This is a genomic window from Desulfobacteraceae bacterium (assembly GCA_022340425.1).
GTDB lineage: Bacteria > Desulfobacterota > Desulfobacteria > Desulfobacterales > JAABRJ01 > JAABRJ01.
The window spans coordinates 1-44,973 of the sequence record JAJDNY010000153.1 but is presented as its reverse complement, the minus strand read 5'-3'; the positions used below and the strand labels follow the sequence as shown (position 1 = coordinate 44,973).

Below are 44,973 nucleotides of genomic sequence, written 5' to 3'. Positions count from 1 at the left end.
CGCCGGCTGCAAACCGCAAAAACAATCGGAAGGCTATCCATGGACGGAAAGATGTTCGATCGGGCGTGGAAGTGCCTGCTGCTGATTGGGCTGCTGGCGCTTTTGAGCGGCTGCGCGGGATTTGCCAAGGGGGTGACCCAGGCCTTGATGGAGGACACGGGGGAGACCCAGGACCCCCGCAAGTGTTTCGTCCGGGGCCGTGCCTTCCCCGGCCTGGAAGCCTACATGCGGCAGCAGGACCTGGAGGCCGCCCGCGGGGTCGCCGACCGGAGGCTGCTCAAGGTCCTGATGGTGCACGGCATCGGCACACACCAGCCCGGCTACGCAACCCGCCTGGCCGAGAACCTCGCCCGGGCTCTGGCCCTGCCGCAGGTGGAGGAGAAATACAAGCAAATCGAGTTGTCGCACCCGAAATATACCGGCGGGCTCGGCACCCTGCGGGTCAGCCGCTATTTCAATACCGCGACGGGACGCGAACTGATCTTTTACGAGCTGACCTGGGACCCGATCATCGATGCCGCCAAGGAAACCATCGCCTTCGACAATTCGGGGGAATACGCCTTTCGCCGGACGGGCATCAACAACACCCTGAAGCTCTTTGTCAACGACACGGTGCCCGACGTGGTGCTCTATTATGGCGAGTTTCGCCTGCAGATCCAGACCTCGGTGGGCCAGTCCCTCTGCTGGATGATGAGCGACACCTGGCAAACCCTGCCGGCGTCCGGGCCGGCCTTCTGCGACCCCGCCAGCCCGGAGACCCTGGACCGCTTCGGGGACGACTACGCTTTCATCACCCACAGCCTCGGCAGCCGGGTCACCACCGACGCCCTCCAGGAGATCGCGGTCCAGGGCAAGGCCGACCCCGGACTTTCCAGGCGCCTGGCGGTCCTGATGGAGAAGACCTTTCCGGTCTTCATGCTCTCCAACCAGCTGCCGCTGCTGCAGCTGGGCCAGGCGGAACCCAAGCTTCACGGTCAGATCGCGGAGATTTGCACCGCTGGCGCCCCCCGGGCAGACGAGCGGCTGTTCCGGGAAATGCGGCTGATCGCCTTCAGCGACCCCAACGATCTCTTCAGCTACGCCATTCCGCCGGATTTTCTCGACCGCCACATCGATTCCCGTCTTTGTCCCACCCTGACCAATGTCATCCTCAACGTCGCGCCGCTGTCGCCCCTCTTCGGGCTGGGCGAGGTCGCCAATCCGATGGCGGCCCACACCGAATACGACAACGACGAGCGCGTCATCGGTCTGATGGTCCACGGCATCGGCCACGAGAACGTGGCGCCGGTGGTCGCCGAGCGCTGCCAGTGGCTGGAAACGGTGCCGGCGAAGCCATGACAGAGGCGGCGCACATGGCGCCAGGAGGAAGGCTGCGATGGCCACTGGCTGGACGCGTGTGACGCTCCGGGTGCTGCTGGCCCTGCCGCTGGTGTTGGCGGTGACCTGGGCGGCGGCGGCGATCTGGTTCGACGGCCCGGTCAACCGCTGGGCGGCCGGCGCGCTGGCAGCGGCCTTTGCCCTGATTTGCCTTGGCATTCTGCTGGGGCTGCGCCCCTACTGGCTGGCGCTGCTCTCCGTGTCGGCGGCATTTGCTGGCGTTCTCGGCTGGTGGCTGGCCATCCCGCCCAGCAACGACCGCGACTGGCTTTTGGACGTGGCCCGCACGACGACAGCCGAGGTGGCGGGAAACCGGATAACCGTGCACAACCTGCGCAATTTCGACTACCGCAGCGAGACCGATTTCACCGAGCGCTGGGAAACCCGCAGCTATGACCTCGACCAGCTGCGCGGGGTGGACCTCTTCATCTGCTTCTGGGGGCCCACGGCGATCGCCCACACCATTGCCAGCTGGGAGTTTGCCGAAGGCCCGCCCCTGGCGATCTCCATCGAGACGCGCAAGGAAAAGGGCGAGACCTACTCGGCGGTGCGCGGCTTCTTCCGCCAGTTCGAGGTCTATTACGTGGTCGCCGATGAGCGCGACGTGGTGCGGCTGCGCACCAACTATCGGGGCGAGGAGCTTTACCTGTTCCGGATCCGGATGTCCTTGGCCCAGGCCCGGGCGCTGCTGCTGGAATATCTCGCCGAGCTGAATCTGCTGGCCCGGCGCCCCCGATGGTACAACGCCCTGACCCACAACTGCACCACCGGCATTCGCTACCACCTCAAGCACCTCGGCGTGGGACAGCGGCTCGACTGGCGCATTCTGGCCAACGGGCGGCTGGACGAGCTGCTCTACGCCCGCGGCAGCGTCGACACCCGCCTGCCGCTCGCGGAATTGCGCCGGCGCGGCGCGATCACCGCCCAGGCGCGGGCCGCCGACCAGGACCCCCGCTTTTCCGACCGCATCCGGGAGGAAGTGCCCGATCCGCGCTTGCCGGCGGAGGGTGGCTGATCCCGCCGCAAGCCTCCCGGAGTATACCTGCCTTCGCCGCACCGGCGGATATGAGATCCGGCAATCATCGCCTTGGGTTCCAGCAAGCAGTTGAACGGCAAAATTGATTTCAGTATTTCTGGGCTGCTCCGGCCGGCAGCACTTCCCCGGCCGGCGGGTCGGCCTGGCGGGTGGTGCCGTCGGGCTTTTCGGCTGTGGGCGATGCCGGCGATGATTGGGCGGCGGCTTCGGCCGCGGAGCCGTCAGGTGCCGGCGGCTCCGGATAGAGATGCGGCTGCAGCTGGGGCAGCAGGCTTTTCAGGATCTGGGTGGTGAGTGAGCTGGTGAAGCCGAACTGGCCGGCCTGCTCGCCGGGTACCAGGGCCGTCAGGGTGCCGAAGTAGCGCTCGCCCAAGTAGAACACGAAGGCGGCGGTGCGGTTGACCACGCGCGATTCCAGCAGCTCGCCCCCCTTGCCGAAGCGTTCGTAACGGTGGTCGCCGGTGCCGGTTTTGCCGCCAATCGTCAGCGGCTGGCCGGCCGGGTCCTTCAGTACGCCGGCCAGGCGCACGGCGGTGCCGGATTGGACCACCAGGGCCAGGGCGCGGCGAGCCGTCCGCGCAACCTCGGCCGGCATCAGGCACTCACCCGCGTCGGGCTTCCGCGACAGCCGGGTTTCGTAGGGCGTGTCGGCGGCGAAGTGCAGGCCGCTGAGGCTCACTCTGGGCATCCGCACCCCGTCGTTGATCAGAATGCCCATCAGTTCGGCCAGGGCGGCGGGGCGATCGCCAGAGCTCCCGATTGCCGTGGCGTAGGACGGCGTGATGGTCTCGAAAGGATAGCCCAGGCGTTTCCAGTCCCGCAGCAGGCCGTCAAAGGCCTCGACTTCCAGCAGCGACCGGATCCGGATGTCCTGGGCGTTTTTGCGGCTGGTTTTGAAGAGCCAGTCGTAAACTTCCAGGCGCACTTGCATGCCGGAATCATACAGGGTGTTGAGGTCGGTTTTCGGCTCGCCGCGCAAGGATTTGACCACCCACAGCTCCAGCGGATGGATCTGCGCGATATAGCCGCGATCGGCCAAGCTGCAGGTCTCGGACGCATGGGCAGCGTAGAGCGCTTGGAGCGTCTTTGCGTCCAGGCTGACGCTGGCCGGCACCTGCGCGCTGAGCGCGGCGACGTAGGACGCGAAGGGCGCCTCCGGCTCCAGATAACGGAACACCGCGCTGAAGCGACGTGGGTTGAGGCCGGTGCGTGCGTAAAGCTCCTCGGCCATCTGCACCGGGGTGAGCCTCCGGTGGCGCTGGTAGAAGCGGTGGATGAAAACCCGGCCCTCCCGGTCGACGAAACGGGTCAGGTAGGTTTTGCGCATGGGGTTGCCGGCGTCCTCCAGAACCCGCGCCGCGGCCCCGGGGGTGCTGCTGGCGTAATGGCGGATGATGTCGCGCATCAAGCGGATGTAGACCAGGTTGACCGAATTGCGGGTGGCTTCCCAGACGGTCATCACGCGGCTGTTGTCCTTGGGGTCGAAATTGGCGAAATTGTGCACCCCGCCGCCAGTGAAAAACGGCTCCGGGGCGGCCGAATAGGTGCGTGCCATGGCGGCGTCGAGGGTGGCGGCCAGGGTTTCGCCGGGCTTGGCAAGGATTCGTGCCGCCGCCCACTGGGCCAGCACGTCGCGCCGGGGCTGGGCCTTCTGCCGCAGTGCGGCTGGATCCAGGCTGCGGAATTCGCCGTGCAGCCGGGCGATGATCTCCAGGTAGGTGACCAGGGTGCGCAGCTTGGCGCTGGAGCCGAGGTCCAGCCGTGCCTGGCTGTTGATGTCGAAGGGCTGGTTGAGGTTGTCGGCCTGGACCCGCAGCAGGTTGCCGGCCGGTGATTTCTCGTAGAGGGTGAAGCTGTAGATCACGCTCTCCAGCGGGTTCTCCGGTTGCAGCAGGCGGTGGCCGATCAGCCCCGATGCGGCCGCGGCTTCCGGCTGGGCCAGGTCTTGCAGATAGCGGCTGACGATTTGCTGCGCCGGCTGGTTGATGGTGGTCTCGACGGCCAGATCCAGCCGGTCGAGGTCGTACAGCCGGGATTCGCCCAGCAGCTCGATGAGCCGGATGCGCTGCGCGTTGGCGGCCTTGCGGTCGGCAAAACGCGCCGTCGGCGCCGCCGTGGGAGGGCTGGCGCTGCGCAGCCTGACTTGTCTGGCCCGGTCGGCCAGTTCGCGTGAAATCAGACGGGCATTGGCCAGCAGCTTGAGATGATCGTCGGTCAACCTGTCCAGGGCCTGACGGTCGGTGGCCAGATAGTACGAGGGGCGCCGCACCGCCACGATCAGCGACAGGGCGTGCTTGAAGGCGCTGGCATAGGCGTCATCGGCGGGGCCGCCCGGCGTTTTCGCCAGGATGCGGTTGACCGCGTCGAAGTCCAGGCCGTACCAGGCCCACAGGCCGTCACCGATCCCGTTGACTTCGCCGAAGTCGGCCGTTGCCGCCAGCGGTACCGTGTTGAGGTAGGCGGTCACCGTTTCGCGCCGCATCTCGAGGGTGTTGGGGCCGTTTAAATAGGCGCGCAGGCTGGCGGTGGCCATCTGGCGCAGCTTCTCGCGCATGTCGGTGGTGAGCCCGGCGGGCGAGTGGCGGTATTTTTCGATCTGGGTCGGCAGGGTGCTGCCCCCTGGCACGTTGCGTTTGCGGTCCACCAGGCTGATGGCCTTCTCCAGCAGCGCTTGGGCCAGGCGGTCCCATTCCACCGCCGGGTTGCGGGTGGGGAAAGCCTCCACCAGAAGCTCGCGGTTTTCGATGTGGGTCAACGCATTCACCAGCAAGGGCGGAATACTGTCAAAGCTGGTGTAGACCCGCTCGGGATGCCGGCTGATATAAAGCGGCCGGCGGTCGCCGTCGTAAAGCGTGAGGCCGGCCTGGTCCTTCTCGGGATACGGCAGAAAAAGCCCGAGGTCCGCCGCACGCGCCATTTGCTTGCTGATCCGGGCCTGCCCATCGATCCGCCAGCCGTTGGTTTGCAGGCGTTCCAGGTAGCCGGGCAGCTTGCTGTAGCCAAGCCGCAGATCATACGGCCCCTGGCCGGGGTAGCGGACCTCATCGGAAGGCCCTGGCAGCAACTGCCAGGTCATCTGTTGCGCGGTCCGGGCAAGGTATTTGGCCTCCAGCGCGGAGGACAGCAGTCCCCGGGCGATCAGCCCGCCCAGGCCGAACCCCACCAGCACAAGACCCAAGACCATCAGCGCGCGGCGCAGCGCGCCGGATCTGAAGCCCGCTCCTCCGCGTGCGGTGGCAGATGGCCGCCCGCTTTTTACCGGCGCCAGTACCCCAGGGATGTGTTCGGGAAGGACGCGATGAATAGACATACCAGGCTGGTGAACTATAGGATCGGGTCGATGGCGGTTCGCCGAGGGGGTTCCCTCGCCAGGGTTATATCGGCAAATCGGGCGCGGCGGATGAGTGAAAACTGGAAACCATGGTCACCGGGGCGGGTTCCCGCCGAGAAGCGGGGCTTTTTTAAGCAGGCGCCGGGTGCCGTGCGGGCTTGCCCATGCAGGGGCGACGGGCAGTTTGCAACGCTTGCGGAATTCAAAAGGAAACGGCCGATTGTTAGGTGGACAATCGGCCGTTAAGGAGGAGAAAAGGTGAAGAATTATTAGGTAGCATTCGTCTAAGCAAACAGCTTGCCAACTTTTTCAAAAGCCTTCCTTTTGGGTTGGGGTGGAAAAATTTAATAATTATTTTAGTATCTTGTTAAAAAATAAATCCAGGCCGGTCCTATCCCTCCCCCGAAGGATTTACTGGCGCGGCCAGTGAAAGTTCAAAATTTTTACCCGATTTTTCTGAAAAATATGCCAACCTTTTGATTGAATTACAAATTCGATTTATGGGGGTGGTTCAAAAATTTGAACCCGAAATCTCGCCGATCCCTGGCATTAAATTAACCAATTGAAATAAATAAATTTTTTTGAGATTCATGATTTTGAATCCTGCCGTGCGCAGGCCCTGTGCGGTCTCCGGAGTCAGGTCTGGGCCGCCACATCCAGCAGCACGGAGAGGGTGTGGATGCCGCCGCCCATGACCACCCCCTTCACCGGGGTGACGTCGCCGTAGTCCCGCCCCCAGGCCAGGGTGATGTGGTTTTCACCTGCGATCAGGTTGTTGGTGGGGTCCAGATCCACCCAGCCCGCATCCGGCACGAAGACCGAGATCCAAGCATGGGAGGCGTCGGCACCGACCAGCTTCGGCTTGCCGGGCGGCGGTTTGGTTTCCAGGTAGCCGCTGACATAGCGCGCGGCCAGACCCAGGGCCCGCAGGCAGCCGATGGCCAGATGGGCGAAATCCTGGCAGACCCCCTTGCGCTTGGCCAGCACCTGGTCCACGGTGGTGTCCACGGTGGTGGCCGATTTGTCGTAGGTGAATTCCGTAAAGATCCGCTGTATCAGGTTCATGGCCCCCACCAGGACCGGCCTTCCCGGAGGAAAGGAGGGCTGCCCGTAGGTCAGGACGCCGGGGGCGGTGGCGGCCAGGGGGCTTCCAAAAACGAACTGACAGGCCGCCAGCTCCGCCGGGTCGGCCGGGGCGGCCAGGCGCTGCGCCACGCTTTCCCAAGGCGGGGTGTCTGCCGGCGCCGGTACCATCGCCTGGCGCGTCTCCACGATGCTGGCCGCGGTCATGCTCAGTTCGTTGTGGGGCTGCTGAACCATGAAGACGTAAACGATGTTGCCGAAGTAATCCGTCCGGCGGTGCAGGTATTGGGGCTCGGGCACGATCGTCAGACGGCTCTGGACGACCCGCTGGGTGCCAGTTTCGCGGGGGTGCAGGAACAGTTCGTTCTGGGAGAGGGAAGCCGGCTCCGAGTAGCGGTAGGCGGTTTTGTGGGTGATGCGGTATTTCATGGCCGGCGGTCACCCATGATGGCGGAGAAATGGGGGGTGGGCGGCACCCGGCTGAGATAGTGGGCGCTGATCTGCTGGGCGAAATCCTTGAGACGCGTCTCCATGGTTTCCAGGAAGGCAGCCAGTGGCCCCGTCGCGGCGTCGCCTGCGCCGCAATCCAGGCCGGTGAGGTCCACCAGGCGCGCGGCGGTGAGCATCTCAAGGGCCATGCGCTCCTCCGGGCTGGCGAAGCGCCGGTCGCTCTGGCGGGGCAGGTTCGCCACATGCTCGGCTATGCGGTTGACCTGGAAGGCCAGGGACTTGGGGTTGCTCTCGTCAACCAGCAGCAGGTCCAGCACCGGGGCCAGCTGAAAGGCCGTGCGGTAGCGGGCGCGGTAGGTCATGATGCTGTCATAGATCTCCAGCAGCGCCTCCAGAGCGCTGCCGGCCTCGCCGCAGACCGGCTTCAGCCCGATGCGGATCAGGCCGGTCTGGTTCATGGCGCGCTCCATCCGCCGTCCCATGTCCATGAAGCGCCACCCCAGGCCGCGGGTCATGCTCTCCATGGCCAGCCCGCTGAAGGCGCTCAGGGTGAAGAGTGTGTCGTCCAGAAGCTCCAGCGGGTCGCTGGCCGGGGTGTCGGTAAAGCCGTCCAAACGGTTGATCACCCGCCAGGAGTCCAGGGAGAGCCGGTCGCGCACATTACGGGCCGCCACCTGCACCCGTTTGAGAATGGCGACCACACTTTCGGGCCGATCCTCCCGGTAGAGGGCGGCGTTTAGGTGGGACCATAACTCCCGGTAGGGGGGGATGCCGTCTCCGGCCGGTGCAGCGGGGATGGTGTTGTCCGCCCTGAGGAGGTTCAGCAGAAAGGGCAGTTCGGGGATATCCACCGGTCGGGCCTCGCCGGTCAGCCGGCGGAACACCGAGCGCAGAAGGCGGATCAGCCCCTCGGCGCGCTCCAAGTAGCGGCCCAGCCACAGCAGGTGGTCGGCCACCCGGCTGGGCAGGTCGCTGCCGCGCTGGAAGTCGGCCACCGTCTGGAGCCCGCCCATGAGGCTGAAGACCTCCACCGGCTGGTCGGACAGCACCCAGATGTCCTTGCTCTGCTGCCGCTCGGGGCAGTCCCCGGTGAGGGTCGCCACGTCCGCAGCGGTGATGGCCAGGCCGCCGGGCATGACCTCAAAGCCCCGGCCGTTGGCGCAAACAAAGACCCGTAGCAGGCTATAGCGGGCGCTGACCCCGTTGCCGTCCCAGGCGGCGACCGCCGCCGGGTAAAGTGGCGCGCGGGCCATGAAGGCGTGGGGTTCGGCCGCCATCGCCCTCCCCAGGAGCTCGGGGGAAGGGACGGCCGCCGAGCGGTCCAGGGCCGGACCGAGGATCACTTCTCCCGGATTGGCCAGGGTGTGATTCCTGCCCTCTGCGGTTCCGCACCACCAGACCGGGTGGTTTTCCAGGGCCAGGTCCTCACCCATCAGCGGGCGGCAGAGCGCCGGCAGAAAAACCGGCAGCGCCGGCGTATCGACAAACCCGCTGCCGATGGGGTTGACGATGTCGATATTGCCCTCCCGGGAGACCTGGATCAACCCCGCCACGCCGCTTGCGGGCTGGCGTCGCAGGGCGAAGGGGTCGCTGCTGCCGTCCTCGGTGTGCCGGAAGATAACCTCCACCGGCTCCAGGCCGGCGAGCTTCTTGAGGAACAGCCGGCCGTTGCGCACGGTCAGGTCCTGGCCCTCTACCAGCGGGTAGCCCAGGTAGCGGGAGAGCAGGGCATGCTCGAAATAGATGCGGCTCTCCGGCCCCGGCGAGAGCAGCACGATGCCGGGGTCCACCCGCCGCAGGGCGGCCCGCTGGGCCAGTCCGCGGTGAAAGTTCTGGAAAAAAGGCGCCAACCGGCGGATGGGCGTCTTGTGGTAGAGATCCGAGAAGACCCGGGAGATGACGATCCGGTTTTCCAGGGCATACCCCAGGCCGGCCGGGCTGGCGGCGTAATCCCGGTAAACCCTGAAGCGCCCGTCGGCTCCGCGGTAAAGATCGGCCGCGTAATAGGCCAGAAAGCGGCCGCCGGCGGGCTGGATGCCGTGGCAGGGGCGCAGAAAATTGGGGTTGGCGAAGACCAGCGCCGGGGGCAGACCGCCGCTCTTGATCAGGTCCTGGGGGCCGTAAACGTCCACCAGGATCTTTTCCAGCAGGCCGGCCCGCTGCACCAGGCCGGCCTCCAGGGCCGCCCACTCCCCCGCGGTGATGGGCAGCGGGATCATCTCCAGGGCCCAGGGGGTTCCCCGCCCGCTGGGGTCGTCGAAGGGGTTGAAGGTCGCCCCGTCCTCGTGGCGCATGCGCTTGACCCGCTCCTGGCGCATCTGGAGCACCTCGGGGCGCGTGTCCGCCAACGCCGCGATGAGCGGCTGCCAGTGGGGGCGGGGGGTTCCCGAAGAGGCAAACGTCTCGCAATAGGCGTCAGGCGGGAAGGTCAACGCGTCGAACAGAGATGTCGGTGCAGCCGGGTCGGTAAGGGGTGGATGGGCCATACAGCCGATGCCTCGTCTTAGCGGGTGGCCGGCGCCGCCACCGGGCGCCAGGGGTCGATTTAACCCGTCTGGCGGCGCAAATCAAGGGTATAGGGAAACCAGGGGTTGGTTTCGGCCGCCGGCAGCGCCACGGGGCTGCCGGGGGTGTGGCCGCCGGGGATGAACCGCGCGTTGCGCCGCCCCTCGGCCTCGTAGGCGTTGACGGGAAAGACATCGTAGTGACGGCCGCCCGGATGCCCCACGTGATAGGTGCAGCCGCCCACGGCGCGGCCGGACCAGGTGTCGAAAAGATCGATGGTCAGGGGGGTGTGCACGCCGATGGTGGGGTGCAGGCAAGCCGGCGGCTGCCAGGCACGGTAGCGCACGCCGGCCACGAACTCGCCCGCCACGGCGGTCGGCTGCAGGGGGATGCAGCGGCCGTTGCAGGCAACGATGTAGCGCTCCCCGGTCATGCCGCTGACCTTGACTTGCAGCCGCTCCACAGAGGAGTCCACATAGCGGGCGGTGCCCCCACCACCGGGCTCCTCACCCAGCACATGCCACGGTTCCAGGGCCTGGCGCAGTTCGATCTCCATGCCCGCGCAGTCCACCTTGCCGTAAATCGGGAAGCGAAACTCGAAATGCGGCTGGAAAAATTCCATGCGCACCGGAAAGCCGGCCTGATTCAAGATTTTCAAAACGTCGGCAAAATCGTCCTGCACCGGCTGGGGCAGCATGAAACGGTCGTGGAGCCGTGTGCCCCATCGCACCAAATTCCGCCGATAGGGGGTCTGCCAGAACCACGCCACAAAGATGCGCAGCAAAAGCTGCTGGGCCAGGCTCATGCGGGCGTGGGGCGGCATCTCGAAGGCGCGGAACTCCAGCAGCCCCAGCCGGCCGGCGGCGCTGTCGGGCGAATAGAGCTTGTCGATGCAGAATTCGGCCCGGTGGGTGTTGCCGCTGACGTCCACCAGCAGGTGGCGGAAGAGGCGGTCCACCAGCCAGGGCGGGCAGGGCCGGTCCGGGGCGGTTTGACGCTCCAGTTCGGCAAAGGCGATCTCCAGCTCGTAGAGACTGTCGTGGCGGGCTTCGTCGATGCGCGGCTGCTGGCTGGTGGGGCCGATGAAGAGGCCTGAAAAAAGGAACGAGAGCGACGGGTGGTTGTTCCAGAAGGTGACGAAGCTGCGCAGCAGGTCCGGCCGCCGCAGGAAGGGGCTCTCCGCCGGCGTGGCGCCACCCATGACGATGTGGTTGCCGCCGCCGGTGCCGGTGTGGCGGCCGTCCAACATGAACTTTTCAGTGCCCAGGCGGCTCTGGCGGGCCGTCTCGTAAAGGGTCGTGGTGCAATCCACCAGCTCCCGCCAGCTGTGCATGGGCTGGATGTTGACCTCGATCACCCCGGGGTCCGGGGTGATCTTGAGGCTTTCCAGACGCGGGTCATAGGGCGGCGTGTAGCCTTCGATCACCACCGGCAGTCCGGTCCTTGCGGCGGTGGCCTCGATGGCCGCCACCAGTTCCAGATACCCCTCCAGGGCGGTCACCGGCGGCATGAACACATACAACCGGCCCCCGCGTGGCTGCACGCAGAGGGCCGTGCGAACCACCCAGGCGGCGGACTCACCGGGAACCGGCGCCGGTTCGTCAAAGGGTCTGGGCTGGCTGCGCACACCCTCGCCGATCTTCTCCGCCGGCCGCCCCTGCAGAGCCTGCTGGCCGGCGTGCAGGTCCGGCAGCGGCCCGCGGTCGGCCATGGGGTCCAGGGGGTGGTCGTAGGGAAAGTCGGTCTTGGCAACCCAGGGCAGAGACTCCAGGGGCAGGCGCAGCCCGGCGGGCGAATCGCCAGGCAAAAGGAACATGTGGTCCCCGCGAAACGGCCACGGCCCGCTTTTCCAGGAGCCGTATTGCAGGGGCAGCACGTAACCCACCGGGGCCCCCAGCCCGCGCTGAAAGGCGCTAACCATGCGCGCACGGGCTTCGGGATCCTCCAGCCGGGGGTCGCCGGGGTCCACGTTGACCGATAGCCGCTGCTCTTTGTAGAGGTAGTACAGGATGTCCTCGTAACCTGCGCGGACGTAGCGCCGTCTGACCCCCAGGATCTCGGCCAGGGTGTCGATGAAGACCTTGGCCTCGGCGACGTCGAAGCCATAGCTTTTGGACACGTCCGCGATCCAGCGGTCGTCCTGCCACACCGGCCGGCCGTCTATGCGCCAGAAGCACCCCAGGGCCCAGCGGGGCAGGGATTCGCCCGGATACCATTTCCCCTGGCCGTAGTGCAGCAGTCCGCCGGGGGCCCACTTTTGGCGCAACCCTTTGATCAGGGTCTCGGCCAGCTGCTGCTTCTCCTTCCCCAGGGCCGCGGTGTTCCACTGGGCGTCGTCCATATCGTCGATGGAGACGAAGGTGGGCTCCCCGCCCATGGTTAGACGGACATCCGCCGCCGCCAGCTCACGGTCCACCCGCTCTCCCAGTTCCACGATGGCCGTCCAGACCTCTTCCGGGTAGGGCCGCGTGGAGCGGGGCGCTTCCCGAATGCGCCGCACGCTCATGCTGTGGCTGAAATCCACCTTACATTCCTCCAGGGCGCCGGTGATCGGGGCCGCGCTTTGGGGCTCCGGCGAACAGGCCAGGGGAATGTGCCCCTCGCCGGCGAAGAGCCCGGAGGTGGGGTCCATCCCCACCCATCCGGCCCCGGGCAGGTAGACCTCGGTCCAGGCGTGCAGGTCAGTGAAGTCGGCTTCCGGCCCGGACGGGCCGTCCAGGGATTTGACATCCGGCGCGAGCTGGATCAGGTAACCGGAGACGAAGCGGGCGGCCAGGCCCAGATGGCGCAGGATGTTGACCAGCAGCCAGGCCGAGTCGCGGCATGAGCCGCTGCCCAGCTCCAGGGTCCGTTCGCAGGGCTGCACATTGGGTTCCATGCGGATCAGATAGCGGATGTCGCGGCTCAGCTTCTGGTTCAGATCCACCAGGAAATTGTTGGTCGGTTTGGGGCTGCGATCGATCTGCGCCAGGTATGCCGTGAGCTTGGCGTCCGCCGGCTCTGCGGCCAGGTAGGGCCCCAGGTCGGCCTTGAGCTTGGGCGCATAGTCAAAGGGATAGGTTTCGGCATCGGGCTCCAGAAAAAAATCGAAGGGGTTGATGATGATCATCTCCGCCACCAGATCGACCTCCACCTCGAAGGCGGTCGTCTTTTGCGGAAACACCAGGCGTCCCAGGTAGTTGCTGAACGGGTCCTGCTGCCAGTTGAGAAAATGGGTCTGCGGCAGGACGGTCATCGAATAGCTCAGGATCGGCGTCCGGCAATGGGGCGCCGGTCGCAGCCGGACGACGTGGGGCGAGAGGGCCACAGGCCGGTCGTAGCGGTAGGAGGTTTTGTGGTTCAGGGCAACATGGATTCCCACGGGCGGTCCTTTCGGGGGATCGGGGGCGGCGGCGGGCTACTGCTCGCTGGAGGTGGCCTCGATCAGGGGCTTGAGGTTGAAGAAGGTCGTGCCGATGGCGGCGTCCACCTGGTTGAGCCGGGTCTGCAGGCCGTCCAGATACTCGTGCATGCCATGCTCGATCACCTCGTCGATATCGGTGTACTCCAGGTCGGCCTTGAGGCGCCCCAAGCGCTTTTCGGCGATGTTGCTGGCCGACTCCGGTGGGGAGCCGTCGATGCGGTGCAGGCAGATCTGCGCCTTGGCGATGCAGTGGCGGATGGAGCGCGGAAACTGGCCGTCGAAAATCAAAAAATTGGCCACGTTGCGCGGGGTGATGTGGTGGTGCTCTTTGCGGAACATTTCAAAGGCGCTGGCGGATTTGAGCACCGCTGTCCACTGGATGTTGTCCATGGGGCTGTTCACCAGGTCCGCCTGGGGCAGCAGCATGAAGTACTTGACGTCCAGGATCCGCGAGGTTTTGTCCGCGCGCTCGATCATCATGCCGATGCGGGCGAAGTTCCAGGCCTCGCCGTGGCTCATGGTGGAGTCCATCAGGCCGGTGAACAGGTGGCTGCGCATCTGAATGATCTTGTAGAAGCGGTGGGGGTCGGCCAGGGCCAAGGCCGGGGAGCCGCCGTCGGCCAACTCCAGATAGAAGGTGTTGAGGTGCTCCCACATCTCCGATGAGATGATCTCGCGGATGGAACGGCCGTTTTCGCGCGCCGCCGCCAGGCAGGTCAGGATGGCGTTGGGGTAGTTGCGGTCAAAGGTCAGGAAGCGGCTCACCGCTGCCTGGGTATAGTCCGGGTAATTTTTTTCGAAAAGCGCCTGGTCGCCGGTGATCATCACCAGCGGCTCCCAGTGTTTGCCCTTCTCCGACGGCATGTCCAGCAACAAGTTGAGGTTGACGCTGATGAAGCGGGCGACGTTCTCGGCCCGTTCGATGTAGCGACACATCCAGTAGATGGCGTTGGCCACGCGGCTGAGCATTGGCAGTTCTCCTCTGATTGAAGCCTGTCCGGGACGGCGGGGACCCGGCCGGGGTCAAGGCCCGGTCGGCGGGCGCGCGGCAGGACCGCCAGGCGCGCCGCAGCCCCTCGCCTACAGCACCCAGGTGTCCTTACTCCCGCCGCCCTGGGAGGAGTTGACCACCAGCGAGCCCTTGGTCAGCGCCACCCGGGTCAGGCCGCCGGGCTGCACGTAGATCTCCTCGCCGAAGAGCACGTAAGGCCGCAGGTCCACGTGGCGCCCCTCGATGCGGTCGCCCACGATGGTGGGCACCCGGGAGAGCGAAATGGTCGGCTGGGCCATGTAGTTGCGCGGTTCGGCGCTGATCTTGGCGGCGAAGGCGGCGCGTTCGGCCTCGCTGGCGTGCGGGCCGACCAGCATGCCATAGCCCCCGGACTCGTTGGCGGCCTTGACCACCAGCTGGTCCAGATGCGCCAGGACATAGGCCCGGTCCTGGTCGTTGCGGCAGATGTAGGTGGGCACGTTTGGCAGGATGGCCTCTTCGCCGGTGTAGTAGCGGATGATCTCGGGCACGTAGGCGTAGATCACCTTGTCGTCGGCGATGCCGGTGCCCGGCGCGTTGGCCAGGGCGATGCGGCCCTCCCTGTAGACGCCCATCAGCCCCCGCACCCCCAGCACGGAGTCCGGGCGGAAGACCGCCGGGTCGATGAAGTCATCGTCGATCCGGCGGTAGAGCACATCCACGCGCTTGAGCCCCTTGGTGGTGAGCATGTGGACGAAGCCCTCGGAGACCACCAGGTCCTGACCCTCCACCAACTCCACCCCCATCTGCTGGGAGAGAAAGGAGTGCTCGAAGTAGGCGCTGTTGTAGATGCCGGGGGTCAGCACCCCGATGGTGGGCGCCTGCAGGTGCTCCGGGGCGAGGTCGGTCAGCATTTCCAGCAACTGGGAGGGGTAATCGTCCACCGGCCGCACCCGGGAGGCCTCGAACACCTGGGGGAAGGTGCGCTTGAGCACCTGCCGGTTTTCCAGCACGTAGGAAACCCCCGAGGGGCAGCGCAGGTTGTCTTCCAGGACGTAAAAGCGCCCGTCGCGGTCGCGCACCAGGTCGGTGCCGGTCACGTGGCACCAGATCCCCCGCGGTGGGGTGAAGCCCTCGCACTCCTTGCGGTAGGTGCGGCTGGTGAGAATAAGGTCCTCGGGCACCACCTTGTCCTTGAGGATTTTTTTCTGGTTGTAAACGTCCTGGATGAAGGCGTTCAAGGCGTAGATCCGCTGCTTCAGGCCGTTTTCGATCTGCTGCCAGTCGTTGCTGGAAACGATCCGGGGGATAATGTCGAACGGGAAGATCTTCTCGGTGCCCTCATCGCGGCCGTAGACATTGAAGGTGATGCCCATTTTGAGGAGCAGGGCCTCGGCAGCCTTCTGGCGGATGGCCAGCTCCCCCGGCGGCAGCGACATGATCTTGTCCACCAGCAGCTGGGCCCCGGGCCGGGGGTGGCCGTCGGCGCTGATCAGTTCATCGTAGTAGTCCCCCGGGTCATAATTTTCAAATGTCGCCATCGAAGCTTTTCCTTCCTGCCGGCGCGGGGCGGCGGGGCGCGTGCGGTCCCTTGGAATCCGGTCGCCGGGTATCAACCGGGCGACCGACCAAGCAGAGGGGTTTAGGGTTCACTTCAGAAATTGAACCGTTGTGAAACTCTCAGGTTTTGATGAACCAGTAAAAACTCAAAATCCAGACAGTTTCGTAAAATGGCCAAGTTACGGCGCACAAATCTCAGCGGCGTGAGGCGTACTACTATAAGCCGCAGCGACTTCGAGATGCAGCGTAACGCAGAAATTGGCCATTTTACGGAACTGTCAGAGTTTGGCCGCCTGGACGTGCATCCAGTCGAAATTCCGGGTGCGGCCGAGGCTGACCCAGCCTTCCTCCTCCCAGAAACGCCACCAGGGGTCGTATTCCGGTTGGGCCAGGGTGGCCCGGTCGCGCCCCCAGTTGTACCCGTTGAATTCGCTGTCGTAATCGATGGCGATGCCCCAGGCGTGCAGCGACCAGCGGTTGCCGCCGCGCATCTTGCGCTCGTTCAGGCAACCGGCCCAGCGGTCCAGGCGAAGCTCTGTGATGCGCTCCGGGCCATAGTGGGAGAGCACCCGTTGCAGTACCCGCAGCGCGCTGTCATGCACTTTTTCGTGGCACGAGAACTTTTTAACGGTTTTTCTGAGGTCCCAGGCCAGCCGGTGGGGATAGGGGAGGGTCAGCATGGTCTGGTTTTTGCCGATCTCCCCGTAGTACCGGATGAGCTCCGCTTCGGTCTGGCGCGGCCAGCCGTTGGGGTTGACGTCCAGGGGCGTCTCGTCCCGAAAGGGGGGCGGCAGCCTGCCATGTTCGTGGTGGTAGGCCAGCATATCGTAGGCGTATTCGGTCTGGGGGCCCCACAGCCCGTCGATCCGGCCGACGGCGATCTCCTGCGCCTTGCACAGCAGCTGCAGCATGGCGACGCAGCGGCGGCGGTTGGACCACTCCCGCCAGCCCGCCGGCAGCTCGGCGCTGCGTTTGGCCAGCGCCGCGGCGACGGCGTCGTAGGTCTTCGGGCCGAGCCGGCCGTCAATCTTTCCGGGGGAGAGCCCCTCTGCGACCAGGGCCTGCTGCACCAAACGAACGGCGGTTGCTTTCATGGGCGGCCTCCTTTGTCTGCTGGGTTTCCGGCAAACGGTACGCCGCGCCGGCAAAGCCCGGCGGGCGGGGATCAGTCCGCGAACTGCTGAAGGGAGTTGCGAAATCTGAGGTAATCCTGAAGATGGCGGCGCCGCGCCTCCTGGTCGCGGTAGGTAATTCCCACGACCGTTCGCACCGATCCCTGCTGGTCGCGGGTGTCACGGTAGCTGCGGCAATAGCTGCCGTCTTTGGCACAGATCGTCAGGCGGCGGATCTCACGGTCGTTTTGAACCGCCCGGTTGTCGGCGACCAGGGTTTCGCGCACGGGATCCAGGGCGATGTCGGCTGGCTCGCCGCCCCACTGCGGCGCGTAGACGTAAAAGGAGACGCTGCCGTCGGGTGCGATGAAAACGGCGCTGTCGTATCCATCGGCCGTGCTGCTGACCAGCGAGGGAACCGGCGTGAACCCCGCCGGGTAGCTGATTTCGAACCAGGCCCCCTGAAACACCTCTTGCGCCGGCTCCTGGAGGGGCTGCGGCGGGCCCTGGGGGGCCGTGCAGCCTACGGCGGCCGTAAGCCACGTCAAGAGGGCAAGCCAAAGAGCGGCGTTGCGGTTGAAGCGGGTTACTGCTCCGGGGAGTGTCGAATGGTCCATGGGGCCCTGTTTGCGCGGCTGCCCATGCGGCTTCCCAGCTTCCCGGAAAACGCACGGCACGGCCGGATATCCTGTCGGTCTTGGGGGGCGCCCGGCGGCGGGCAGGGGGGAGCTATCAAGAAAACGTGATCCCCGCGGTTTCAGGCCGGGCGGCGCTCTTATCACAAATCTAAATTCGCCGCGGTTTTTTTACAACAGTTTTTTGCGCTCCGAGGGCCGGATGCTCAGGAGCCTCAGACCGTGAGCACCGCCGGCAGCGGCTTGATGAAGTTCTGCCGCAGGCTGTAGGTGTAGGCGCCCTGGGTGGGGATCATGAGGATGTCGCCCGGCTGGATGTCGGCGCCGAAGTACTGGTAGCCCCAGACGTCGTGGGGGGTGCAGAGGGAGCCCAGGATGTGGCAGGGCCTCTCCGTCAGCGCCGGGCGGCTCAGGTTGAGGACCGGGAAATAGTCGCTTTCGAAGCGCTCCCAGCCGACGGCGTTGGTGCCCGCATCGGTGATCACCAGGTCGGGGGCTTTCCTGTCCACCACCGAGATCAGCAGGTGGACGGCGTCGTTGCAGATCCAGCGGCCCGGCTCCAGGCAGATCCGGCAGGAAAGGACGTTGAAAATGTGCCGGCGGATCGCGTCGGCGATCCGCTCGGCGAAGGCCCCGATGGGGGTGGCCGGCAGGCGGTGGTGGACATCAGGGGCGTCCGGCGGCTGCCCCAGGGCCGTCAGCAGCTGGCCCCGCGGGGTTGCCGTCGGCTGCAGCCATTCGCCCTGGGGGGGCCAGTAGCCACCGCCGATGTCGATAAACGCGATTTCGGCGCGGTCCGCCGGGGGCAGGTCGGCGAGTACCCCGCCCAGCAGGCGGATGAAGGCGGCCTGGTTGTCCGGCGCAAGATTCCAGCTGGAGTGAAACTGCAGCCCCTGGAGGCGGATCTGCCCAAAGCGGCGGGCCTCCCGCCAGAAGGCCGGCAGGGTTTCGGGGGGAATGCCGAATTTGCGCCAGAACCCGTCGCCGCCCACCGTCAGTCGCACCCCGCAGCGCACCGGTCGCTGCATGCCGGCGGCGATGGCCGCCAGCCGCTGGAGCTCGCCGAAGCTGTCCAGCAGAACCACCACCCGATCGGCTTGGGCGGTCGCCAGCCGGAGCTCCGCTTCAGTTTTGCCCGGCCCGCTGAAGATGATCTCGCGGGCCCCCAGGCCCAGCGCCATTTCCAGCTCCAGCCCGCTGGAGACATCCAGGCCGAACCCGGATGAGAGCAGGATGCGGGAGATGTCCGGCTGGTTGTTGCTCTTGACCGCGTAGTAGAAGGAAGCCGCCGGCAGGACCGCCCGGAAGGCCTCTTTGAGCTGGTGCGCGCGCTGCCTGAGCACCGCCGCTTCCTGGAGGTAGAGCGGGGCCGGCTGACGGTCCAGGGCCCCGAGGTAAACCTCTCGCCGTTGGAAATGGTATGCCACAAAGGACTGGAGTTCCGCCGCGGGCAGCAGGGGCGTTTCCCGGGCAAGGGTTGCCTGGAGTTTGGGGATCAGCTGCAACGGGTCGCGGGTCATCAGGGGGTCTCCATTTCCACCGCCAGCTTGGCCGCGAGGCGCTGGCATTGGACGGCCGGGTCGGGGTCCGGGTCGGGCTCGAAAATGACGTGCCCCAGGAGCCAGGAGTCGTAGTCCGCGGGGGGCATCCGGACGCGCGCGCCAGGTGCGCGCGCCAGGTGGATTTCGCGCACGCGCGGGTCCTGTGCCAGCAGGCGCGCATCCAGGCGCTTGAGTATTCCCCCCCGGGGGGCGTGCAGCCGCAGCCCCACACAGGGCCTGGCCCCGGTCGGGGGCGTGAAGTCCACCGGCCGCCCGGCGCAGAAATCCAGGAAGCCCCCCAGGATGTCAAGACCCCAGCAGCGGCGCAGCAGAAACGGCAGGCAGTCCCCGCCGGGGCGCGGGGCAAGCTCCAGCAGAACGATCCGTTCATCCTGAACCTTGAAGTCCAGCATGCAGAGCGCCCGCTCCAGCCCCAGGGCCGCGGCGCTGCGATAAAGGGTTTGCGGCAGGCTGTCGGGGCCCACGGCGGCGGGTGGCGCGGTGGAGAGAAAGTACCCCCTGGCGGTGCCGAAGGGGCCGGTCTCCGAGAGGATCTTGCGGGTCAGGCGGATGAGGGTCGCCCGGCCGTTTTCAACCCTGAAATCGCAGCTGAACTCCTCGCCCGCGATCCACTCCTCGGCCAGGATTTCCGGCGCCTCCGGCGGGCAGGCGGCCGCGTAAAGACGGTGTGAGCGCCGCTCTCGCAGGCCGCTTGCGATGGTTTCAAAAGCGGCCACGCACGCCCCGGCACTCTCGCAGCGAAAGATCAGCTCGCTGCCGCTCCCCCTGAGGGGTTTGAGGACGCAGGGACGGCCGAGTTCTCCCGCGAACCGGGCGGCATCGGCCGGCGAGCGGACCAGGCGGGATGTGGGGCAGCGGAGCCCTTCGGCCTCCCAAAGGGTCTTTGAAAGGTGCTTGTCGCGGCAGTTGCGGACGGCCTGCAGCGACGGGTAGGGCAGGCCCAAGTTGGCCGCCAGCCGGGCGGCCGGCGCCATGGATTCGCAGTCGTAAGCTGCAACCCCAACCACCTGCTGCCCGAAGCGCTCCGTGTGGGCGTGCAGCGCGTGGCGCAGCCGGCTATGGTCGGACAGGTCGCAGAGGATCTCCTCCTCCGGTGTCGGGGCGGACTCGCGGGCGCGGCGGCGCAGGCCGGGGTCGGTCAAAAACAGGGTGCCGTCGACCCGGCTGTTCCGGATCCAGTCGATGTAGTCCGGGGTGGTGCCGACCACCAGGACGCGCGGGCTAAGCGGCACAGGAAACCGCCGGGGCCGACGCCGCGGGCCACTCGGCCAGGGCCTGCTGGTTGCACACCTGGAACAGGGGGCGTGGGGTCAGGTGAAACCGGTTTTTCCAATTGAATTCGCCGCAGAGAAAGTCCACCTCTGCAAATCGCTGCTGGCAGGCCCATTCCAGATGGTGCAGGTTGATCAGCTTGGCGACGCCCGCAAATTCAGGGTGCGTGCCGCCGGCCAGGACCGTGTAGGTGGCGCCCCGGACGGCGCCGATATCCACCGCGGCCACCTCGCCGCCGATCAGGACGGTGGTCACCCGCAGCATGTCTTTGGCCTGCAGCCAGGAGGCGAGGTTTTCAAAGGCCCGCAAAAAGCGGTCGTCGCTGAAGTAGGAGTATTCCTTGAAGTTCTCCAGGTTGAGGCGGAACATCCGCTCCACATCGGCGAAACTGTCATGGCGCCAGGACACTCCCCGGGCCTTCAGACGGTCCAGCTCGACCCGCATTTTCTTGCGCGATTTTCCCGAAAAACTCTGCAGGAAAGCCGGGAAACAGTAGCCGTATTGCCCCGGCAAGAAGAGGTAGCCGATCTCGTCGACGTTCTCCGATCCCGGCGCCGCCAGACCCGGCCCCAAGGTCAAATAGCGGATCTTCGCCGCCGCCGGGACCTGCTCCAGCAGGGCGCCGGCGACCGCCGGGTCGCTGGCCAGAATTTTGTTCTGCTCCAGCCAGGTTTTGCCCTCCCAGAGCTCCCCCGGAAAATGGCCGAAGCACTGCTCTTCATCGATCCAGCTGAGGGCCAGCATCCCGCAGAAGCTGCCCCGGCGGGAGGCGATCAGGAAATACGGGCTGTTGTTGAACTCGGCCTGAAAGCAGGCCCTCACAGGCCAGAGATCAAAGAGGCACTGCTGGGGCCAGTGGCGCTGCCAGTGGCGCTTGGCTTCCTTGAGATCCTGACACACGCTGACTTCGATCATGGTGCACTCCCGTGTCCTGAAGCGTGAGGGGCAAATTAGGGTGTATCCGATTTTGCGAAGGCGGCCCGGGCGTGGCGGCGGCAGGACGCCGCGGCGCCTTGTGAACAGGCTGCCCGCCTTGAGCACAGAGCGTGCCAGCACTATTAAAAAATTATAACTTACTGAAATGAAATTTTTTTATTGAAATTCGCAACGTTGCCGGCGTCACTTTTCGGGCCAAAAAAGGTATTTGTTTGCCGAATAGTAAAAAAACCGGTACTGTAATGCCAAAAAAAGAAGGACCGCCCGCTCAAAACCCGGTCCGGGGCCCAGGCGGCGGCTGAAAGGAAATTTTAGCTATAATTTTCAGTTGGTTTCCAGTATTGTCGATGTCACCCGGTGGCGGGTCGGGGGGGTAAAAGCGGTAATTTCATTCTCAAAGCGGGTTGTGATACCCCGGCCCAAAATCGGTACGGGGTTGCCGTTAACGGGAGGAGGGAACGGTGCTGATTCGTTTGGGGTTGGCCCTCAAGGACAGAAACTTGCAGCGCTATCTGGAGCGCAAGCTCGCGGAGTACGACGTCCGGGTGGAGTCCTTCGGCCAGCAGCGCACGGTTTGGCAGAAGGTGCTCTGCAGCGGCTGTGATGTGATCGTGATCAGCGAATCGCTGCTCCTGCGACCGGCCGACAACGGCATTACGATTCTCAACGAGTTGCCCGAAAGCCCCACCACCGTGATCATCCATGACAGTGATTCCGCCGAGGAGCATGCCCAGCTGGCGGCCGCCGGGGCGGACGTGGTGCTCTACGCCGGGATTTCCAAAAAGAGCATGGTCGAGGCCATGGAGACCACCCTGGAGTCCCGGCGCCAGTACATCATGCGCAGGCGCTTTGACCGCCGCGGGCTGGAAAAGCCCAAAATTTCGGATTTCGTTTCCGAAAGCCAGGCCATGCAGCTCTTCATGGAAGAGGTGCTCCAGGTCATACCCAGCGATTCGCCGATTCTGCTGCTGGGTGAAACCGGCGTCGGCAAGGAGCACCTGGCCAAGGCCATCCACGCCGAAAGCCCCCGCTCGGCCGGCCCGTTTGTGTCGGTCAACACGGCGGCGATGCCCGAAAACCTGCTGGAAAGCGAGCTCTTCGGTCATGAGCAGGGCGCTTTCACCGGGGCTATCCGGTATCGCCGGGGGGCGTTCGAGCTGGCCCATGGCGGAACCATTTTCCTGGATGAAATCGGTGAGATGCCCCTGCACCTGCAGGCCAAGCTGCTGCGGGTGCTTCAGGATTACGAGGTGCGGCCGGTGGGCGGGGAAAAAACCATTCGGCTGGACGTGCGGGTGACCGCCTCCACCAACCGCAGCCTGGAGGCGGAAGTCGCCCGGGGCAACTTCCGGCAGGATCTCTACTACCGCTTGAGCGTGTTGACCCTCACGATCCCCCCCTTGCGCCATCGCCGGGAGGACATCCCCACGATGGTGCGGCGTTTTATCGCTTTTTTTCGCTACAAAATCGGGCGGGAGATCAACGGTTTCTCGGATCAGGCCCTCCAGGCGCTCTCCAACTACGACTGGCCGGGGAACGTGCGTGAGCTGATGAATGTCATCGAACGGGCCATGCTGCTGTGCAAGACCGATGTGATCCAAATGGCCGAGCTGCCCCATGTGTTTCACGGCAACCCGGCCGTTTCGGCGGCGGGCCTTACCGGCGCCGCCCGGGGCGCCGCTGAATGGCTGGACAAGACCCTGCCCGAGGTGCAGAAAGAGGTGCTGGCGCAGGTCGAGCGGCTTTATCTGGAAATGGCGCTCAGGAAAACCGGCGGCCGCATCGCCGAGACCGCCCGGATCGCGGGCATTCACCCCCGGGGGTTGTACAACAAGATGAAACAGGCGGGGCTGCGCAAGGAGGCGTTTAAGAAATGACGGCGGGCGCGAAAGTCAAAGGAGGGGCCATGGAGGTGCAGTTGCGGATCGCACTGGGACAGGTGAGCGCCGATCGGCAGCCCGCCAAAAACATCGCAGCGGCCGGCGACCTGGCCCGCCGGGCGGCTGCCGGCGGTGCCGGTCTGTTGGCTTTGCCAGAGATGTTTATGGCGCGGCCGGCGGCCGACAACCCGCCGGCGAAAGTCGCGGCGGCCGACGGGGGGCGGTTCCAGGACGCCCTGGCGCAAATCGCGGCCGAAAACAGGCTCTTTGTCGTCGCCGGTGGCTGGGAGGCGTCCACCCAGCCGGGGCGCGCCTTCAATACCCTCTTCGCCTTTTCGCCCCAAGGGCGGTTTGCCGCGGCCTATCGCAAGCTGCACCTCTTTGACGCCCTGAGCTTGCGGGAATCCGACACCCTGGTGCCGGGCGCGGCCCTGCCGCCGGTGATCGATTGCGGCGGGATCCGGTTGGGGTTTGCCATCTGCTATGACCTGCGCTTCCCCGAGCTCTTCCGCTACTTGGCCGATCAGGGGGCGCAGCTGGTGATCGTCTCCGCCGCCTGGTACCAGGGGGTCATGAAGGAGGACCACTGGCTGACCCTGCTGCGCGCCCGGGCCATAGAGAACGCCTGCTACGTGGCCGGGTGCGACCTGGTGGGTTCGCCCTTCTGCGGCCGCAGCACCCTTTTCGACCCCTTCGGCGTGCCGCTGGCCGGCGCAGGTGAAGAACCGGCCCTGATTTTCGGTACGGTCAGCGCGGCCCGGGTTGCGGCCGTGCGCGAGAAACTGCCCGCCCTGAAACATCGCCGGCGGGACCTGCTGGGGTGAACCTGCTGCGGCGCCCCAAAAAAAGACCCCGCCGCAAACCGGCGGGGGCGCCCCCAGGGCCCGCAGGTCCGGGGGGTTAACGGCCCGGCACGATGATCCGCGAATCCTTTTGGCTCTTCTGCTGCTGTTGCATCTGCTCCATCCGGCGCAGCTCCAGAATCACGTGCTGCATGGCTTCGGCCATGGCCGCGGGGAACTTGTCGATGGCCTCGCTGAGGGTTGCCGCCGCCAGCTCGTTTTGAATCGGCAGGGGGCCTTCGGGGGTCATCAGCTGGGTCTGACCGATAAAGACGGTCCGGCGGCCGGGGTCCGGCGAGCCGTCGGCCTTCACCGGGGTCAGGCGCCGGATGGAGGCCACCTTCATATCGGTGAAGCCCTCCTCCAGGTAGAGGTTGGCGCGATCAACGGTAAAATCGATGTCGGGGTTCCGGTCGACTGGCATGCTGCGGGTCTCCTTTCGGGGGCGGCGGCTAAAAAAATGTGAGCACGGCATTTCCCGTGCCGGCAAAAAAACCAGAAAGTAACAGAACCGCTGGGAGAAAACAAACCCTATATCCTGGCCGGGCGCCGGGCGGATTCAGGATTGCGGGGCGAACCGCCGCCACTCGAGGTTCGCGAAGTCGATTGTGATCCGGCCGTCGCCATCCATGAAGCGGGCGGCGCTCTCCACCGGAAAGCGGATCAGATCCACCGGTGCCTTTCGTCTGCTTTTGGCGACCGCCGCGCCGAGGGTTTTGGCAAACGGCGCCAGCGGGGCGGCCCATTTGCCGAAGACCAGGTGGGTTGAGGGAAAACGCGCCACCAGGGCCCTGGTTTTTTTCAGGCTGACCCGTTCGGCCTCGCCCCAGAAGACCGGCTGCCCGCGCTGGTCCAGTTGGACCACATCCGGCGTGTAGCGCCCCCCGATGCCGACCTCGATCTTGAGGTCGGGATATTCCGGCAGGTAAAGCGCCCAGATGAAGGCCTTGATCAAGACGTGGGAGGCCCGCTCCCGGCGCTTTTTGACCACCACCACCTGGCGGCCGTGGGCCCGCAGGGTCCATTTGCGGCTCAGGGCCAGGGCGTTGTCGGTGTCCAGGGGGGTTTGCATTTGGTCTCTTTTTGTTCTAAATTGAATTGATTACAGACGCCTGCCGGCGGAGTTCGGCGGGCCCTGCCGACCTTCAACCCGCGGAATTCAAGAGAGGAACCCCTTGTTCACCATCAAAGAGATACTGGATCTATCCGTCCAGATCGAGAAAAACGGCGAGGCCACCTACCGCCAGGCCGCTCGCCGCATCACCCACCCGGTGCTGGTGCCGCTGCTGGAGTGGCTGGCCGATGAGGAGGCGCGCCACGCCGCCTGGTTTGCCGAAAAGGCCCGGGTGGCCGCCGACACTTTTCAGACCCCGGTGCTGGAAGAGCTCAACCAGGGGCTGCTGACCCAACTGGTCGCAGGCCAGAGCTTCTCCCTCGAGGATGCCGATTTTACCAACATGCAGACGGTCGCCCAGTTGCTGGCAGTATCGGTGGCCTTTGAAGAGGATACCGTGCTCTTCTACGAGATGCTCAAACCGTTCATCGAGGACCCGGCCACTCTGGCGCAGTTGGAGACGATCATCGCCGAGGAAAACCGCCACATCGAGAAGTTGCAGACCTTCCTGGAAAGTGAGGCCGGTGTCGCCGACGCGTGCCGCTGAGGCTTGTCGTCGGCAGCCGCTCTTTCCCCGCCGGGCGCTCAGATCCCGGCTGCCGGCCGGCTGCGGGGCAGCATCATCACGAAGGGCAGCCCCAGCAGCCCGAGGGCGGCGGCCGCCAGGTAGGTGTCGCGAAGCCCCATCAGGTCCCCCAGGTACCCCACCCCCACCACGATCGCCGATCGGGCCATGAAGGAGATCATCATGTAGAGTCCGTTGGCGGCCGCCGGACTCTTGACCGCCCGCTCCTGCACAATGGCCAGCATCACCGGTGAGGTGGACAGCAGGGTGAAGCCGGTGCAGACCAGCATGAAAACGCGCGCCGGGCCGCTGAGCCAGGTGAAGAGAAAAAGGCTCAGCGGGGCCCCGATCAGCGAGACCAGCAGCACCCGCCGGCGGCCGAAGACGTCGCTCAGCGAGCCGGCGGCCAGCACGCCCACCACGCCGGCGCCCTCGAAAATGGTCAGGCCGGCGCCGGCCAGCCAGAGATTGCCGGTCTCTTGGAGGATGAAGGTCGGCAGGAAGGCCGTCATGGCAGCGTGCATGAACCCCCGCGCCGTCAGAATGCCCGAAAGCGGCAGAAGCACATGGCGTGTCTCCCGCCAGACCTGGCGGATCGAGGCTCTTTTGGGCCCCGCGACTTTGAGGGGTACATCCGCAAAACGGTTGTAAAGCCAGAGCGAGGCCAGCAGCCCCACCCCCATCACCGGGTAAAAGCCCTCGAAGCCCAGCACCGACACCGCACCAACCGCCGCCAACGGCCCTAAAGAGCGGGCCAATTCCCCGCCGGTCATGAAAAAACTCATCCCCCGCCCCACCCGTGTGCCCGAAAGCCGGGAGACCATCACCGGTGCGGGCACGTGAAAGAGCGCCACGCTGATGCCGGCCAAAAACATCAGGATCAGGAGGACCGTGTAGGACGGGGCCAAGCCCATCAGGCTCATGGGCACCGCCGTCAGGGAGGGCGCCAGAATGATGAACCAGCGCGTGCTCATGCGGTCGGCCAGGGTGCCGATGACGGGGTTGAGCAGGGCCGGCACCTGCATGACGGTGGTCAGAAGCCCCGCCTGGGTCAGCGACAGGGAGTGCTTCGCGATCAGCAGCGGCAGCAGCGGCGCCAGGAAGCTGGAATAGACGTCGTGGATGAAATGGCAGACCGAAAGGGCCAGCACCCGACCGGCTTGAAACGTCCCGGCCGCCGGGCGCGGCGCCTCCGCGCCGGTGCTCAGGCTGTGGGCCGTCATGGTTGGGCGGGCTGTCCCGCGAGCCCGATGGCCTCGGCCACCGTCCGCATGCCCAGGATGGTCTCGGTGATCAGGGCGCTGCGGTCCATGCCCAGCATCTCCGCCCCGCGGTCGATGATGGTGCGGTCGACCCCGGCGGCGAAGCGCTTGTCCTTCCATTTTTTCTTGACCGACTGGGCGGTCAGGTCCAGCACGCTGCGGCTGGGGCGCACCAGCGCGGTGGTGGCCACCAGCCCGGTGAGTTCGTCAACGGCGTAGAGGGTTTTCTCCATCGGCGACTCCGGCCGGACCTCCGAGCAGATGCCCCAGCCGTGGCTGACCACCGCGCGGATCATCTCCGCGGGCCACCCCTCGGCGGTCAGGATCTCCTCGGTCTTGCGGCAGTGCGCTTCGGGGAACTGCTCGTAGTCGAGATCGTGGACCAGGCCCACGATGCCCCACTTTTCCTCGTCCTGGCCGTTTTGGCGGGCGAAATGGCGCATGACCCCCTCCACGGCCAGGGCGTGTTTGATCAGGCTGTCGCTGCGGTTGTACTTCTGCAGAAGGGCAAAGGCCTCTGTTCGGGTGGGCATTCGGGATTCCATCGCAACGCTCCTCCTCGGCTTTCGGTTTGGTGCGGCCCGGCGCCGGCTGGCAGCAGGCCGCTGCGGTCGAAGTTTTATATAGAATTCACCTTTTGCTCACAATGTCAAAATATTCGAGGCCGATATAAGCTGCGGAAAAAAAAGAACCCATCGCGGCGACGGGTTGCGGGTCGTCGACCCGCCCCGACGGTGCCCTGCCCCGGATGGGGTCGCGGCCCCGTGGGGGCATCCACCCACCATTGGAGGTATGCATGAGCCCACAGAGCGCCCATCTGCGCGTGGTGCCGGAGCCCGCAGCGGCGCCGGAGCCCACCTTCGACTGCCGCCGGGTCGCGGACCTGCTGGGGATCGAGACCACCTCCGCCGCCGGATTTGCCGCCTCGCTGCCGTTTGCCGGCGGAGATGCCACCCTCGGCTCGGAAAACGAGCTGCAGACCGCCGTCCTCGGCTCGGGCCAGACCGTCGACCTGCCGCTGATGATCGCCCAGTCCAATTACTATCGCAACCTGCAGCGGCGGGCCCTGACCGGCGACGCCTCCCAGCGCAGCGTCTCGGAGCTGGCTGCCCATCTGGCGGACAACCCTGAAGGGGTCTGGGAAAACAGCTGGGTGCGGTTTCCCCTGGAGCGCTTAGGGAGCTATGCCCGGAGCGTGCTGGAGCGCGACCTGCAAGCCGACAAGGGCTGCCCCGGGCCGCGGCGCGGCGACTGCGAGCGGTTTTTTCTGCGGCAGAACGGTGCGACCTGGCTGCGGGTGCCGGTGAGCTACCTGCTCAAGCTGTCCCTGGCGGAGGCTATCGGCGATGCGGACCCGTCCTCCCTGGTGCGGATCAGTGGCGAGCGCTGCCTGCGCCATTTTTTAAGCGACAACACCTCGCCTGAGACCTTCTCCTTCCATCCCGTGGCGGGCGACGGTCAGACTTCGCCGGGTGCGGCCATCGCCGGCGAGACCCTGCGGCGTTTTCTGCTCGCCCAATTTCTGATGGCCTTCGCCAACCGGCACTTCGGGCTGACGCAAAGCGGGCAGGAGGTGACGGTCTATTTCGCCCCCAACCCCCCCTTGCGCCAGAAACGGCTCAACCGCCTGATCTCCGACGGCTTCTACCGCGAGCTCTTCATGAGCCCCTGCCTTTCCGGCTGGGACTGCGGCGAAAAAAAACACCGCTACATGGTGCTCTGCCACCAGGTGCTCTCCCGCAGCCAGCTCAACGCCGTGGCCAAGTTGAAGGAGGCCGGGATCATCACCCGCAACCTGATCGTGCTGCCCGATGTGTCCAACACCAGCCTGGCCAACAACGGCACCCACGTCAGCATCGGCAGCCGCAAGCTCTCGGCCCTGCTGCAAGCCGGGGTGCCCGGTTTCGGCCCCGCGGCCGAAAAGCACATGGGCGACCTGGTGATCAAAATCGTCGAGCACTTTCTGCCGCTTTTTGTCGGCACCTACAGCGCGGCCCCCTACCGGCTGGACTTTCAGGACTTTCACCCCGAGAAGGTGCTGGGCTTTCTGCCCCACGAGCTGGACTTCACCCACCTGCGGATGCTCTGGCGGCGCTGGAAGAAAAAGGCCTCGCTGAGCTGCTGCGGCCGGTCGCTGACGCCCTTCGGCCCCGAATGGCTGGATCGGCGCATTCCCCGCTTCCTCGGCCTGCGGGGGGACCTGGTGGACGATTTTCGCCTCCTGGACTACCCCGCAGCCCTGCTCAGCACCGCCAGCAGCCCGGCGCTGGACGGCCGGCTGGGCAACGAACAGCGCCTCAAGGAGGACCTGGCTTCCATGGGGGTCTTCGACCCGGCGATGTCGATTTATCTCGCCTATCGCCTGCGCCAGTTCGGCACCATGGGCTATTCGGGCTTCGAGGGCCGTCACTTCAGCATGTTTCACGACATTATGGAAGACATGGGACCGGCGGCCGACCTTCAGGTGCTGCTGACTGCGCTGGCCTTCGGCTACGTCCTGCGAAACGACGTGACCCACGCCCAGATCCCCGACGACCCCTTCGTTGAAAGCGAGCGGCGCCAGATTTTTTTCGGGGCGGCCGTCGGGATTCCGACCTTTTACGTCCGCCAGGACACCCGCAACCGGTTTCTGGCGCGTATCCTGGGAACGGTCCAAGACACCCGCCTCAGCCGACGCTACAAGGGCTACGTGCGGGTCCAGCGGCAGGCCTACTGTCAGGCCCTGGTGGAGACCATCCGCAGCGACGGCCGTGAGCTCATCGAGCAGATGGGTCTCGGGGACGTGATCGAGGATCTGGCCGCGCGTCTGGCGGCGCCGGAGCGCGGCGCGGCGCGCAGGCTGACCATGGGCATCCTGGAAACGGCGGGGGCCGAGCACCCGCTGCAGCTCTCCGGGGCCGAATTCAACACCGCGGCCGAGCGCTATTACCGCGACGGGCTCAAAAACAGGGCCATCCAGGATGCTTTCGGGCTACTGGAGGAGGACTTCAAGGCCATCGACGCCTTTTCGGCCTGGCGCGAGGGGACCTTCAACAAGGACCTCTACACCCTCTTGGGGGGCCGCAGCGCCCCCGATTTTCTGGGCGGCGTCAAACGCGACTTGCTGACCGCCCAGGCCGACCCCGGCACCCTGCGCACCACCATTCAGGTGATGCTGCTGACTTTGGAGCGCGACCGCCGGCGTCAGGCCGCCGGTGCCGGGGAGTGCGTCCGATGAGGGCTGCTTACCTGACCCCCCACCAGTACATCGAACGCGAGACGGCCCGCGTGCGCGACGAAAGGCTGTTTGCCGACCGTCTGGTCAACCTGCTCTACACGCCGCTGCGCGAGCGCGCGCCGGTGCTTTTCCGCGCCCTGACCTCGGCCCGCGTCTCCCGCCTGCTGGGCCTTTTGAACTACGGCCGGCGGCAGGGGAGAAACCTTTCAGGCGCCGAGCGCCTGATCCACGCCCTGGGCATCGATCTCTCCGAGTGTCTGGGGGGGCGCGCGGCGCTGGACTCGCCCCGGGCGGTCTTCGAGCGGCGAATCCGCTACTGGGACACCCGTCCCATGCCCGCCGACCCCGCCGCGGTGGTGGCCCCGGCGGATGCTCGCATGCTGGTGGGGGCGTTTGGCGATCAGACCCGGTTCTTCATTAAGGAAAAGTTCTTCGACGGCGACGAACTGCTGGGTGTTCGGCGCCCGGACTGGCGTGACCTTTTCCAAGACGGCCATTTCGCCCTCTTCCGGCTGACCCCCGAAAAATACCATTACAACCACAGCCCCGTGGCCGGGCGGGTGGTGGACCACTACGCCCTTGACGGGTGCTACCACGCCTGCAACCCGGGCGCCGTGGTGGCGGCGGTGACCCCCTTTTCCAAGAACAAGCGCGTGGTCACGGTCATCGATACCGATGTGCCGGGCGGCACCTGCGCCGGCCACGTCGCCATGATCGAGGTGGTCGCCCTGATGATCGGGGATATCGTCCAGTGTTACAGCGACAGCCGCTACGACGCCCCCCGGCCGGTCCGGCCGGGGGACTTCTTGCAGCGCGGACAGCCCAAGAGCCTCTACCGGCCGGGCAGTTCGGTGGACGTTCTGATTTTTGAAAAAGACCGGGTCCGTTTTTCCGAGGATATCGTCGCCAACATGTTCCGCCGGGACGCCGTCAGCCGCTACTCCCAGGGCTTCGGCCAGCCCTTGGTGGAAACGGAGGTGGCGGTGCGGGCCGCCATCGGTAGGGCCCTGCCGGCGGCTGCCGCCGGCCCCGAACCGGTTTGACCCGGGCGCGCCGGCGGGTTTCGTTCGGCGCGCGTCCTTCAACCCCAAAAAAAGAGGTGCCGTCGTGGCCGCAGCCCTTTTTGTCGCCGGTTTTTGCCTGTTGACGGCCGTGATGCTGGTCTGGGGGTTTCGCCACCTGCCGCGCGAAAAATGGCAGTTTCTGGCCTCGCTGCCCAGTGTGCGCCAGCCGGACGGTTGCTGGCGCGGCGTCAATCTGACCTACTACGGCGTTTTCAACGCCAATGCCTACCTGCTGGCCACGGCCGTCGGCATCTGCCTGCTGGCGGCGCTGGGGATCCCATGCGCCGGGTTTTTCTTGATAGTGGCGGTCTTGCTGGGGATTTGCGTGCCGGCATCCAAGCTGATCGCGCGCCTGGTGGAAAAAAAGAAATACACCTTCAGTGTCGGGGGGGCGGCCTTTGTCGGTATTCTGGGCGGGCCGCCGCTGGTCTGGGGCCTCGGGCGGGTGCTGGGAGCCCGAATGGGGGTTGAGCTGCCGCTTGCCGCCACCCTGGCCGCGCTTGCGATCGCCTACGCGGTCGGCGAAGGCGTCGGGCGGCTGGCCTGCATCAGCTTCGGTTGCTGCTACGGCAAGCCGCTTTCCGGGACTCATCCGCTGATCCGCCGGCTCTTCGGCAACCGCGGTTTCGTCTTTCAGGGCGTTACCAAAAAGATCGCCTTTGCCGACGGCCTTGACGGCGAGCCGGTGGTGCCGGTCCAGGCGGTCACAGCCATCGTTTACTGCGCAGCGGCGGCGTTCGGGCTTGCCCTTTTTTTCGGCCAATGGTATCGTGCCGCCTTTCTGGAGGTGGTGGTGGTCACCCAGCTGTGGCGTTTTTTTTCCGAGTTCCTGCGGGCGGATTACCGCGGGGCTGGCCGGATTTCCAAATATCAGACCATGAGCCTGGTGGCCGCCGGCGCCGCCGTGCCCTTCGCCCTCCTTTGCCCGCCCTCGGTTGCGGCCGTTGACATCCTGGCCGGGTTGTGGAGCCTCTGGCAGCCCGGGGTGCTGGTTTTTCTGCAAGCGCTGTGGCTGTTTGCGTTTCTCTACACCGGCCGAAGCCAGGTGACCGGCGCCAAAATTCACTTCCACGTTCTTCAGGACCGTATTTGAGGCCCGCCACAGGATGACAACCGCCGATTTCATCGCCGCCTACGGTTATGCCGCGGTCTTTTTCGGGGCGCTCGTCGAGGGGGAAGCCGTCCTGATCGTGGCGGTAATGCTGGCCCGTCAGGGCTGTCTGGACATTTCCGCCGTGATGGCGGCCGCCCTGCTGGGCGCCTTTTGCGGCGATCTGTTGCTCTTTGGCCTGGGCCGCATCGGCGGACAGGCGCTTTTGGCGCGCCGGCCCCTGTGGCAGGTCCGCCTGAAGCGGGCGCAAGGCCTTGAGCGGCGCTGCCGTCTGCCGCTGATTGTGGGTTTCCGCTTTCTGTATGGGTTGCGGACGGTGATCCCGCTGGCTATCGGCATGGGGCCCATTGGTGGACTGCGCTTTCTGCTATTGGATGCCGTGGGCGTATCGATCTGGGCGGGCCTGACGGCAGCGGCCGGCGTCCTGCTGGCGGACGTTTGGTCGGTTCACCTGGCGGCCCTGCCCCACGGCAGCTGGGCGCTGCTGGCGGTCGTGCCGGTCGTCCTGGGCCTCTGGTGGGCGCTGTGCCGGCGGCCGAAAACCACCTCCAAGAAAGCCCCGGTTTTTCTGCTGCGGTCACCATCCGGCCCCTTTCCCGAATTCCCTCCCCGGGGCTGAAAGCCCCAGCCACCCCCCGCGCACAGGCCTTGATCCCATTGCCGGTCTCCTGTATGAAAGAATAGTTGCTGGCCGATTTTTCGATGGGGTTCCGCCGCCTGCGGAAGTCCCCAACGCCGTCCGGATCGATTCACCACTGAAAGCGTTGCCATGGGGAACTACTGCCTGGTGTTTCAACTCCAGAACCCTGAACACCTGCTGGCGGTTTTCGGGGATAACCTGATGGCAGCCGTCGAACGCGATTTGACGCGGGATTTTTCGGGCCTGGCCCAGCGTTTGCTAGAACGCCACACGCCCCTGGGCGCTATCCGGGTTGCGGCCCGCGGCCTCTGGTACCAAGTGTTTGCGCTGAAGCGCCCGGCCTGGTCGGGCTCAGACCAGGAACAGCGCCGGAGCCTGGCTGCGGCCGCCGGGGAATTGGTCCGGGAGGCGCTCGTGAAGAATTTCGGGCCGGCCACCGGCAGCCGCCTGCGGATCAAGGCGGCAATCTTGGCTCTGCCGGAAGAGGAGATGCCGAAAGCGGCGCTGGACCGGCTGGTTCCCCGACTGCTGGCGGATGTCCCCGATGCGCGCCGGCGCGAGGGCCTTCCCACCCGGGAGGAAGTCCAGCGCCTGATCGCCGGCGACCGGCTGCTCACCTACCTGCAGCCGGTTTACGCCCTTCTCACGGAAAAGATCATCGGCTTCGAAGCCCTGGTCCGGGGCCCCCAGGACAGCCGGGTTCACGACGCCGCCGATCTGCTGGGGGCCGCCTCCCGGGTGGGTCTGGGGGAGGTGCTGGAGTTGGATTGTGTCGGCATGGCGCTGGATTGGGGGCTCAAACTGCCACCGCCCCTGTGGATCTTCATCAATATCTCGCCTGCCCTGATCCGACACCCCGATTTCTTCCACCTGGTCACCCGCCGTGATTTCCGCGCTATTCGCTCGCGGGTGGTGCTGGAGTTTACCGAGCACCTGCCGCTGGAAGCCATCGACACCCTCCAGGGGGCTCTTAAGGAACTGAAAGAGCTGGGGTTTCGTCTGGCGCTGGACGACACCGGCTGCGGCTTTTTCGACCTTCAGACCGCCAGGACCCTCAGACCTGAAATCGTCAAGCTCTGTATCACCGTGACCAGCCGGGTGGGACGCCAACTGGGCATCGACCAGGAGATCCGCCGCACGGCGGAGGTCATCACGAGGCTCGGCGGCCGGCTGTTGGCCGAGGGGGTTGAGCGCCGGCAGCAGGCCGAGATTCTTCGCCAAAGCGGGGTGAGTCTCGTTCAGGGGTTCCTGTACGGCCGGCCCGGACCCGCCGCGGACTGGATCGAGGCCCTGGAAACCCTGGAAACCAGTGCGACCGAAGGCTGAGTGCCCGCGGGGGATAGGCGTATCCCTTCGGGCCCATTGAAACAGCCGCCGGGACGAACATTTCGAAGCAGGCCGCCATGCACGCCAGCCGCACCATCCTGCACCTGGACATGGACGCGTTTTTTGCCGCCGTCGAGCAGCGCGACAACCCCGGCCTGCAGGGCCGGGCGGTCATCGTCGGCGGCCTTTCGGACCGCGCGGTGGTGACCACCGCCAGCTACGAGGCTCGCCGCTACGGTGTCCGCTCGGCCATGCCGATGTTCCAGGCCCGCCGCAAATGCCCCCAGGCCATCATCGTCGCCCCCCGCAGGGAGCGCTACCAGGAAGTGTCGCGGACCGTCATGGGTCTTCTCAGGGAATTTACGCCGCTGGTGGAGCCGGTCTCCATCGACGAGGCCTATCTTGACGTCACCGGCTGCGAACGGCTCTTCGGGCCCCCACCGCTTTTGGCCGAAAGGATCAAGACCCGCATCCGCGAGACCGTCGCCCTGACCTGCTCCATTGGGATCGCGCCCAACCGCTTCCTGGCCAAGATCGCCTCGGACATGGACAAGCCCGACGGGTTGACCCGGATCGCCGCCGGGGAGGTGCTTGCGTTCACGGAAAAACTGTTGGTGGGCAAGGTGCCGGGGGTCGGGCCGATGACCCTGGAGACCCTGCGGCGGCTGGGGATCCGGACCCTCGGGGAGCTGCGTAAATTTCCCGACGGCCTTCTGGAGCGGCGCCTGGGGCGTTTCGGGCGGCGTCTCAAGTCGCTGGCCTTCGGTGTGGACCCCACCCCGGTGGTGCCTGTTTCGCCCGCCAAGTCGGTCAGCAGCGAGGAGACCCTTGCCGCGGACACCGCCGATCAAGCGCTGTTGAAAAACCTCCTGCTGCTGCAGGCCGAGACCGTCGGGGCGCAGCTGCGCAAGATGGGCCTGCGGGCCAAAACCATCACCTTGAAACTAAAGTATGCCGATTTCAGCCAGATCACCCGCAGTGTGACCCTGCCGGGCGCCACCCAGGCGGCCGACACCATTTTCGGGACCGCCGTGAACCTCCTGCAGGCCCAGCCCCTCGCGCGCAAGGTGCGCCTGATCGGGGTCGGTGCATCCCATTTTCTGCCGCAGTCCGCGCCTTCCCAGAGGATGCTCTTCGACGGCGCCGCCGAGCGCAACGCCGGCTGGGAAAAGGTCGACCGGACCGTGGACGCCATCAGCCGCAAGTTTGGCCGGGGAAAGATCCGCAAGGCATCCCTTTAAAATCGGCCAGCGCCCCTGGTCGGGGGTGCGCCCGCAGCGGGGTTCCCAGCCGCCCGGCGCCTTGACAGACCACCGCACGATGCTACCTTGAAACTGTCGCCTGTAAAGAATTGGTTCCGGAATTTTTAGCGATGGCCGGGGCGGGACGCACTACCATTCCCACCGGCCGGGGAGGGTGCCGTGAAGAGAACTTGGCTGTGGACGGTTTTAGGGATGATGCTGGTAATCGGGGTGGTCGGCTGTGCCGGCGAGCGGGGTGGGGCGGCTGCGCCCGATATCGCCCGGGAGGTGGCTGCGGCTTACGGCGTGCAGGAGTTTCACCGGGTCGAGGCCCTGCGCTTCACCTTCAACGCCCTGATCGGCGACAAAACGGTTCGCCGCGCCTGGCAGTGGGAGCCCAAGGGCGACCGGGTGACCTTTTTTGGCGCCGAGGGGCCGGTCAGCTTCGAGCGCCGGGCGCTGTCGGCCGACTCCAGCGAAGAGCTGCGCAAGCTGGATGCGGCTTTTATCAACGACCAGTACTGGCTGCTTTTCCCGCTGCACCTGGTGTGGGACGCAGACCTCACCCTGGCAGATCTCGGCCGCCATCCGCTGCCCCTGGGCGGCGGCAGCGCCCGGCGCCTGGTGGTGACTTACCCGCCGTCCACCGGGTACACGCCGGGGGATGTCTACGAGCTGTTTGTGGGTGAGGATAAGCGCATCCACCAGTGGGTCTATCGCCGCGGCGGGGCCCCCGAGCCCACCCGGACGGCCACCTGGGAGGACCACCGGACCCTCGGGCCGCTGGTGCTCTCCCTGGATCACAAGGTGCCCGACGGCACCTTCCGGGTGTGGTTCAGCGAGGTGGCGCTGCGCCTGGAGGGAAGCCCCGACTGGTTGACGCCCTGACGAACCTGGTCCGGCAAGGCAAGATGCATAAGTTTACGAGAAGCCGTTTTGGCGCCCCAGGTTGATGCCGATGGCCTCGGCGCAGTGGATCAGCTGGGAGGTGAGCGGAACCGTGCGGCACTTTCCGGCAATCTCCGAGAGCGGCACCAGGACGATCTCCGGGGTGCGCAGGGCCACCATGTTGCCGAACTCGCCCCGGGCCGCCGCCTCCACCGCGCGGCTGCCGAGACGCGTGCCCAGCACCCGGTCGAAGGCGCACGGCGAGCCGCCCCGCTGGATGTGGCCCAGCACGGTGCAGCGCACCTCGAGAGCGATGTGTTCCTGGATCTGAGCGGCGAGATAAAAACCCACCCCACCTAGCTGCGGCACGCCCTGAAGGCGTGTGGCACCACTCTCCTGGGCGATGGCCGAGCCGCCCTCCTCGTGGGCGCCCTCGGCTACCATGACGATGCTGTAGGGGCTGCCGCCTTCCGCCCGCAGCCGGATTTTCTCCACGATGTTCTCAATCCGGTAGGGGATTTCGGGAATCAGAATGACGTGCGCGCCGCCGGCGATTCCGGCCTCCAGGGCGATCCAGCCGGCGTTGCGGCCCATGACCTCCAGGATCATCACCCGCCGGTGGCTGCGGCCGGTGGTGTGCAAACGGTCCATGGCGTCGCTGGCCACCTCCACGGCGGTTTGAAAACCGAAGGTGTAGTCGGTCATCTCCAGGTCGTTGTCGATGGTCTTGGGAATGCCGATCACCGGGACGCCCATTTCGAATAGCCGGTAGGCGATCTCCATGGTGCCCTCGCCACCGACCACCATCAGACAGTCCAGCCCGAGGGCTTTGAAGTTCTCGAGGGCCCGCTCGGAATAGTCATGGACGCGGATCCCGCCATCGGGGGTGTATTCGCGGTACGCAAAGGGGTTGCCCTTGTTGGTGGTGCCGAGAATCGTGCCCCCGAGGGTCAGGATGTCCCGCGTCGAACGGATGGTCAGCTCCTGAGTGCGGTTGCACACCAGCCCCTCAAACCCCTCTTCGATGCCGATTACCTTGCAATTTTCCTGGATAATGGCCGCCCGCGTGACGGCCCGGATGACCGCATTCAGGCCGGAGCAGTCGCCGCCTCCGGTCAGGATGCCCACTTTTTTGAGCGTCATGGGAATCTCCTCGCAAAAAAAAATTGTAGGGTTAAATGGGAGGCGCTGCCCCGGCCCGGTCGGTGAGGCGCGTGAAATTGCCGGCGCCGCCGAATAGCAGCCAAAGCGCCAATGTGTGGCCCCGCCCGGCGATGATACCCATGCCCCCTATATCTGCGAAATCGCAAGACGTGTCAAACCCAATCGCCGTTTTGTCCGGCGGAAACGCCCAGCGGATTCATCCCGACCTCTCCTGGATCCACACCCCTGTGATCAGATACTCAAATTTTTTAACCGGTTTTGCTTATCCATGAGTACTTTATTGGAGTGGCGGGATTATGAGCGGCTAAACGTAGTACAAGGTAAGTAATCAAAATTTCTAACCGGATCAAATTGTTGGCTGTTTTTTTACCTGTCAACAGGCACTGCTTCGAAATGGCTGCGAAATTACTCTTAATTATTACTAGTTGAAATAATTACACAAGTTTGATAGTAATTAATTTCTTTTTAGTATAGCTTAGAATTATCCTCCCGCCAATCTTTGGCGTTCAGCGGTTTATGCGCGTATGCTTCAACGCTGTGTTGCCTGCGGTGCCGCGTTGATATTTCACAGGACATCATCATGGCTAAGTTCATTATCAGACGATTCTTATTACTGGTTTTAACCATGTTGCTGGTATCGGTGGCGGTCTTTCTGATTACCGAAGCCTCTCCGGGGAATGTGGCCAAGAACGTACTCGGTGCCTTTATCACCCCGGAGCAGGAAGCCTCCTTTTTGGCCCAGATGGGTTTGGATAAGCCGGTTCACATCCGCTACATTCGCTGGTTGCTGGGCAGCGACTGGCTGGCGGAAGGCAAGGTGGGCATGCCACTCGAAAGGCTTACCAACAATGACGGTTTTGTAGAGTGGTGGGCAGTTCGATCCAACGGGGACTTGGTGCGCTGGAAGTTGGAGGGCGAAGATATCGTCGCCATCACCCTCCCCAAAGGCTTGGGCGAACCGGTGCGGCAAACGGACAACGACCGCTGGCAGCCCGGGCCGGACGGCGGCCAAATCGCCTGGGGGGTGGACACGGCGAACAATGTCGTGCGCTGGGAAAAGGGCACCGACCTGGAGGTTTGGACTTTTGTCATGGGCACCGGCTGGATGAAGACCACCGGAGGGCCTGTGGAGTACATTCCCCTGAAAAAAGGATTTATTCGTGGTGATCCCGGCGTCTCCTTGCGCACCGGCCGGCCCGTGGCCGACACGATTTTCACCCGCCTGCGCAACTCCATGGTCTTGGCCGGCATCGCCTTTGTGCTGGTGATGCCCACCGCCCTGCTGCTGGGCATGATCGCCGGCCTCAAGGAGGGCTCGCTCAAGGACCGCGTGCTGTCCATCGGCGGTATGATGTTCTCGGTAATACCCGAATTTGCCACCGGTATTTTCCTGATCCTGATCATGGCGGTCTGGCTGCAGATTGTTCCCGGTGCCACGGTGTTTGGCGAAAAAGCGCCCTGGGAACGCCTGGACATGCTGATTTTGCCGGTATTGACCCTGACGCTGGTGGAGTTGGGCTACATTCTGCGCATCACCCGGGCCAGCATGGTGGAAGTGATGAAATCTCCTTATATCCGTACGGCGTATCTCAAGGGGCTGCCATATTGGCGCATTGTCTTCAAGCATGCCGTCCGCAACGCCTTGATGGCGCCGATCACCGTGATCATGCTGCATGTCAACTGGCTTATGGGCGGCATCGTCATCGTCGAGGTGGTCTTTGGCTATCCCGGTTTGGGCAAGTACCTGCTCGAATCGGCCCTGTTCAAGGACATCAACGGCCTTGAGGCCGGGGCCATGATTCTGGTGCTGCTGGCCGTTGGCACCCAGCTGGTGGCCGATATCGTATACACTTTTCTCAATCCGCGCATTCGATACGCGTAGCGCTTTATTTTCAGGCCGATGGCCGGCGAACAGACAACAGTGAGGAGCATCATGCCCGACGGCGCGCAAGTTGCTGCATCCGACAATTCGCTTGACGAAAACCCACCGCTGAAAAGCGAGCGACGAACGCTTCTCTCGCGAATGAGAGACGGTGTCGATTTCCTATGGGCTTCCAAGACCGCCACGGTGGGCCTGTTTTTGGTTCTATTTTGGATTTTCGTGGCTATTTTCGCCCCCCTGCTGACACCCTACGGCCCCCTGGAGCAGGACTGGAAAAATCCCAACAGCGGCCCCAGCACGGAGCACATTCTGGGTACCGACGAACTGGGACGCGATCTGTGGTCCCGCCTGATTTACGGCGCCCGCGTGGTGCTGGTGATTATGCCCATTAGCGAAAATCTCTGGATACCGGGGGGAACCGCCGTTTGGGGTGTACTCGTGGCCTTGATCGTGGGTACGACATTGGGGCTGGTCAGCGGCTACCACGGCGGCTGGGTGGACGAGATCACCATGCGCCTGCTGGACGCCATGATGGCCGTGCCAATCATCCTACTCTACATGATTATCATGGCCGCGCTGGGCGCATCGGCCATCAACGTCGTTTTGGCCATGACCATAGTGGGCACGCCGGGCATCGCCCGACTTGTTCGCAGCCTATCTTTGGACATCCGTACGCGCGAATACATCCGTGCCGCCGAGACCCGGGGGGAAAACGCCTGGTTCATCATGTTCGTGGAGATTCTGCCCAACGCCCGCGGCCCTATCATAGTGGACGCCATGTTGCGGGTGGGATACGCGATCTTCGCCATGGGAACCCTGGGCTTTCTTGGCCTGGGCATCCCCCCGCCATCGCCGGACTGGGGCTCCATGGTGGCCAAGGGGCGCGAGTTTATTCTGGCAGGCAGCCCCTGGGCCGCCTTGTGGCCGTCGCTGGCCATCGCCTCGCTGGTGGTGGGGCTGAACCTTTTGGCTGACGGAATTCGGGAGGAGTCCATGCGCTATCAATGAAACGGCGCACAGGCCGAAGGTTGACGCGCGGGGAAGCTTGGTTTTTACACGATGAGAGGTTCAATGATTGAACTGGTCAGCGAAAAATCGGAAATTGTGCTCGATGTGGAGCATTTGAGCATCTCCTATGAAACGCGCAAGGGGGACGTGGAGGCCGTGCGCGATGTCTCTTTCTGCGTGCGCGAGGGCGAAACCGTGGGTCTGGTGGGTGAATCCGGTTGCGGTAAGAGCACCATCGCCTACGGCATCGTCAATCACTTGGGGCCCAACGGCAAGATCACCGGCGGGCACATCCGCTTCCAACAAACCGAACTGGTCAACCGCAGCCAGGCCGAGCTCAAAAAGATCCGCGGCAACAGTATCGCCATGGTGTTTCAGGATCCCATGCAGTCCCTCAATCCATCCATGCGGTTGGGTGAACAACTGACCGAGGTGCTCACCTGCCACAGGGATATCTCCACAAAGGACGCATGGAAACGGTGTGTCCGCATGCTCAAACGGGTCAATATGCCCGACCCCGAGGATGTGATGAGGCGCTACTCCCACCAGATCTCCGGCGGTCAGCAGCAGCGGGTGGTCATCGCCATGGCGATGCTCAACAATCCGGCCTTGCTGATAATGGACGAACCCACCACGGCCTTGGATGTCACCGTGGAAGCGGCGGTCTTGGACTTGATCGAGGAGCTCAAGCAGGACTTCAAGGCGGCTAATATTTTCATCACCCACAATTTAGGGGTTGTGGCTCGGGTGAGCGATTTTCTGTGTGTCATGTACGCCGGCCAAATGGTGGAGAAGGGCACCGTAGTGGAGATTTTCAAGAGCCCCAGCCATCCCTATACCCGCGGGTTGATTTCGGCGGTGCCCAAACTGGGGGACAGCAAGCTGGACTCGGTGCTTTACCCCATTCGCGGGCGTGTGCCGGCCCCGGCTGATCGTCCTCAGAACGCCTGCATTTTTGCACCGCGCTGCGACTATGCCACGGGCGAATGTTTGGAGACCCGGCCCGGCATGGTTCAACTCTCCCCGGAGCACGCCGCCCGTTGCTTCTACGCCACGGACATCGAATCGCGCCCCAAGACCATCCGGCGCAAGTGCAGAGCTAAAAAAGCCAAGGAGGTCATAGCGAATCAGAAGGACAGGCAAAAAAATGACGTTGCCCTGGATTCGGAGAATTTAAAGATCTGGTATCCCAAAGCCGCCGACAGTGTCATCAGCCTGTTCGGCCTGGGTGAGAAGAAGTACGTCAAGGCGGTGGATGACGTAAGCCTGCGGGTGGCCAAGGGCCGTACCCTGGGGCTGGTGGGGGAATCCGGCTGCGGCAAATCCTCCTTGGTCAAGGGGCTCATCGGACTGGAGCCGCTGACCGGCGGCAAAATGCAGTTTTTAGGCATCGAGGTCGAGGAGGGGGTTACCTCCAGGGACACGGCGTTGATCAAGGAAATGCAGATGGTGTTTCAAAACCCGGATTCGACCCTCAACCCCTCCTATACCGTGGGTCGGCAGATAGCGCGCCCGATCCAGCGCTTCAAGACAGTGCCGCGCAGTCAGGTCAAGAACGAAGTGATTCGTCTGCTCAAAGCCGTGCGGTTGTCTGGAACCTACTACGACCGGCTGCCGCGGCAGCTTTCCGGGGGCGAGAAGCAGCGGGTGGGCATCGCACGCGCCCTGGCAAGTCGGCCGGACCTGATCATCTGCGATGAGCCGGTTTCTGCTTTGGATGTCAGTGTCCAGGCGGCGGTGATAAACCTTCTGCTGGAGATCCAGCAGGCCTTTGGCTCGTCGATGATATTCATCGCCCACGATTTAAGCGTGGTGCGTTATTTCTCCGACGACATCGCCGTGATGTACCTTGGGCGCATCGTCGAGATCGGCCCGGCAGAAAAAATTTACGACCCGCCCTATCATCCTTATACCGAAGCCCTGCTGTCGGCGGTGCCCATTGCCGACCCGGAGGCCGAGCAAAAAGATATCCGCCTGAGCGGCAACGTGCCCAGTGCCCTCAATCCCCCCTCAGGATGCTATTTTCACACCCGCTGCCCCCGGCGGGCCGAGATGCTGCCCGACGGCGGCCGGATCTGCGAAACTGAAAAACCGCCCTGGCAGCAGAACGAATCGGGCCATCGCATCCTCTGCCACATACCCCTCGAAGAGCTGATGAAACTCGAACCGGTGGTGCATCCGAAAAAAGCAAGGCAAGAGAAAAAGACTGAATAATCTTAGATCGAAATTGCCGCAAGAAGGAGAGGCGTTTCAACGCCTCCCTTTTTTACCGGGGCCCTTATACCGGGACTTCAACCAACCCGTTTAACTCGAGGTTAGCCGTCCAGCCAAACCTCGTTAAGCAAAAGCAGCAGGTTGGGGTGAGCGATGACGTTTTGAATTTTCTTGTTGGGACACATCCAGGTGTTCATCCAGTAGGCGATGCCGATTGAGCCGCGCTCCATTTGAATGTCCTCGAGCTTGCACATGATTCCTCTGCGCGTCTCGACATCCAGGGTCCCGCTTGCCTGGGTCAGCAGTTCGCTGAACTCTTTGTCTACCCAGCGCGTCTCGTTCCAGGGAACCGGTTTGCCGTTCTCATCAGCAGTATAAGCGGCATTGAGAACCATGGTTTCCAAGGGTCGATGGGTCCACGGTGTGATGCCCAGATCCTCTTCTGTCCACTTGTCCCAGTATTGGCTGGTTGTCATGGTTTTGATGTTGACACGAAAACCGGCAGGCGCCGCGTCCTCTTTGAGCACTTCTGCGTAGCGCACGACGTCGGTCCATTCCGAACCGACGGCAATATTGACGTCGATGCCGTTTGGGTAGCCGGCTTCCTCAAGCAATTGTTTGGCCTGATCCGGATCATACTGGGGCACCGGTTTCTCGCAATAGCCCGGATGTTTTGGATATACGTGGAAATCTTGTCCCTGCATACCCTCACCCTGGTAGGCCAGGGCAAGGATTTTCTCGCGGTGCTGACAGAGCTTGAGGGCCTTGCGGACGCGATTGTCATTCCAGGGCTTGAGGTCTGCCCGCATGCGCAGGACGCGGGTGGTAGCCGTGGTCACCGGAATGATTTTAATGTGGCCGTCACCCTTGACTGCTTTCATGATGTCGGGGCCTGGGCTGTCGGAGGCGTCGATCAAATCGATATCGCCTGACTTCAGAGCGGCGATTTGGGGGGCTTTCTCACCCCCCATATCGATGAAACGAATTTCATCCAGGTATGGCAAGGGCTGGTCGTCAGCCCCTTTCTGCCAGTAGTCCTTTCGCGCCTTGACAATGCAGATCTCGCCTTCCTTGTACGTATCAAGCACGAACGGTCCGGTGCCGTGGGGGGCTTTCTTCATGTCACCTTCGAAGGTGCGATGATTAACCACCTGGGCGGTATACTGGTAGAAATCTTCAGGCAGGGAAATGGCTGGGCTTTTCAGGTGAAGTTTGAACTGGTAGTCATTGATTTTTTCAATGCCCGAGGTTTCCAGATAGCTGCCCACAAAACCCTTGAGAGAAGAACCAACGGCATCATCCAGCCACTGCTGAATGGTAAAAATGCAGTCATCTGCAGTAAAGGTGTCGCCGTTGTTGAAGGTCACGCCTTGGCGGACGTTGAAGGTCCACGTCTTCAAATCATCGCTGGCCTCCCAGCTTTCGCAGAGGTAAGGATGGGTAAAATTGTTTTCGTCCGTGAAGGTCATATACTCCCAAATCTGACGGGTGGCGTTTGACGGCATAAGCCAGGAAAAACGTGCCGGGTGGTCGATCTTTTGGATTTGCTGGGATACACGGAGAACCCCACCGCGTTTGATATCCGCAGCTGCAAGCTTTTTGGGCAGCACCATCCCGGCGAGTTGACCGGCAGCGGTTACACTCAAGCCGAGCAGCGCGCTGTAGTGGATAAATTCACGCCGGGAAAGATTCCCCTTATCCATCTCGTTTTTAAGCTTCGGAATTGCCGGGTGAATTTGCTTTTTTGCCCTCATGTCGCCTCTCCTTTCTTTTGGGGTTGATAAAAACTTCTCTTTTCCACTACTAGCAAAAAATTTCACGATGTGCAACATGGGCAAGTTGAGAGCCAATTGCAAGAAGTGTCCTTGTGCAGCCCGTTCAAGAGTGCTTGTTCTTAAGTAAAAATAATGTAATAAGCTGATTTATTGTGAATTTTTGTATGCCCATTTTACTTTTTGTAAATTCACTCATAATCATAGCGGAGCTTTTGTTGAACCTTTTTAAGCCAAGGCAAACCAAGGTGGGAATGATTTGGGTTAGTGCGAATGTTTCTGGTCAAAGGTGTGAGAAGGTTAGGCGTGGATCCGGGAAAGGTCGGGCTGGGTTGCCGGAAAACCGGTGTTCTCGAAGGGGTAGCACGCGGGTTTGACCTGCTCGGTTTGGCTGGGTTTCAGCATATATTGCCGGTGCCTTTTGTGGCCTTTTTTCCCGCCGGCTTTTTTGCTCTGTGCTGCGATGTCCAGGGAAAAATCCGCCCGGTTACCCGTTTTTTACCGATACCCTGTGATCAATAATAAAAATTTTTGACATGAAAAAAGGGAAA

Annotated in this window: 32 protein-coding genes; 15 read left to right on the top strand and 17 right to left on the bottom strand. The window is 64.1% G+C overall.

Features of this window, described 5'->3' with window-relative positions; translation table 11 throughout:
- Nucleotides 1-39 precede the first annotated feature (39 nt).
- Nucleotides 40-1,338, top strand: a complete 1,299-nt coding sequence (locus LJE63_13430) for a hypothetical protein (protein MCG6907609.1) — start codon at nt 40-42, stop codon at nt 1,336-1,338.
- A 37-nt stretch (nt 1,339-1,375) separates the two neighbouring features.
- A complete protein-coding gene (locus tag LJE63_13425; GenBank protein MCG6907608.1) occupies nt 1,376-2,392 on the top strand; it encodes a DUF4105 domain-containing protein in 1,017 nt (338 codons plus the stop codon).
- Nucleotides 2,393-2,501: 109 nt separating this feature from the next.
- On the opposite strand, the gene LJE63_13420 is transcribed toward LJE63_13425, so the two are convergent.
- From LJE63_13420 to LJE63_13370, 11 genes are all read right to left on the bottom strand, one after another.
- Nucleotides 2,502-5,597, bottom strand: a complete 3,096-nt coding sequence (locus LJE63_13420; protein ID MCG6907607.1) for a transglycosylase domain-containing protein — start codon at nt 5,595-5,597, stop codon at nt 2,502-2,504.
- Nucleotides 5,598-6,380: 783 nt separating this feature from the next.
- The gene (locus tag LJE63_13415; GenBank protein ID MCG6907606.1) at nt 6,381-7,256 is read right to left on the bottom strand and encodes a transglutaminase family protein; all 876 of its coding nucleotides are present in this window, start codon (nt 7,254-7,256) and stop codon (nt 6,381-6,383) included.
- Nucleotides 7,253-9,763, bottom strand: coding sequence for a circularly permuted type 2 ATP-grasp protein (locus LJE63_13410; protein MCG6907605.1), 2,511 nt, complete (start codon nt 9,761-9,763; stop codon nt 7,253-7,255). Before LJE63_13410 ends, LJE63_13415 begins: the two co-directional genes overlap by 4 nt.
- Before the next feature lie 59 nt (nt 9,764-9,822).
- Nucleotides 9,823-13,143, bottom strand: coding sequence for a transglutaminase family protein (locus tag LJE63_13405; protein ID MCG6907604.1), 3,321 nt, complete (start codon nt 13,141-13,143; stop codon nt 9,823-9,825).
- A gap of 36 nt (nt 13,144-13,179) precedes the next feature.
- Complete coding sequence (locus tag LJE63_13400; GenBank protein MCG6907603.1) at nt 13,180-14,154, bottom strand: alpha-E domain-containing protein; 975 nt, start codon at nt 14,152-14,154, stop codon at nt 13,180-13,182.
- Nucleotides 14,155-14,265: 111 nt separating this feature from the next.
- A complete protein-coding gene (locus LJE63_13395) occupies nt 14,266-15,696 on the bottom strand; it encodes a circularly permuted type 2 ATP-grasp protein (protein MCG6907602.1) in 1,431 nt (476 codons plus the stop codon).
- Nucleotides 15,697-15,993: 297 nt separating this feature from the next.
- Entirely contained in the window at nt 15,994-16,809 is an 816-nt protein-coding gene (locus LJE63_13390) for a hypothetical protein (GenBank protein MCG6907601.1), read from the bottom strand.
- 71 nt (nt 16,810-16,880) lie between these two features.
- The gene (locus LJE63_13385) at nt 16,881-17,444 is read right to left on the bottom strand and encodes a hypothetical protein (protein ID MCG6907600.1); all 564 of its coding nucleotides are present in this window, start codon (nt 17,442-17,444) and stop codon (nt 16,881-16,883) included.
- A gap of 233 nt (nt 17,445-17,677) precedes the next feature.
- The gene (locus LJE63_13380) at nt 17,678-18,982 is read right to left on the bottom strand and encodes an alanine racemase (GenBank protein MCG6907599.1); all 1,305 of its coding nucleotides are present in this window, start codon (nt 18,980-18,982) and stop codon (nt 17,678-17,680) included.
- Complete coding sequence (locus tag LJE63_13375; GenBank protein ID MCG6907598.1) at nt 18,982-20,256, bottom strand: ATP-grasp domain-containing protein; 1,275 nt, start codon at nt 20,254-20,256, stop codon at nt 18,982-18,984. The genes LJE63_13380 and LJE63_13375 overlap by 1 nt, the downstream gene beginning before the upstream one ends.
- Complete coding sequence (locus LJE63_13370) at nt 20,246-21,211, bottom strand: GNAT family N-acetyltransferase (GenBank protein ID MCG6907597.1); 966 nt, start codon at nt 21,209-21,211, stop codon at nt 20,246-20,248. Before LJE63_13370 ends, LJE63_13375 begins: the two co-directional genes overlap by 11 nt.
- Nucleotides 21,212-21,693: 482 nt before the next feature.
- Here LJE63_13370 and LJE63_13365 point away from each other — a divergent pair, with 482 nt between their 5' ends.
- Both LJE63_13365 and LJE63_13360 read left to right on the top strand, forming a co-directional pair.
- On the top strand, nt 21,694-23,109 hold the full coding sequence (locus tag LJE63_13365; GenBank protein MCG6907596.1) for a sigma-54 dependent transcriptional regulator: 1,416 nt from the start codon (nt 21,694-21,696) through the stop codon (nt 23,107-23,109).
- Nucleotides 23,110-23,138: 29 nt separating this feature from the next.
- The gene (locus LJE63_13360) at nt 23,139-23,936 is read left to right on the top strand and encodes a carbon-nitrogen hydrolase family protein (protein MCG6907595.1); all 798 of its coding nucleotides are present in this window, start codon (nt 23,139-23,141) and stop codon (nt 23,934-23,936) included.
- Between the two features lie 76 nt (nt 23,937-24,012).
- On the opposite strand, the gene LJE63_13355 is transcribed toward LJE63_13360, so the two are convergent.
- Nucleotides 24,013-24,378: a cytoplasmic protein gene (locus tag LJE63_13355; GenBank protein MCG6907594.1), complete on the bottom strand. Its 366-nt coding sequence runs from the start codon at nt 24,376-24,378 to the stop codon at nt 24,013-24,015.
- 135 nt (nt 24,379-24,513) lie between these two features.
- The gene (locus LJE63_13350) at nt 24,514-25,026 is read right to left on the bottom strand and encodes a hypothetical protein (protein ID MCG6907593.1); all 513 of its coding nucleotides are present in this window, start codon (nt 25,024-25,026) and stop codon (nt 24,514-24,516) included.
- A gap of 103 nt (nt 25,027-25,129) precedes the next feature.
- Between LJE63_13350 and LJE63_13345 the strand changes: the two genes are divergently transcribed.
- Nucleotides 25,130-25,615 carry a ferritin family protein gene (locus LJE63_13345; protein ID MCG6907592.1) on the top strand — a complete coding sequence of 162 codons (486 nt, stop codon included), beginning with the start codon at nt 25,130-25,132 and terminating at the stop codon, nt 25,613-25,615.
- A 38-nt stretch (nt 25,616-25,653) separates the two neighbouring features.
- On the opposite strand, the gene LJE63_13340 is transcribed toward LJE63_13345, so the two are convergent.
- Complete coding sequence (locus LJE63_13340; GenBank protein ID MCG6907591.1) at nt 25,654-26,856, bottom strand: MFS transporter; 1,203 nt, start codon at nt 26,854-26,856, stop codon at nt 25,654-25,656.
- Nucleotides 26,853-27,428, bottom strand: a complete 576-nt coding sequence (locus LJE63_13335; GenBank protein ID MCG6907590.1) for a hydrolase — start codon at nt 27,426-27,428, stop codon at nt 26,853-26,855. Before LJE63_13335 ends, LJE63_13340 begins: the two co-directional genes overlap by 4 nt.
- Before the next feature lie 263 nt (nt 27,429-27,691).
- Here LJE63_13335 and LJE63_13330 point away from each other — a divergent pair, with 263 nt between their 5' ends.
- The 7 genes from LJE63_13330 to LJE63_13300 all read left to right on the top strand — a co-directional run bounded on the left by LJE63_13330 (nt 27,692) and on the right by LJE63_13300 (nt 36,382).
- On the top strand, nt 27,692-30,112 hold the full coding sequence (locus LJE63_13330) for a hypothetical protein (GenBank protein ID MCG6907589.1): 2,421 nt from the start codon (nt 27,692-27,694) through the stop codon (nt 30,110-30,112).
- Nucleotides 30,109-31,155, top strand: a complete 1,047-nt coding sequence (locus LJE63_13325; GenBank protein MCG6907588.1) for a phosphatidylserine decarboxylase — start codon at nt 30,109-30,111, stop codon at nt 31,153-31,155. Before LJE63_13330 ends, LJE63_13325 begins: the two co-directional genes overlap by 4 nt.
- Before the next feature lie 64 nt (nt 31,156-31,219).
- Nucleotides 31,220-32,269, top strand: a complete 1,050-nt coding sequence (locus LJE63_13320; protein MCG6907587.1) for a prolipoprotein diacylglyceryl transferase — start codon at nt 31,220-31,222, stop codon at nt 32,267-32,269.
- 13 nt (nt 32,270-32,282) lie between these two features.
- Nucleotides 32,283-32,906, top strand: coding sequence for a DedA family protein (locus LJE63_13315; GenBank protein ID MCG6907586.1), 624 nt, complete (start codon nt 32,283-32,285; stop codon nt 32,904-32,906).
- Between the two features lie 150 nt (nt 32,907-33,056).
- Nucleotides 33,057-34,253 carry an EAL domain-containing protein gene (locus tag LJE63_13310; protein ID MCG6907585.1) on the top strand — a complete coding sequence of 399 codons (1,197 nt, stop codon included), beginning with the start codon at nt 33,057-33,059 and terminating at the stop codon, nt 34,251-34,253.
- Between the two features lie 77 nt (nt 34,254-34,330).
- Nucleotides 34,331-35,494, top strand: coding sequence for a DNA polymerase IV (locus LJE63_13305; protein ID MCG6907584.1), 1,164 nt, complete (start codon nt 34,331-34,333; stop codon nt 35,492-35,494).
- A 180-nt stretch (nt 35,495-35,674) separates the two neighbouring features.
- Entirely contained in the window at nt 35,675-36,382 is a 708-nt protein-coding gene (locus LJE63_13300; protein ID MCG6907583.1) for a hypothetical protein, read from the top strand.
- 33 nt (nt 36,383-36,415) lie between these two features.
- On the opposite strand, the gene LJE63_13295 is transcribed toward LJE63_13300, so the two are convergent.
- A complete protein-coding gene (locus LJE63_13295; protein ID MCG6907582.1) occupies nt 36,416-37,525 on the bottom strand; it encodes an ATP-dependent 6-phosphofructokinase in 1,110 nt (369 codons plus the stop codon).
- Nucleotides 37,526-38,126: 601 nt separating this feature from the next.
- Between LJE63_13295 and LJE63_13290 the strand changes: the two genes are divergently transcribed.
- The 3 genes from LJE63_13290 (at nt 38,127) to LJE63_13280 (ending at nt 42,650) form a co-directional block, all read left to right on the top strand.
- Nucleotides 38,127-39,428: an ABC transporter permease gene (locus tag LJE63_13290; protein MCG6907581.1), complete on the top strand. Its 1,302-nt coding sequence runs from the start codon at nt 38,127-38,129 to the stop codon at nt 39,426-39,428.
- A 51-nt stretch (nt 39,429-39,479) separates the two neighbouring features.
- Nucleotides 39,480-40,436: an ABC transporter permease gene (locus tag LJE63_13285; GenBank protein MCG6907580.1), complete on the top strand. Its 957-nt coding sequence runs from the start codon at nt 39,480-39,482 to the stop codon at nt 40,434-40,436.
- Nucleotides 40,437-40,499: 63 nt separating this feature from the next.
- Nucleotides 40,500-42,650 carry an ABC transporter ATP-binding protein gene (locus LJE63_13280; GenBank protein MCG6907579.1) on the top strand — a complete coding sequence of 717 codons (2,151 nt, stop codon included), beginning with the start codon at nt 40,500-40,502 and terminating at the stop codon, nt 42,648-42,650.
- 101 nt (nt 42,651-42,751) lie between these two features.
- Here LJE63_13280 and LJE63_13275 read toward each other — a convergent pair whose 3' ends face one another.
- Nucleotides 42,752-44,404, bottom strand: coding sequence for an ABC transporter substrate-binding protein (locus tag LJE63_13275; protein MCG6907578.1), 1,653 nt, complete (start codon nt 44,402-44,404; stop codon nt 42,752-42,754).
- Nucleotides 44,405-44,973 lie beyond the last annotated feature (569 nt).

Excerpts from the sequence above, each read along its gene's own strand:
- LJE63_13280 (MCG6907579.1), top strand. The coding sequence starts at position 40,500 with ATGATTGAACTGGTCAGCGAAAAATCGGAAATTGTGCTCGATGTGGAG.
- LJE63_13385 (MCG6907600.1), bottom strand. The coding sequence starts at position 17,444 with ATGGACCATTCGACACTCCCCGGAGCAGTAACCCGCTTCAACCGCAAC.
- LJE63_13430 (MCG6907609.1), top strand. The coding sequence starts at position 40 with ATGGACGGAAAGATGTTCGATCGGGCGTGGAAGTGCCTGCTGCTGATT.
- LJE63_13415 (MCG6907606.1), bottom strand. The coding sequence starts at position 7,256 with ATGAAATACCGCATCACCCACAAAACCGCCTACCGCTACTCGGAGCCG.
- LJE63_13305 (MCG6907584.1), top strand. The coding sequence starts at position 34,331 with ATGCACGCCAGCCGCACCATCCTGCACCTGGACATGGACGCGTTTTTT.
- LJE63_13275 (MCG6907578.1), bottom strand. The coding sequence starts at position 44,404 with ATGAGGGCAAAAAAGCAAATTCACCCGGCAATTCCGAAGCTTAAAAAC.
- LJE63_13315 (MCG6907586.1), top strand. The coding sequence starts at position 32,283 with ATGACAACCGCCGATTTCATCGCCGCCTACGGTTATGCCGCGGTCTTT.
- LJE63_13380 (MCG6907599.1), bottom strand. The coding sequence starts at position 18,982 with ATGACCCGCGACCCGTTGCAGCTGATCCCCAAACTCCAGGCAACCCTT.
- LJE63_13340 (MCG6907591.1), bottom strand. The coding sequence starts at position 26,856 with ATGACGGCCCACAGCCTGAGCACCGGCGCGGAGGCGCCGCGCCCGGCG.
- LJE63_13350 (MCG6907593.1), bottom strand. The coding sequence starts at position 25,026 with ATGCAAACCCCCCTGGACACCGACAACGCCCTGGCCCTGAGCCGCAAA.
- LJE63_13290 (MCG6907581.1), top strand. The coding sequence starts at position 38,127 with ATGGCTAAGTTCATTATCAGACGATTCTTATTACTGGTTTTAACCATG.
- LJE63_13370 (MCG6907597.1), bottom strand. The coding sequence starts at position 21,211 with ATGATCGAAGTCAGCGTGTGTCAGGATCTCAAGGAAGCCAAGCGCCAC.
- LJE63_13330 (MCG6907589.1), top strand. The coding sequence starts at position 27,692 with ATGAGCCCACAGAGCGCCCATCTGCGCGTGGTGCCGGAGCCCGCAGCG.
- LJE63_13410 (MCG6907605.1), bottom strand. The coding sequence starts at position 9,763 with ATGGCCCATCCACCCCTTACCGACCCGGCTGCACCGACATCTCTGTTC.
- LJE63_13310 (MCG6907585.1), top strand. The coding sequence starts at position 33,057 with ATGGGGAACTACTGCCTGGTGTTTCAACTCCAGAACCCTGAACACCTG.
- LJE63_13355 (MCG6907594.1), bottom strand. The coding sequence starts at position 24,378 with ATGCCAGTCGACCGGAACCCCGACATCGATTTTACCGTTGATCGCGCC.
- LJE63_13400 (MCG6907603.1), bottom strand. The coding sequence starts at position 14,154 with ATGCTCAGCCGCGTGGCCAACGCCATCTACTGGATGTGTCGCTACATC.
- LJE63_13360 (MCG6907595.1), top strand. The coding sequence starts at position 23,139 with ATGGAGGTGCAGTTGCGGATCGCACTGGGACAGGTGAGCGCCGATCGG.
- LJE63_13335 (MCG6907590.1), bottom strand. The coding sequence starts at position 27,428 with ATGCCCACCCGAACAGAGGCCTTTGCCCTTCTGCAGAAGTACAACCGC.
- LJE63_13295 (MCG6907582.1), bottom strand. The coding sequence starts at position 37,525 with ATGACGCTCAAAAAAGTGGGCATCCTGACCGGAGGCGGCGACTGCTCC.
- LJE63_13420 (MCG6907607.1), bottom strand. The coding sequence starts at position 5,597 with ATGGTCTTGGGTCTTGTGCTGGTGGGGTTCGGCCTGGGCGGGCTGATC.
- LJE63_13325 (MCG6907588.1), top strand. The coding sequence starts at position 30,109 with ATGAGGGCTGCTTACCTGACCCCCCACCAGTACATCGAACGCGAGACG.
- LJE63_13395 (MCG6907602.1), bottom strand. The coding sequence starts at position 15,696 with ATGGCGACATTTGAAAATTATGACCCGGGGGACTACTACGATGAACTG.
- LJE63_13285 (MCG6907580.1), top strand. The coding sequence starts at position 39,480 with ATGCCCGACGGCGCGCAAGTTGCTGCATCCGACAATTCGCTTGACGAA.
- LJE63_13425 (MCG6907608.1), top strand. The coding sequence starts at position 1,376 with ATGGCCACTGGCTGGACGCGTGTGACGCTCCGGGTGCTGCTGGCCCTG.
- LJE63_13390 (MCG6907601.1), bottom strand. The coding sequence starts at position 16,809 with ATGAAAGCAACCGCCGTTCGTTTGGTGCAGCAGGCCCTGGTCGCAGAG.